The organism is Nocardia africana NBRC 100379, assembly GCF_001612635.1.
Taxonomy (GTDB): Bacteria; Actinomycetota; Actinomycetes; order Mycobacteriales; family Mycobacteriaceae; genus Nocardia; species Nocardia africana.
Window position 1 is genome coordinate 1 of the sequence record NZ_BDAV01000013.1, and the last position, 57,671, is coordinate 57,671.

General features: G+C 65.5%; 47 protein-coding genes and 6 pseudogenes. 24 read left to right on the forward strand and 29 right to left on the reverse strand.

Translation table 11 applies throughout. The features are described from left to right. On the forward strand, nt 1-3,391 hold a 3,391-nt coding region (locus tag NA3_RS37760; RefSeq protein ID WP_167355031.1), incomplete at its 5' end, for a Cdc6/Cdc18 family protein. 505 nt (nt 3,392-3,896) lie between these two features. After that, entirely contained in the window at nt 3,897-5,444 is a 1,548-nt protein-coding gene (locus NA3_RS23055; protein ID WP_156769633.1) for a hypothetical protein, read from the forward strand. Nucleotides 5,445-5,871: 427 nt separating this feature from the next. Here NA3_RS23055 and NA3_RS23060 read toward each other — a convergent pair. The 4 genes and pseudogenes from NA3_RS23060 to NA3_RS23075 all read right to left on the reverse strand — a co-directional run. Then, a pseudogene (locus NA3_RS23060) lies at nt 5,872-6,657 on the reverse strand (phosphotransferase); the annotation flags it as partial. 478 nt (nt 6,658-7,135) lie between these two features. Further along, nucleotides 7,136-8,221 carry a S1 family peptidase gene (locus NA3_RS23065; protein ID WP_062965753.1) on the reverse strand — a complete coding sequence of 362 codons (1,086 nt, stop codon included), beginning with the start codon at nt 8,219-8,221 and terminating at the stop codon, nt 7,136-7,138. 688 nt (nt 8,222-8,909) lie between these two features. Continuing rightward, on the reverse strand, nt 8,910-9,845 hold the full coding sequence (locus tag NA3_RS23070) for a coiled-coil domain-containing protein (RefSeq protein WP_156769634.1): 936 nt from the start codon (nt 9,843-9,845) through the stop codon (nt 8,910-8,912). A gap of 62 nt (nt 9,846-9,907) precedes the next feature. Continuing rightward, entirely contained in the window at nt 9,908-11,152 is a 1,245-nt protein-coding gene (locus NA3_RS23075) for a tyrosine-type recombinase/integrase (protein WP_157126596.1), read from the reverse strand. Nucleotides 11,153-12,809: 1,657 nt separating this feature from the next. Here NA3_RS23075 and NA3_RS37095 point away from each other — a divergent pair. Further along, entirely contained in the window at nt 12,810-13,178 is a 369-nt protein-coding gene (locus NA3_RS37095; RefSeq protein WP_156769636.1) for an AbrB/MazE/SpoVT family DNA-binding domain-containing protein, read from the forward strand. Continuing rightward, nucleotides 13,172-14,188, forward strand: a complete 1,017-nt coding sequence (locus NA3_RS23080) for a tyrosine-type recombinase/integrase (RefSeq protein WP_062965756.1) — start codon at nt 13,172-13,174, stop codon at nt 14,186-14,188. Before NA3_RS37095 ends, NA3_RS23080 begins: the two co-directional genes overlap by 7 nt. A gap of 212 nt (nt 14,189-14,400) precedes the next feature. Here NA3_RS23080 and NA3_RS23085 read toward each other — a convergent pair whose 3' ends face one another. Then, complete coding sequence (locus tag NA3_RS23085; RefSeq protein WP_062965757.1) at nt 14,401-14,763, reverse strand: ArsR/SmtB family transcription factor; 363 nt, start codon at nt 14,761-14,763, stop codon at nt 14,401-14,403. A 98-nt stretch (nt 14,764-14,861) separates the two neighbouring features. Here NA3_RS23085 and NA3_RS23090 point away from each other — a divergent pair, with 98 nt between their 5' ends. Continuing rightward, on the forward strand, nt 14,862-16,844 hold the full coding sequence (locus NA3_RS23090) for a heavy metal translocating P-type ATPase (RefSeq protein WP_062966019.1): 1,983 nt from the start codon (nt 14,862-14,864) through the stop codon (nt 16,842-16,844). 120 nt (nt 16,845-16,964) lie between these two features. Here the strand turns inward: NA3_RS23090 and NA3_RS23095 are convergent, their stop codons facing one another. From NA3_RS23095 to NA3_RS23105, 3 genes and pseudogenes are all read right to left on the reverse strand, one after another. Beyond that, nucleotides 16,965-17,840 carry an alkaline phosphatase family protein gene (locus NA3_RS23095; RefSeq protein WP_197521850.1) on the reverse strand — a complete coding sequence of 292 codons (876 nt, stop codon included), beginning with the start codon at nt 17,838-17,840 and terminating at the stop codon, nt 16,965-16,967. Between the two features lie 492 nt (nt 17,841-18,332). Next, a pseudogene (locus tag NA3_RS39500) lies at nt 18,333-19,889 on the reverse strand (multicopper oxidase family protein). Between the two features lie 60 nt (nt 19,890-19,949). Continuing rightward, on the reverse strand, nt 19,950-20,360 hold the full coding sequence (locus NA3_RS23105) for a DUF6153 family protein (RefSeq protein WP_156769638.1): 411 nt from the start codon (nt 20,358-20,360) through the stop codon (nt 19,950-19,952). A gap of 321 nt (nt 20,361-20,681) precedes the next feature. On the opposite strand from NA3_RS23105, the gene NA3_RS37765 reads away from it, so the two are divergent. The 3 genes from NA3_RS37765 (at nt 20,682) to NA3_RS23115 (ending at nt 23,941) form a co-directional block, all read left to right on the forward strand. Then, nucleotides 20,682-20,834: a hypothetical protein gene (locus tag NA3_RS37765; RefSeq protein ID WP_167355032.1), complete on the forward strand. Its 153-nt coding sequence runs from the start codon at nt 20,682-20,684 to the stop codon at nt 20,832-20,834. Between the two features lie 294 nt (nt 20,835-21,128). Beyond that, entirely contained in the window at nt 21,129-21,398 is a 270-nt protein-coding gene (locus NA3_RS23110; protein WP_062965759.1) for an SHOCT domain-containing protein, read from the forward strand. A 146-nt stretch (nt 21,399-21,544) separates the two neighbouring features. Further along, nucleotides 21,545-23,941 carry a heavy metal translocating P-type ATPase gene (locus NA3_RS23115; protein ID WP_062965760.1) on the forward strand — a complete coding sequence of 799 codons (2,397 nt, stop codon included), beginning with the start codon at nt 21,545-21,547 and terminating at the stop codon, nt 23,939-23,941. Between the two features lie 104 nt (nt 23,942-24,045). On the opposite strand, the gene NA3_RS23120 is transcribed toward NA3_RS23115, so the two are convergent. Next, nucleotides 24,046-24,258 (reverse strand): hypothetical protein, encoded by a 213-nt coding sequence (locus tag NA3_RS23120; RefSeq protein ID WP_062965761.1) that lies wholly within the window; start codon nt 24,256-24,258, stop codon nt 24,046-24,048. Nucleotides 24,259-24,318: 60 nt separating this feature from the next. On the opposite strand from NA3_RS23120, the gene NA3_RS23125 reads away from it, so the two are divergent. The 5 genes and pseudogenes from NA3_RS23125 to NA3_RS39315 form a co-directional block, all read left to right on the forward strand. Next, complete coding sequence (locus tag NA3_RS23125) at nt 24,319-24,663, forward strand: transposase (RefSeq protein ID WP_156769640.1); 345 nt, start codon at nt 24,319-24,321, stop codon at nt 24,661-24,663. Between the two features lie 14 nt (nt 24,664-24,677). Next, the gene (locus tag NA3_RS23130; RefSeq protein WP_082976687.1) at nt 24,678-25,358 is read left to right on the forward strand and encodes an IS3 family transposase; all 681 of its coding nucleotides are present in this window, start codon (nt 24,678-24,680) and stop codon (nt 25,356-25,358) included. 91 nt (nt 25,359-25,449) lie between these two features. After that, complete coding sequence (locus NA3_RS23135) at nt 25,450-26,541, forward strand: tyrosine-type recombinase/integrase (RefSeq protein WP_062965763.1); 1,092 nt, start codon at nt 25,450-25,452, stop codon at nt 26,539-26,541. Next, nucleotides 26,507-28,432, forward strand: coding sequence for a tyrosine-type recombinase/integrase (locus NA3_RS23140; protein WP_062965764.1), 1,926 nt, complete (start codon nt 26,507-26,509; stop codon nt 28,430-28,432). Before NA3_RS23135 ends, NA3_RS23140 begins: the two co-directional genes overlap by 35 nt. A 62-nt stretch (nt 28,433-28,494) precedes the next feature. Continuing rightward, a pseudogene (locus NA3_RS39315) lies at nt 28,495-28,692 on the forward strand (integrase core domain-containing protein); the annotation flags it as partial. 130 nt (nt 28,693-28,822) lie between these two features. Here the strand turns inward: NA3_RS39315 and NA3_RS23145 are convergent. Next, the gene (locus NA3_RS23145; RefSeq protein WP_062965765.1) at nt 28,823-29,281 is read right to left on the reverse strand and encodes a class I SAM-dependent methyltransferase; all 459 of its coding nucleotides are present in this window, start codon (nt 29,279-29,281) and stop codon (nt 28,823-28,825) included. A gap of 28 nt (nt 29,282-29,309) precedes the next feature. On the opposite strand from NA3_RS23145, the gene NA3_RS23150 reads away from it, so the two are divergent. From NA3_RS23150 to NA3_RS23165, 4 genes and pseudogenes are all read left to right on the forward strand, one after another. Then, a complete protein-coding gene (locus tag NA3_RS23150; RefSeq protein WP_062965766.1) occupies nt 29,310-29,738 on the forward strand; it encodes a MerR family transcriptional regulator in 429 nt (142 codons plus the stop codon). Nucleotides 29,739-30,055: 317 nt separating this feature from the next. After that, nucleotides 30,056-30,977, forward strand: a pseudogene (locus tag NA3_RS39505) (ABC transporter ATP-binding protein). 211 nt (nt 30,978-31,188) lie between these two features. Beyond that, nucleotides 31,189-32,097: pseudogene (locus NA3_RS23160) on the forward strand (efflux permease Rv1217c-related protein); the annotation flags it as partial. A 56-nt stretch (nt 32,098-32,153) separates the two neighbouring features. Continuing rightward, on the forward strand, nt 32,154-32,627 hold the full coding sequence (locus NA3_RS23165) for an efflux permease Rv1217c-related protein (RefSeq protein ID WP_501193622.1): 474 nt from the start codon (nt 32,154-32,156) through the stop codon (nt 32,625-32,627). Between the two features lie 85 nt (nt 32,628-32,712). On the opposite strand, the gene pspAB is transcribed toward NA3_RS23165, so the two are convergent. From pspAB to NA3_RS23195, 6 genes are all read right to left on the reverse strand, one after another. After that, on the reverse strand, nt 32,713-33,288 hold the full coding sequence (gene pspAB, locus NA3_RS23170; RefSeq protein WP_062965769.1) for a PspA-associated protein PspAB: 576 nt from the start codon (nt 33,286-33,288) through the stop codon (nt 32,713-32,715). Nucleotides 33,289-33,295: 7 nt separating this feature from the next. Beyond that, nucleotides 33,296-34,210: a zinc metalloprotease HtpX gene (gene htpX / locus NA3_RS23175; protein ID WP_062965770.1), complete on the reverse strand. Its 915-nt coding sequence runs from the start codon at nt 34,208-34,210 to the stop codon at nt 33,296-33,298. Between the two features lie 5 nt (nt 34,211-34,215). Then, nucleotides 34,216-34,494 carry a PspA-associated protein PspAA gene (gene pspAA / locus NA3_RS23180; protein ID WP_062965771.1) on the reverse strand — a complete coding sequence of 93 codons (279 nt, stop codon included), beginning with the start codon at nt 34,492-34,494 and terminating at the stop codon, nt 34,216-34,218. Then, on the reverse strand, nt 34,491-35,213 hold the full coding sequence (locus tag NA3_RS23185; RefSeq protein WP_062965772.1) for a PspA/IM30 family protein: 723 nt from the start codon (nt 35,211-35,213) through the stop codon (nt 34,491-34,493). The genes pspAA and NA3_RS23185 overlap by 4 nt, the downstream gene beginning before the upstream one ends. A 665-nt stretch (nt 35,214-35,878) precedes the next feature. Further along, nucleotides 35,879-36,229: a hypothetical protein gene (locus NA3_RS23190; RefSeq protein WP_156769642.1), complete on the reverse strand. Its 351-nt coding sequence runs from the start codon at nt 36,227-36,229 to the stop codon at nt 35,879-35,881. Between the two features lie 12 nt (nt 36,230-36,241). Continuing rightward, complete coding sequence (locus tag NA3_RS23195; RefSeq protein WP_062965774.1) at nt 36,242-36,811, reverse strand: TetR/AcrR family transcriptional regulator; 570 nt, start codon at nt 36,809-36,811, stop codon at nt 36,242-36,244. Between the two features lie 114 nt (nt 36,812-36,925). Between NA3_RS23195 and NA3_RS23200 the strand changes: the two genes are divergently transcribed. Then, a complete protein-coding gene (locus NA3_RS23200; RefSeq protein ID WP_062965775.1) occupies nt 36,926-37,528 on the forward strand; it encodes a class I SAM-dependent methyltransferase in 603 nt (200 codons plus the stop codon). Between the two features lie 6 nt (nt 37,529-37,534). Then, nucleotides 37,535-37,903: a DUF2218 domain-containing protein gene (locus tag NA3_RS23205; protein WP_082976689.1), complete on the forward strand. Its 369-nt coding sequence runs from the start codon at nt 37,535-37,537 to the stop codon at nt 37,901-37,903. Between the two features lie 263 nt (nt 37,904-38,166). On the opposite strand, the gene NA3_RS23215 is transcribed toward NA3_RS23205, so the two are convergent. From NA3_RS23215 to NA3_RS23225, 4 genes are all read right to left on the reverse strand, one after another. Next, complete coding sequence (locus NA3_RS23215) at nt 38,167-38,787, reverse strand: class I SAM-dependent methyltransferase (protein WP_062965778.1); 621 nt, start codon at nt 38,785-38,787, stop codon at nt 38,167-38,169. Between the two features lie 422 nt (nt 38,788-39,209). After that, nucleotides 39,210-41,465, reverse strand: a complete 2,256-nt coding sequence (locus tag NA3_RS23220; RefSeq protein ID WP_062965779.1) for a heavy metal translocating P-type ATPase — start codon at nt 41,463-41,465, stop codon at nt 39,210-39,212. A gap of 48 nt (nt 41,466-41,513) precedes the next feature. Next, nucleotides 41,514-41,666 (reverse strand): hypothetical protein, encoded by a 153-nt coding sequence (locus tag NA3_RS37770; RefSeq protein ID WP_167355034.1) that lies wholly within the window; start codon nt 41,664-41,666, stop codon nt 41,514-41,516. A gap of 45 nt (nt 41,667-41,711) precedes the next feature. Continuing rightward, a complete protein-coding gene (locus tag NA3_RS23225) occupies nt 41,712-41,918 on the reverse strand; it encodes a heavy-metal-associated domain-containing protein (protein WP_062965780.1) in 207 nt (68 codons plus the stop codon). Nucleotides 41,919-42,091: 173 nt separating this feature from the next. Between NA3_RS23225 and NA3_RS23230 the strand changes: the two are divergent. Both NA3_RS23230 and NA3_RS23235 read left to right on the forward strand, forming a co-directional pair. Then, nucleotides 42,092-42,684: pseudogene (locus NA3_RS23230) on the forward strand (TlpA family protein disulfide reductase). 51 nt (nt 42,685-42,735) lie between these two features. Continuing rightward, a complete protein-coding gene (locus NA3_RS23235) occupies nt 42,736-43,446 on the forward strand; it encodes a hypothetical protein (protein WP_063917713.1) in 711 nt (236 codons plus the stop codon). A 106-nt stretch (nt 43,447-43,552) separates the two neighbouring features. On the opposite strand, the gene NA3_RS23240 is transcribed toward NA3_RS23235, so the two are convergent. From NA3_RS23240 to NA3_RS23250, 3 genes are all read right to left on the reverse strand, one after another. Beyond that, entirely contained in the window at nt 43,553-44,197 is a 645-nt protein-coding gene (locus tag NA3_RS23240) for a DUF8020 domain-containing protein (RefSeq protein WP_062965782.1), read from the reverse strand. Nucleotides 44,198-44,559: 362 nt separating this feature from the next. Then, nucleotides 44,560-45,408 carry a prolipoprotein diacylglyceryl transferase gene (gene lgt / locus NA3_RS23245; RefSeq protein WP_062965783.1) on the reverse strand — a complete coding sequence of 283 codons (849 nt, stop codon included), beginning with the start codon at nt 45,406-45,408 and terminating at the stop codon, nt 44,560-44,562. 74 nt (nt 45,409-45,482) lie between these two features. Next, nucleotides 45,483-46,931, reverse strand: coding sequence for a hypothetical protein (locus NA3_RS23250; protein WP_156769643.1), 1,449 nt, complete (start codon nt 46,929-46,931; stop codon nt 45,483-45,485). Nucleotides 46,932-46,966: 35 nt separating this feature from the next. Between NA3_RS23250 and NA3_RS23255 the strand changes: the two genes are divergently transcribed. Then, a complete protein-coding gene (locus NA3_RS23255) occupies nt 46,967-47,584 on the forward strand; it encodes a TetR/AcrR family transcriptional regulator (RefSeq protein ID WP_062965785.1) in 618 nt (205 codons plus the stop codon). A 255-nt stretch (nt 47,585-47,839) separates the two neighbouring features. On the opposite strand, the gene NA3_RS23260 is transcribed toward NA3_RS23255, so the two are convergent. From NA3_RS23260 to lpqS, 3 genes are all read right to left on the reverse strand, one after another. Beyond that, nucleotides 47,840-49,120 (reverse strand): MFS transporter, encoded by a 1,281-nt coding sequence (locus NA3_RS23260; protein ID WP_227995525.1) that lies wholly within the window; start codon nt 49,118-49,120, stop codon nt 47,840-47,842. Continuing rightward, nucleotides 49,117-50,238 carry a PLP-dependent cysteine synthase family protein gene (locus NA3_RS23265; protein ID WP_062965786.1) on the reverse strand — a complete coding sequence of 374 codons (1,122 nt, stop codon included), beginning with the start codon at nt 50,236-50,238 and terminating at the stop codon, nt 49,117-49,119. The genes NA3_RS23260 and NA3_RS23265 overlap by 4 nt, the downstream gene beginning before the upstream one ends. Before the next feature lie 101 nt (nt 50,239-50,339). After that, nucleotides 50,340-50,762: a putative copper homeostasis (lipo)protein LpqS gene (gene lpqS / locus NA3_RS23270; protein ID WP_156769644.1), complete on the reverse strand. Its 423-nt coding sequence runs from the start codon at nt 50,760-50,762 to the stop codon at nt 50,340-50,342. Nucleotides 50,763-51,569: 807 nt separating this feature from the next. Here lpqS and NA3_RS23280 point away from each other — a divergent pair. Beyond that, on the forward strand, nt 51,570-51,932 hold the full coding sequence (locus tag NA3_RS23280) for a BlaI/MecI/CopY family transcriptional regulator (RefSeq protein WP_082976690.1): 363 nt from the start codon (nt 51,570-51,572) through the stop codon (nt 51,930-51,932). 68 nt (nt 51,933-52,000) lie between these two features. After that, nucleotides 52,001-52,852 (forward strand): M56 family metallopeptidase, encoded by an 852-nt coding sequence (locus NA3_RS23285; RefSeq protein WP_156769645.1) that lies wholly within the window; start codon nt 52,001-52,003, stop codon nt 52,850-52,852. Nucleotides 52,853-52,877: 25 nt separating this feature from the next. Here NA3_RS23285 and NA3_RS23290 read toward each other — a convergent pair whose 3' ends face one another. Genes NA3_RS23290 through NA3_RS23300 form a run of 3 tightly spaced genes read right to left on the reverse strand, consistent with a single transcriptional unit; the run spans nt 52,878 to nt 57,595 of the window. After that, complete coding sequence (locus NA3_RS23290; RefSeq protein ID WP_197521852.1) at nt 52,878-54,299, reverse strand: NADH-quinone oxidoreductase subunit N; 1,422 nt, start codon at nt 54,297-54,299, stop codon at nt 52,878-52,880. Nucleotides 54,300-54,318: 19 nt separating this feature from the next. Beyond that, nucleotides 54,319-55,812, reverse strand: a complete 1,494-nt coding sequence (locus NA3_RS23295; RefSeq protein WP_062965790.1) for a complex I subunit 4 family protein — start codon at nt 55,810-55,812, stop codon at nt 54,319-54,321. Between the two features lie 55 nt (nt 55,813-55,867). Next, a complete protein-coding gene (locus NA3_RS23300; RefSeq protein ID WP_369689786.1) occupies nt 55,868-57,595 on the reverse strand; it encodes an NADH-quinone oxidoreductase subunit 5 family protein in 1,728 nt (575 codons plus the stop codon). Nucleotides 57,596-57,671 lie beyond the last annotated feature (76 nt).

A 57,671-nucleotide genomic window follows, 5' to 3' on the forward strand; every position in this document is an offset into this window, starting at 1 on the left:
ACTCACCTGTCCCGACGCAACGAACACGCAGATCCAGGAGCTGCGGACCCTGCTCGCCGATGTCGAAGAGGGATGGCGCTACCCCTTCATCATCGACGTCACCGGGGACAACTCCGCACAGCGGCGCTCCGATGCCGCGATCCGCACCCTGTGGGACAACGCGATCCACCGCCTCGACACCTGTGAGGCCGTGTGCGGAACACAGCGCCCTACCCGCGCGGTGCCGCTGGCCCGCGAGATCGGATGGGCCGGTGAACTGTTGGGTGCGATCGACGAGTTGTCCACCGGGTGTGACGAGGTCGGCAGAGCTCTCGACGAGTCCGCGCAGTCAGCGGTCGGAGTGCCTCGCCGCCGCCGCATCTTCGATGTTCGACGGCGGTTGGACAGCGTGCAGGGCGCGATCGCGTCTCTGCGGCGGCGGTTGCGCGCCGAGGCGTGCGGCGTCGTGCTCATCGAGGGCGGGTGGGGAACCGGCAAGACTTACCATGCGGCGCAATTCGCACTCGACCGCATCGAGCAGGGCGCGCCCACCGTCTTCGTCAACGGCGCCATGTGGCGAGGCTCGACTCGCTCGTGGCTGACCGAGCTCGCCCGCTCGGTCGACACCGGAATCAGCGGCCGCGAATTCCTGGACGGGCTACGTCTGCACGCCGAAGCCAGCGGCCATCGAGCCGTGATCATCGTCGATGCCGTCAACGAAGCCGCCCCCGCGCACTGGCCTGGCCAGCTCGCGGAACTGGCGGCGCGAGTCGCGCCCTGCCCGGAAATCACCCTCATCGCGACACGACGCAATGACGAGGGCACCCCGACATCGCGACCCAACGCCCGGCAATCGCCGTGGGCGATCTACCCCCACCGCGGTGTCGACCCCGCACAGGCATGGCAGATCCTGCGGCGCTCCTTCGACTTGCCCCCGGTCGCCGCACCATGGACGATTCCCGACTACCGGCGTCCGCTCGTCTTGCGGATGTTCGCCCGCGTCCACAGCGGCAGCAGCGCCGACGCCGTGGCTCCGATGGCTCTCGGGGACCTATTTGCCAGCTGGATCGCCTTGCTGTCGCATGACTTTGCCGCTCAACACCCCTCGCATTCGCCGGGGATGTATGACCGCGGGGAACTACAGGTAGTTCTTCGTCACCTCGACAGCCGTCCCGGCCAGGCAGTCACTCGTGAGCAGATCCGCCGCAACGCCGACGGGTTGTCCAGCGCCGAGGTCGACCGCGCCGTCGATTTCCTGTGCTACGAGGGCGTGCTCGTCGACACCGAAGGCCGCCTCGAATACGGGCTGCAACGAATCGCCGAATTCCGGCACGCTCAAGCGTTACTCGATGCCCGGCTCCGGCGTGCTCCCTCCGCGCCGAGGCGGCGTGCCCGCAGAAAATGGACGGACCCGGATCCGATCACGCTGGCGATGGCCGAACTGTCACCGGCACATTCCGGTCACGAAGTTCTGCGTGGCCCTGCCTGGGCGTGGCGGGCGGGTATGCCCGAAGCGTTCATCCTGTCGCTGCAAGGACGCTCGATCAGCACCGTCTCGCCCACAACCGTAACGCTCGCGCGCAAGATGCTGGCCGTGCCAGCCCGAAGACTGGCGATCTGGATGTTCGCCATCCACAACTCGGTGACCGCCGGCCATCCACTCGGTGCCCGGTTCATCGATGAGGAACTGACACGCACGCCACCAACTCAACGCGCACAGCAATGGATCGAGGTACTCCACGCGATCGCCACCTTCGACGCGGAAGAAGAGGAAGACAGCGACCTCGCGGCAATCCTTGTGTGGATCAACCGCCGCGCCGACACCAACACGCTGGACCCGATTCACGCCGGCGAACTCGCCCGCATGCTCATGTGGTGGCTGGCGCTGCCACCCGGGGAAACCGCCGCCTCGGCCACACGCACCCTGGCCGCCGTGCTCGCCGCACAACCCCATCTCGCCGCTAGCCTGCTTGTTCACGCCCACGCTTGCGGCGACGTCGACATCTACGCCGGGGTGTGGAACGCGGTGTACGGCGCGATCACCCGCGCCACAGCCACATCCGCCGCCGAAACCCTCGCCCTGGCAGCCCACGATCAGTTCCGCACCCGCCACGCGACGGCGGGAAGCCTGACGATGCATCTGCGACTGCACGTCGCGCTCTACCGCGCCCTCCACGCCGCCGGCCAGGTCCTCGACACGAAAGTATGCCCACCCACGCTGCATGAGCTGACATGCGCATACGCGAGCGTCTCCCGCGTTCGCTGGAGCCATCGCCGTGTGGGCGCCCACAGCGATCACATCGCGGTCGGGCCGTTGCGTGAGCTGCATGAACGATTCGCCGACGACAGCACAACCGGTTTCGACGAACAGGTCGGCCGAGCTGCGCAGCTCCTCGCCGAAGTCGCTGCACAGCACGCGATCCCCTACCGTGACCGCCTGCGGTTACGGCATCAATCGGTGAGCGTGCGGAAAAAGCTCAACGACCAGGCCATACAGATGTGGCTGGCCGAACTCTCGGCACGACACCGCTACCACGACCAGCTGCACCGCATCAACGGTCGCTGGGAGCCGCCACCGGCGGGCAGCGGGCGTTGGCTGGGTCCTGACGACGGCTACGACGAGTTGCCCGACCCCACCATCGATCTGGAAGTGCCGCTGTATGCCGCCGGGTCGATCGACCGCCGCGACGCCGGCAAACTCCCCATTCCCGCCGCGGTGTACGACCCGACCGGCTGCCACGACACCATCGACGGCGCCGACTTTTCTTTTATCGAGCCCGACGGCAGCCGATGGTGGGTTCTGGCAGGTGAATTCGTCATCGAGAACCGCGCATGCAGTCCACCGGTCAACCTGGGGCAGCTAATCAACTCAGCACCCGATACCCCCACCGCCAGCCAAGTTCGGCCCGCACTCACACGGACACGAAACACTACTCAGGTACGACTGCGTTCCTGGCTTGTCCACTCCGCAACGGGGAAGTCGAGCTCACTGCCGCTTCCGGCTAGCGCAGGGGACTTCGCCGCCGCCGAATGGGATACCCTCGCCCAGGCCATGACATGTCCACCTCCGACCGGTGCGGACGCGCGGGTGATCGCCTCGACCTGCTACTACTTCAACCCAGGACCGCAGCCGGATCGGTTCATGCTGATCGTGCCGACCGCGCAGTTCCGCGCTCTGCTCGATCTCACGTGGACCGGCAGACAGGTCACCTGCACCGACCCTCACGGCGACGTTCTTCAACAGCAGAGCATTGCCGACACCTACATGCTGCCGTTCGTGGCGATCAGCGACGGCCTCCGCACCCGAATCTCCCAGCAGGGCTACCGGATCGCGTGGGAGACCACACCGTTCCACGAACGCAACGGCTTCGACGAAACCAGCACGCACCGCTACTGGCTCGATCACTCCTGACCAACAACCAGCCACCATCCCAACCAGCTATCCCATCCACTGCGCAGCCAGCACAGTCCCGCCACGTCGTTCGTAAACCGCAGATTTCCGGGACGAACCGGCACGCCGCCGGCGAGCCGGTCGAATGCCCGTTGCAGGGCAACGCAACCCGCTGGCCCGCAAGGTCCATCCGCGCCACGACCAGCGACTACTCCCAGCGTTGGAACCAGAACCGTGGTGCTCCCCTGAAGTAGTGGACATCCGAGATAGCGGGACGGTCGGTCCCTGGACAGGATGTTCACCATGCCTCGTCCGCGTCGATCGTATTCACCCGAGTACCGGGTGGAAGCGGCATGTCAAGTTATCGATTCCGGCCGGTAGGTGCATGAGATCGCCCGCGAGCTGGATGTGCACGGGAACCTGCTGCATAACTAGCTTCTATGGTGCCGCCGGCCTCGGCCTGGAGCGTGGCGGTCTCGGTGACCGCGTCGCCGGGTTGTCAGTACAGCCGCATAGACTGCTCGAGGTGCAACAATCCAAGCGCTCGGCACTTCTTGAACTCCCAAACCAGTTGCACGGGGGCGACCTGGCCGGTCTGCTCGCCAGCCTCGGTCTCGCCGCCACCCGCGTCAGCGGCAACACCTGGAGCATCCACGCTGACACCCCCGGCGGGCGCCATCACGACCTGCTCACCGCCCGGACGGTGGCCGGTCCCCCACGCCGCGAACCGCAGTTCGACATCCTTCCAAATGTTGTCGACGAGTTGCCCGCACACCAATTGACCCCCGAAGCTTTGACAACCTTAGAGAAGATTCGTGCCAACGCGGCGTCGGACGATGACCTGAAGACCCAGTTGTTGTACTCCCAGATCGAATTGACGCAAGCCAGTCGTCAGCGTTGCGGCCAGTTCACCGAACAACACTTCGGGCTCCTGGGGAGATACACGCTCAACGACACGGATGAGCTTTTGCTGCCGAACCGCAGCGCACACGTCGTCACCATCACTCAGACGCTGTTGCGACGAGTGAAGCTGCCGTCAATCGCTCTCAGGATGGCCCAGGACCCGACTGTGATCAATGAGCTGCGGGATGGGTCAGCGCAGGTGCCAAGCAGCGGTCTTTTGTTCGGATCCGCTGCACAGCAGGCAAACTCGCTGGTCTTGTCCGGATCATTCTTGGACCCGCTCATGGGGTGCTTGCTGCCGTACGTGTGGGGATACGCCTGCCCACGACCGATGTCAACAGTCCTCTTCGGGTTCGGTCGCGCCTTGCCTGCAGCGAACGGCCTTGAGGCGAGAGAGATGCTGGAGCTGCTGCAGCGCAGCGGGCGAAACTCCGCCGTCTCGCTTCCGACGTTCACGAGAACTGCAGCTGGGGAAGCCATCGACTGGTGGGTCATGCGACTCAACCAATTGTTCCGATACCTGACCGATCCAGCCACCTACATCGACTCTCAAGATCGTTACGTTCCACACGAGCAACTGCACTGGATGCTGACCCTCAGCCAGGTTCTGCAACTGACAGCGTCGCTGCAGACCACCATTCGCGACACGACCGCCCAGAGAGTCATCGCATTCACCCTGCTCGGATCCTTCGCTGACCGCCTCCTTGGCGAAAAAGTGGAACTCAAGACCCTGTTTTCCGCGAAATACGCTCAGGAACAATTCAATTTCGTCAAGTCCTGTATGAACAACCATGCCGCCGAGATCCTGCTTCCCGCAGCACAACGGGCACTCGACGCGCTCCAGCAGCTACAAAAGGGCTTCTTCATCTCCGAGCAGCGCGGAATCAAAGCTGTTCGCATCCACATGCCGAACGGCGCGGTCAAGGAATTCAACCGTGAAGATGCCGCCGCGCGGTTGATGGTCATCCACCGCAACGCTACACACGGGTACGGTCGTGGAGCCAAGCCAAAGAGCGTGACGAGCGCCGAAGTCGGCGAACGCCTCCTTGCCCAGCACGACGGACGAATCCCCGATGACCTCGCATTGTTGCCCTATCTCTACCTGCTCGCAGCCTTCTGTCGTCCAGATGACATCCGAGACCGGATCATCGAACAGATAGCGGTGATGTGAATGCTCGTCACGACTACTTCATCCGGCGGAAATAGATAGAACCCGAAGCAGGCGGAATCAAGCCGAAGTCACAAGGCTCGAAATACCCAGGCGTGCAATGAAAATGCTCCTCACCGGAGCGCGGCCTCGGCGCCACACCGAGCTGATCCTGCCCCGCGGCGCCGGCGGATCACTCCCGCGAGGAGCGACAGGTGAACGCGTCAGCGCGGCGAGCTTGAGGAGGTTCTGGTGTCAAATGCCTGTGTCGCTGAGTGTTCCATCGAGTCGTCGAACGGGGCGCCGGAGACGTCTGTTAGCCAAATTTGGGTTGAGGTTGCCTTTACGCGCGCCACCCGTCTCGAACGGAGTCACGAACGCTCCTGCGCGCGTGGACTTTTCGATACTCGTTACCTTCATTGCACGGTCCCCGTGACAGCGAATGGCCGGGTCAGCTGTACTGACTCCAGGATGATGTCGTGTCGCCGGTGAGGATCGCGTGGAGACGCTGGCGTAGCCGTGTTGCGTTGGCTGGCGAGTCACCGGCCCTGCGGAGTGGGCCGGTGATTTGCACGAGGTCTCTCATCCGGCGCAGGGTCTCGTAGCCGGTGGCGAATTCGGAAAGGTCGTAGCCGTAGGTGGTGATGAACTCCGTTACCCAGTGCTGGTCACGTCCGTAACGGATCGCGGCGTGCCAGGTCGGTATGAGGTCGACCTCGAATGGGCCGATGCTCACCCAGTCCCAGTCGCCGAGAATGGCGCGCGGTCGTGCGGAGTCGTCGTTCGTTCTGTCCCACAGTAGGTTTCCTGCCCAGGCGTCACCGTGGATGAGTCCGTGGCCCAGTGGCCAGCTGGTATCGGCGAGTTCGCCGGCCACGGTCTCGATCATGTTCAGCAGAGTCGCGCGTTCGAGGTCGGTGATGTGTCCGGTGTCGGTGCGGGGATCGTGCAGAGCGGTGCGCAGGGATTGCAGAGGAACCCAGTTCGGGAGGTCGATTTGTGCGGGGGGCGGGGTCGAATGCAGCTCCCGCAGTAGTGATCCGAGGTCGCGTGAGGTCGGAGGCAAAGCGTCCGATTGTGGGTAGTAGCGCCAGAAGCTGACGTCGTGCCCGTGCACGGCGAGCGGACGCGCGCCTGCGAGTGGGACGGTGGCTCCGAAGCCGCGTGCGGCCAGCCATGCGGTCAGCGATGTGACGGATCGGACTCTGGGCAGGTCGGCTGCCGCTGTGGACACGCGTGCGACGGCTTGATGGTGAGGTAGGACGAACGGCGTTGCTCGAGTGGTGAATGAGGTGGGCCGCCTCGTCGCTGAAGCCGACTTCGTGACAGGCGGCGCGCAGGATGGTGCGTAGGCTGGTCGTGGTGTTGATCATGTCACCCGGCACCATAGTCCGCGCGTCGGTTCGGGTGGGCCGTGATTTTCGACTGTGATGGTTTGCTGGTCGAGACCAGAGTCACGGGTTCGGAGGCGGAACAAAGTTGTTCGCCGCGCCTGGTTTCGGAATCGGCGCCGGACAGACGGCCCTGCGGATCGGGCGCTGTCGACGCCGCCGCTAACGCTTGGGCTACTGCGGTAGCGGCGTCTCTTTGCCGGGGGACTTGACGAAGATGCTTTCGACGTCGATTCCCTCGAACTACCGGACGGAGTTCTGATCGAACAGTAGCCGACGCACCGCCCAGCCCTCGTCCACCCGGAATTTCCACTAGGTGTGTGTTTATGCCCAGGATTCGACTTTGGCCAGGTTGGGAAATCCGAGATCCGTCAGCGCGCGGACGACCTCGCTAGTGGGGAGCCCACGGTAGAACGGGGCGGACACGGGCGCTCCATTATTGGTCTGAACCTCAGAGGAGTCTTCGACCACAAGCCCGATCACCCGGCCATCGCCAGCGACGATGGGACCACCACTGTTGCCGGGACGGGCGATCGCGGAGTACAGAAAAACGGGTTCGCGGCTCGGCATCGATGGAGTCGATGGGTTCACCACTTCGCCGCGCTGAACGGTGATGGCCATTTCCGCGGTCATCGGCACCCGCGGAAAGCCGAATACGAACGTCTCGTCAGCCCAGTTCGGATCGCGAAACACCATTCCTGCGAGGGGCTGGAGGCCATCAGCGTCGTCTGCCAACTCCAGTTCGATCACTGCAACGTCGAGTTGGGCGTGGGCGCGGACGCGACACGAGCGGTACCCCGCTGGGGTCGGCACCTGCTGAACTACTTGCATCCCATACCTCACGCCTTCCGCAACATGTCGGTTGGTCAGAATGTGCGCGCGATCCACGATGAGGCCAGTTCCCCATCGCTCGTCTGTCTCGGCGGCGGCGTCAGCTTCGGTCGCATAGCCCGTGATCTGGACGGTCGCAGAGCAATAGAACGGGATGATCAGTTCGGCACCGAGAGCTTCGGCCAGCCAAAGCTTTCCACCGTCTTGCCGCTGCAACACCGGTCCACCGTTTGCAAGATAGGTCTGGCCGCCAACAGCCTTCTGGTAGTCGAATCCTTGCGCGAGCAGCAGACCCGCGTGCTCCAATGCACCGAGTACGCGCACCACATCTGCCAGATTGCCTGTCGTGTTGCCGACTTTCCCGAGAAAAGTCATGAAATGGGCGACCGTCCATGGGTGGATCACCCCTTTCTCGTAAGGCGCGCCCGCAAGCTCTGCCCATTGCTGGTTGCGCGCAAGCCCGAAAAATCGATGAGCCAACTCCGCGATCTGGATACGCCACGCGATGGTCACCGGCGCGTACCTTTCCTTGCGAGGTTCAGGTATGCCATCACGCGACTCGGTCGCCGTAGTCGTCATGCTCCGACGGTATCCCTGTCCGTTGGCATCGACCCAACCGCGGCGGCATGGCCGCCCCAGGGCCGATCCCCCAACAGGGAATTCTCCGCGACCGACCGACCACGCCTGAAGCGAACGCCGGTCGGTAACAACCAACTACAGGTGCGCACTAGTCACCGCGTCGGTGTTGGCGGAGATTCGATAGAAGCCCTAGGACGGAGATCAGAACTGTGACGGCCTCCGACCAGCCCGTGAGGAGCCCGGTGGCGGTTGCGAGACTGACTGCCAGGGAGAGGGCCAGTAGCGGGTGAATCTCGGGCGGTCTCGGTTCTGGTGGTTCCAGTCGGGGATGGTCGGAGGTGGGAGTTAGGCTCATGCTCGCCTAGCCCTTTCGTGTCGCAGAGTGGATGGGCGTTGAGTGGCCCCGCCTGTTGCCTCAGGCGGGGCCCACCGTTTTCCGGCCTGCCGATGGTTCTGGGCGGGTCCGGTACGCCGCACTCTATGCGAGACCCCCGACGTGTCGCTTCTGCGCATTCGAGCCGTGGTCCCCGTCGCTCTGACGGGGAAAGCACTGTTCAGCAGGATAATTCGCGCGTTAGCACATACCACCGACACCTCGCCGCCCTGTGCATGAACCGGGCTGCTGGGGATAACTCCCGCGAAGGTGGATGCGACTGCGCACAGGTTGTGCACAACCGCCGTCTGCCGTTTACTCTGCTGGACTTCCGTCGGCTGCGGTGAACGCGGGCCACTGGTGCGCATGAATGATCGAGTCGAGCTGGCGGCGTTGTTCGCGTGCGGCGCGGTCGGCCATGGCGTGGGCGGCGGCGATGGCCCTCGAGTGCTCGCGCTCGCGCGCCTCGTTCTGCTGGCGGTGTGTGTCGGCCTGCTCGGCGAGCTGCCGTCGCAACGCCGCGTTCTCCTCGGCGGCGGCCTGGGCCTGTCCGCGGATGACATCTGCCTCGGCTTCGGCGCGCGCTTGCGCGGTGCGCGCGGCGTCGTACTCATGGCGCATCCTCGTCAGCGTTTGCTCGGCCTCGGTGTAGACACTGTCGCGATCCTTCTCCGCCGCAGCGATTCTCGCCTCGGCGACGGTGCGGGCTTCTTCGGCCTCGCGGCGTGCCTGGGCGGCTTCCACTGCCGCATCGTCGGCTGCTTGCAACGCCAGCGTTTCCAGTTCGGCGGCTCGGTCACGCTGCGCCGTCATCGCCGCCAGTGCACGCTCGGCGGCCGATTGCGCTTGCTCGGCGGCGGCGATCTTGACCGCGGCCTCACGGCGGATGTCGGCGATTTCGCGATCGATCGCCTCGGCACCGGTGATGGTGGCCAGCGTGTCGGCGCTGTCGCTGACGATCGCGGACAATTCGTCACGCAGACGTGCGGCCTCGGCCAGCAGACCCGCGACCGTCACCGCACCATCGGTGACCGGCCGCAGACTCGGGGTGGCTGGTTCGCGGGTCTGCTGCTGGGCGTGTTTTCGTTTGGCGCGCAACGCGGTCTGTGCGTTGTGGCTCGGGTCGGCGCAGTAGGCGAAGGGGCGCCCCGGCCGCCGGGTCGTCGTTTCAGGCTCGGCTGTGCAGCCGGGATAGCCGCACTGTGCCGAAACCGTGCGCTTGCGGGAGTGGAGGTCAATGGGTTTTGTCATTGAATTCCATTTCGTTTCATTACATTTCGTAGCCGTCGCAGTATGAAAATGAATCGGGGCGGTCAGGCGACGGGGCGCAGGCCGCCGTTGCGTACGCGGGGCAGATGCAGGCGGATGACGTCGGCGGCGGATTCGCTGGCGCGGCGGTCGATGTGGCCGTAGCGTTTGTCGGTGGTGTTGACCGACTCGTGTCCGGCGTCGCGGGAGACCACGAACAGCGGCACGCCGTCTTGCAGCTTCCAGGAGATGCCGGTGTGGCGCAGTGTGTAGGGGGTCAGGCGCTTACCCAGCAGGCTGGTGACCGCGTCGTCGAACCGCTCAAGCAGGTCTTCCGGGTCGGCGCCCTTCCATCCGGTGGCGGGGTTGAACGGCCGGAAGTTCAGCTCGTCGAGTGCTTGCAGCCGCCTCAGGGCCGGCAGCCACGCCTTCTTGTAGAAGTAGGTGACACTGATGGGGTTTCCGGTGGCGGTGTGGAACAGCAGCTCGTCGCGCGGGCGGTTCAGGTCGAGCCGGTCGAGGGTTTCCAGGGGCACGTTGACGGTTCGGATTCCCCGGCTGGACTTGGGTTTGCCGAGTTTCAGCGCGCCGCCGGCCCATTTCCACGCCTTGGTGATGCGCACCGCACCAGTGCGGGGGTTGATGTCGCCGACGCGCAGAGCGGTGACCTCGCTGGGTCGGGCCATCGACATCAGGCCGAACTCCGCGTGCGCGCGCCAGCGCGGCGGCATCAGCTGTTCGAACAGCTCCCATTCCGCGTCGTCGAAGTAGTCGGGTTCGGGGGCGTCGTTGCGGGGCAGTCGGGTGTCGGCGCACGGGTTGTAGGCGATCAGCGGGGTCGGGCGCACCGCGGCGGCGGCGCTCATCGCCGCCGAGAGAAACCCGTGCTTGTTGGCGATGGTCTTGGGCTTGTTGCCGATCTCCTCTTCCAGGTGCACCACCCAGGACTTGTCGGTCTCGGCCGTGATCGCGCCGAGAGGCAGATAACCCATGAAATCGGCGATGTCGCGGTCGATGTAGCGGTGGTAGCGCTTGCGGGTCTCGGGCTCGATCCCGGTCAGCGTGTCGGCGTAGCGGCGCAGCCACTCGGTGAGAGTCAGGTATTCGACATCGGTGCCGCGCTGGACGTCGAGGATCTTCAGTGCTTCCTCGGCGCCGACACGTTCGAGCAGCGCGGCCCAGCGCGTCGCCTCGGCGGGGTCGTCGAATGTCTCCGAACTCTGGCGCCTGCGGCCATCGATGTAGATGTTGAACGGCACTTGCCACGCGACGGTCCCGTCCGCACGAGGACGGGGTCGAGGGGTGGGCATTGTCACCTCCGGTCGGTTCCAGGCGACATCTCGTGAGATGTCCTGTTACCGACCGCTGGTAACCGGCTGCTGACGCCAGATACTGACGCCGTGCACGCTCAGGATACGTTTCCGCGCCCTGAGCGGCCAGTCTGTGTGGTGGAGCCTAGGGGAATCGAACCCCTAACCCCTCAAGACGAAACCCGCTGGTCAGCGGCGGTCGCTAGTGGTCGGATCCTACAAAAGGTCACATCTCGCAGCGATTCGCCGCATTTCGCGTGCGCTCAGGGCCTGACGGCGTCAGCACCTGTTGGCCTCGTCGGCTGGTTGAGGCAGCCGATCGTTCACCCGCCTCGCGCCCGAGTGCAATCTCACGTGCGAATAGAATTCGATTGAAGCACGTTCAGTCCCCACTCGAATTACAAGCGCCGACTCCAATCATGAAAAGCCCATGGATCCAGCGGCAGAAATTTCGATCCAGGCGATACGATGAATCCTTGCAGATACACCCCGGACGCAGGAAAAACAATAGGCTCCGCCTGATATTCAACCTAACCGCCATTAGCGGATCCAGAGGAAGCGCGAGGTGAATTTAACGCAAAATCCGCGGTTTCAGACTTGCGTTGCGATTTGACTCTTCCGACGCTTTGTTCAGCCGGTAGAGCGCCGACGACTGCGACGATTGTGGTATCGGCGACTCCTCGGTGACAACCCGGAAGGATCCGGCGGGGGCACTATGACGGGCATCGCCGTTATCGCCAACGCCTCCCGGATGTCGTCCTCGGTCAGGCGCCACTGGCGCCCAATCTTGTGGCCCGGCAGCTTCCGTGCCCGCAATTGGCGCAAGTACCATTCTGTGGACTGGCCCAATCGTTCAGCACCGACCGAAACAGGCACCGTCGTCAGGGGTGGAACTTCTTGCTGGATACCACTGCGAAACTCGTCACCTGGCGAAAGCCGTTCATCTACCAAGGTTCAATTGCCCTTTCCGATGTAGCCGCATGCTTCATGCGCAGTCCCGGTCGATGACAACGGGCTGAGCGAGCACAGGCAACATACTCTGCCGCTGACGAGGATCCGGCAGACTCGCCGAACGACGCTCGCCCCAAGCCCAGGATGGCACGTCTCGCTATATTTCCTTTTCGCGCCACGGCGCCTCGGTGGGCCGCGTCAACGGAGCCGGTCACCGCGCCACGAGCATAGAAAGCGAAGAATGCTATGAATCAGCACGCTTCGATATCATTCGCTTAATCGAACTGACATGCCTTCTCCGAAAACTGCAGGTCGACACCTACAGCCCTTGAGCCGAAGTCCAGCACACGCTGGCTCGAATGACACAATTCGGCATACATGTTGCCAACTCACCAGTCGCTTCGCTCTCATACAAGAAAGCCGAAAAGAGAATCGAGGCAGCATGTCGCACATGCCCGGGCCGTCCCCCGCCGCCCCGCCAAACAAACCGATGGGTCCGGCATCCGGACGAACACCCACGCGTGCCGGCGCCCAACGTCCCGGTCTATCAGCGCCACAGATACAATCGAACACGTCCGCCGAGTCCCCGCGAACAAGAGTTTCTGCAACGACTCCACATCCCGAGCAGACCGCAGCCGAAAACTTGCTCAATATGAGGCAGCCGCGGACTACGCATGGAGAAAACATCAGGGTTCCGCTGCCACAAGTGGAGATCCACGTCAGACCGTCATCGACATTGCCACTGATATCGATTTCAGTAATTAGCGATCGTGGCAGGGTTGCGGCGGCAAACACACTCGCACCGCTGAAGTGGCTGGCCCACCAGCCGATCAGCTTCACCGTTGACGGTCAACTACTCGTCGTGACTGTCTCTGACACTGCTTCCAAGCTCCGCATCGATTCTCATCACCACCTCTACATTCCGTCGGAATTGCGCAGCCGTCTACACATTAAAAGCGGCGATCGAATCCTGCTCGTCGCGTCCGAAGAGCATCGCAAACTGGTTGTCTACCCGCCCCATGCGCTCGTCACAGCACTATTTTCACAAGACCCGTCAGTTTGGCTCAGATGGTGAGCACCAACGATATCCAAGCCGCTCAACTCCTTCTCGCGCGACTCGGCCTACGTCCCGAAGATCTTCTCTCACAATCGCCCGTCACGAACGTCCCCACTTTCGGTGAATATATCCCACGCGTCGAATCGATTTTGTCAGCTGGAACCGTGCGCACCTACCGCCCGTATTTGAACCGGATCCGAGAGCAATGGCGCGACCGTCCACTGGATGAGCCGACCGCGCTGGAGCTGAAGGAGATGGTCGAGCAGGCCAGACACGCAGCCGCGGCCCGGAAGAACTCGCGCGGTGGACGCTCGGCTGCCGAGCACATGGTCGGCGCCATCCGTTGTCTCTACCGCCACGCTCGCGACGACGGATACGTCCCCGCGGCAGGCAATGCCGCTGCCCACATCGACAAGCCCCGGCGACGACCCAGTTCCCGCACAGCCTTGTCCGATGGCCAACTCACCCAGATCAATCGCGTCGTCGCGACAACCGGCAATGATCCGGACCTGGACTCACTGATCGTGCGGCTGCACATCGAGACAGCGTGCCGGCGCGGCGGAGCTCTGGCGTTGCGGCCTCGAGATCTCGACGAAACGAACTGCCTGATCTGGCTACGCGAAAAAGACCAATCAGACCGGTGGCAGCCAGTATCGCCCACCCTGATGAAAGCACTGGTCAGCCACGGGAATCGAAGCGCGGATCCAGCTGGGCAACTCCTGTGCTACCGAAACGGCCGGCCGGTCACCGGACGCCGCTACGACTATCTGTGGGACCGCGTCGGCAGAGAAATACCCTGGGTAAAAATCCAGCAGGTCACGGCACATTGGCTGCGCCACACCACACTCACATGGGTCGAACGCAACTTCGGCTACGCCACCGCCCGAGCATTCGCAGGTCACGCGGAGCCATCCGGGGCGGACGGGCCAACGCTCACCTACGTCCGAGCGTCTTTGCCCGAAGTCGCTGCAGCTTTGGCCGCCCTCGTCGGCGAGCCACATCCACTCGCCCCAGGCGAAAATCACTGAAGTAGAACAACTCTGAGAGTCGGCGACGAGCGACTCCGGCACGGTCTCTCGACACCGCTGCCCCGCCGCATGCGTCCAAACGAATACATGACAACGGTCCCGTGCGCGAGCATCCACTCGAATACATTTGCCAAAGCGCAAGCCAGCACCTGTGACGGTTCCGTCCACGCCGGTACCCGTGACCGATTTCTTTCAACCATCCCGGCGGCGGATCAGCCGGCGGCCTCGGGCCGGTCGGCGAGGCCGAGCCGCAGGTGTTCGCTGTGATAGACGGCCTCGTCGAGAAGTTGAGCCACGTGGTGGTCGTAGAGGCTGTAGACGATGCTGCGCCCGGTTCGTGTCCCGGTGACCAAGCCGAGGTTGCGCAACAGTCGCAGTTGATGCGAGACCGCCGACTGTTCCATATCGACCGCTTCGGCGAGCGCGGACACCGGACGCGGCCCCTGGCGTAGCTCGGTCAGTATCAACAGTCTGCTCGGGGTTGCCAGGGCCTGCAGGGTCGTGGCGACCTGCGCGGCTGCAGCGGCATCCAATCGCGCGGCCGGCCGATCACGACCGTCGACCCCATGTCCCATAACTCCGCATCGTATACCAGCACACCAATGAAGATCTCTTCATATGTACTGTTATGGTGGTGAACGCACATTCGCCCGAACCACTCTTGGAGGTGTCCGTGGCTTCGCCCACTGCCGCGCCCGCCCGACCGGCCGCTGCGCCGGCCGCCGCGCCCGCGCGCCGCACACGATTGTTTGCGCTGCCCGAGATGCGTTGGGCTGCTGCGGCTTTGGTGGTGTTCGTGCTGGGTTTGATCGCGCAGTGGCTGGGTGCGCCGACGTGGTTGTGGTGGGCGCTGTATTTGAGTTGTTACGTCACCGGCGGCTGGGAGCCGGGGCTTGCCGGACTGCAGGCGCTGCGTGAGAGGACCCTCGACGTCGACCTGTTGATGGTGGTCGCCGCGATCGGCGCGGCGGCCATCGGGCAGGTCCTCGACGGCGCGCTGCTGATCGTCATCTTTGCCACCTCCGGGGCGCTGGAAGCGCTGGCGACCGCGCGGACCGAGGATTCGGTGCGCGGGCTACTCGATCTGGCGCCCGAGACCGCGACCCGACTCGACGCTGACGGGGCGGAACGCACCGTCGCTGTCACCGAACTGGCGGTCGGTGACACGATCCTGGTCCGTCCCGGTGACAGAGTCGCCGCCGACGGCTCGGTGCTCAGCGGCGCCAGTGAGGTCGATCAGGCCACGATCACCGGCGAATCCATGCCGGTGGACAAAGCCACCGGCGACGAGGTATTCGCGGGCACGCTCAACGGCACCGGCGCGCTGCGGGTGCGGGTCGATCGCCGCGCCGAGGACTCGGTCGTGGCCCGGATCGCCGGGCTGGTCGAGGAGGCCAGCAGGACCAAGGCGAAGACACAGCTGTTCATCGAGAAGGTCGAGCAGCGCTACTCGGTGGGAATGGTCGCGATCACGCTCGCCGTGTTCATCGTGCCGTTACTGTTCGGTGCGGCGGTCCAGCCGTCGCTGCTGCGGGCGATGACGTTCATGATCGTCGCCTCGCCGTGCGCGGTGGTACTGGCCACGATGCCGCCGCTGCTGGCCGCGATCGCCAATGCCGGCCGCCACGGCGTCCTGGTCAAATCGGCGGTGGTGATGGAACAACTCGGCACCACCACCCGCGTGGCGTTCGACAAGACCGGAACCCTGACCCGCGGAACACCGGAACTGTCGGAGATCCGCCCGCTCCCCGGCAGTCCCTTCACCGAGGCCGAGATTTTGCGGCTGTCGGCCGCGGCCGAACATCCCAGCGAACACCCGTTGGCCGCCGCGATCGTGCGCGCAGCTCGCTCCGCCGATATGCACCTGCCGGTCGCCGACGATTTCTCAGCGCAACCCGGGCGCGGCGTCCGCGCGGCGATCGAGGGCCACGTCATCCAGGTCGGATCCCCGCACGCGCTCCTGGCCCCGACCAGCACTACCGCACCTGCCGCCGCCGCGTCGGCCGCGGTGGCCGCCCTCCAGCGTGACGGGCGCACCGCAGTGGTCGTGCTGTGCGCAGATCGTCCGGTGGCCGTACTGGGCATCATCGACCAGCAGCGACCCGAAGCCGCCGACGCTGTCGCGGCGATCACCGAATTGTCCAGTGCGGCCCCGGTATTGCTGACCGGCGACAATCGCGACGTAGCCGTGCAGCTGGCCCGCCGGCTGGGCATCACCGACGTTCGTGCCGGCCTGCTGCCCGATGAGAAAGTCACCGCGGTCCGCGAACTGGAAGGCCAGGGCGAGCGGGTCACCGTCGTCGGCGACGGGATCAACGACGCGCCTGCACTCGCCGCCGCCCACACCGGAATCGCCATGGGCGGAGCAGGATCCGACCTCACCCTGCAAACCGCCGACGCCGTCGTGGTCCGCGACGACCTCACCACGATCCCGGCCGTGATCGCCCTCTCGCGACGCGCTCGCCGGGTCGTGATCGCCAACCTCGCCATCGCCGCGACATTCATCGCGGTGCTCGTCGCCTGGGACTTGATCGGCCACCTCCCACTCCCCGTCGGTGTCGCCGGCCACGAAGGATCGACCGTCATCGTCGGCCTCAACGGGCTGCGCCTGCTCTCGCGCCGAGCATGGTCCCCGGCGGCCACGACATCGCGCTGAGCGGCGGCACGAACGCGATCACGCGACGCGGACCGAGCGTGTCCGGGGCTATGAGTCGATCGCCCGGGCCGCTAATGGGGTAGCAGGCGTAGTGCGTTGAGATGTGCCCGGCATCGGTGATCAATGGGAGCCGGTCGACGGCAGGGGCACCCCGCCAGGCGCGGGGAGCCAGACGTCGGTGATCGGCGCCGCGTGGGCCGATTCGGCCACCGGCGCCAAGCCGTAGGCGTCCTCAAGGGTCCGCAGAACCGAGTAGTGATCGATACGCTCACCGTATTTGCCGGGGGCGACGCCGGCGCCGAAGAAGATGGTCGGGATGTGGTTGGCGGCGGTGCCTTCGTCCTCGTCGAAGGTCACCACCAGCAAACTGCGATTGGCCTTGGCCCAGTCGGCGTAGCGGCCGAGGTTGTCGCGCAGCCACGCGTCGCCGGCCGACACCGGGCAGTCGTGCATGTCGTTGCACATATTGGGGTTGACGAACGAGATCGTGGGCAGCCGCGAGTAATCCGCGGGGAAGGCAGCGAGGGGCTGGTTCGCGCTCGCCGCGACGTTGTCGAAGTTCACCCAGCCGTTGTGCTTGCGGGCGTACAGGCCGTTACTGCCGGTGCAGGCGGTATAGCCCGGGGTCGGCATCGACTCGGCGTATCCGGCGAACGAGTGCCCGGCCGCGGCGAGCCGAGTGCCCAGATTGTCCACCCCGGTGACATCGTACGGGCAGCTGTCATCAACCACGCCCTGCGTGGCACCGGAGAACAACGCGATGTAGTTCGGCTGACTGGGGTGGGTCAGCGCATGCGAGTCGGTGAACAACGCGCCGGTGTCGGCGAGTTGGTTGAAGTAGGGCGCGCTCGCGGTGCCGATGATTGTGTCGTATCCGATGTTCTCGAACATCACCACGACGATGTGATCGAACCCCGGAACAGCCACCGCGGACGCCGGGCCCGGCACCACGACCGCGGCGATGGTCAGCGCTGCCGCGCCGACGAGGACGGACATCCCTCGGGCGACTCCGCGGATCCCAAGCATCGGCACTCCTGACGACCTGGCGGACGATAGATATTCGACTACTGCAGTATTCCATCACAGCATCGTCGTGGCCGGAGGCGCCGACCAGCGCGAAAGAGGGCGCGTTAGAGTCGATCGCGAAGCGCTGAACGCGCCGCAGCCCATGTAGCCGCCCCACCTCGCGACCTGTGGAGCCAGCGGGCCGGGCATGCTTTGCCGGAGCGAGACCCCTGTGAGGAAGAAGTCTTGCCGCTGCGTTCAGCGGCGTTGTTCGACCAGGTCGCGCTGCGTGGTAGCCGACTGCCGCGATAGGTCGCAGAACCCGACAGGTCCCGTTCAGGGAATACAGCAGGATCCGGCCGAATCCCGTGGTGTCGGCGGACTCGTCCGCCGCCGGACGGTCGTGCTGAGTCCGGGGTTGCTGCGACTCACTCCTCCGCGAAATGTGAGTGCCCGCGTGCGATAGCTTCGGCCGCCGCGCGGTCAGCGTAGGTAGGACAGGACGGTCATCATTCCGGCCTCCTGGTGATAGGCGTTGTGACAGTGCAGCATCCACTGGCCGGGGTTGCTGGTGTCGAGGTCGGCTTCGACCGTTTGCATCGAGCCGACGATGACGGTGTCCTTGCGGGGCCCGTTTCCAGCGGGCGTACGGAGCTGGAATGTGTGGCCGTGCAGATGCATCGGGTGAAACATCCCGGTCTGGTGAATCGCAGCCGGATCCGTTGACCGGCGGTCACGTCCAGAGGCGTGCGGTGGTCGTAGGTGCGGCCGTTGAGGGTCCAGATATGTCGGCTGTTGTCGGCGCCGAGCGCGATATCGAGGGTGTGGTCAGGGCTCTTCTGCGGTAGCCGGGCGCTGTCGGTGGCGATGAGCTTGTCCGCGGTCAGCGGGGCGGCGGTGAGCTCGGCCGGGCGCACATCGGATGCGGGTGCGGCGCCGCCACCGGTGCGGATGAGCGCGAACCCCTGCCCCGCTTTGCCTTCGGCTGCGGCGATGAGAGGAAAGACGCCGTCGCCGAGATCGATGACGGCGTCGTAGCGCTCGCCCATGCCGATGAGCAGACTGTCGGTGCTGGTCGCCACGACGGGGTAGCCGTCGGTGTGGGTGACCCGTAACCGGTGGCCTCTGACAGCGACGCGGAAGGCGGTATCGGCGCCGGCATTGATGATTCGCAACCGCATCCGCTGACCGGGCTTGCCGGGAAGGGTGACCGGGTCGGTGCCGGTGCGGCCGTTGATGAGGAAGTACGGGTAGTCCTTGACGTCGCCGGCGTCGCTGCCGAGCGGGATGCTCGGGTCGGTGGGCATCGACATGCCGCCCATGTTCATGCCACCCATGCCGCTCATACCGTTGGCCTGCAACTGCCGCAGCTGTTTGTCGGGGGTGCGGCCACCGATGCCGTCGAGCCAATCGTCCAGGACGATGACGGCCTCGGTGTCGTAGTCGCGGCCGTCGGCGGGGTCTTCGACGATCAGCGGCGCGTACAGCCCGCGGTCGAATTGCAATCCGACGTGCGGATGGAACCAGTACGTGCCGGGATCGGGGGTGGTGAACTCGTAGCGAAAACCGCTGTGGGGGGCGATCGCGGGCTGAGTGATGTCGGGACTGCCGTCCATAGTTGCACAGCGCGATACCGTGCCAATGGATCGTGGTCGGCGCGGGGAGCATGTTGGTGACCTCGGCGCGCAGGACCTCGCCGCGGGCCAAGCGGATCTCCTGGCCGGGCAGCCGCCCGCCGTATGTCCAGGTTTCGACCTCAAACTCCGCCGAGATCGACGGTGGTGGGCCGGGCTTGCAGACTCACCTGCCGCGCCGGGGCGTCAGGGCGCGGCGCGCAGCTTCGGCGGCCTTCACCTCGGACGAATCGGGCAAGACGAGGTCACGGCGGCGTTCGGGAGTGTTCGAGCAGGCTGCCAGCGCGGCCGCCGCCGCGGTGCCTGCGGTGAGGGTGAGAAAGCGGCGCCTGTTCAGCGGTGCCGGAGACGAAGAGTGGGTGGGCGGCAGGAGCGCTCCTGAAGGGGTGGGAACTGTCGATGACATGGGTCGATCCAGCCGGAAGGCCCGTCCGGGTTGCCGGGTTGCGGATACGGCTGTGACCTGTCAAATCCGCAGGATCGACAGTTCCGCCAAGCTCGGTGACAGCCACGGCGGCGGATGACGCCGGCGTAGCCGCCGCCAACCTGCCAGCGTCGCCGTCATCGACCAGCCGGTCACTGCCAGCCAGAAGAACAGCACCAGCGCGGCGACACCCACAGCGTCGGTCAGCACGAACACACACAGGTGAGTGGCCGAATGCTGATGAGGCGCACCACCTTCATGTGCGTGGTGCTGCTCGGCATGTTCTCCGAGCATGACAGACACCATCGACATGGAATGGTCGACACGATCGGGGCCGCCGACTTCGGCAGCGGTTACTCCGGCGTGCATCGCCGCGAGACCGCACAGCAGCACGAACAGGCTCAGCACCTGGGCAAGCCGGGCGGCTCGGCGCCTGTCGTGCACTGTAGTCACCGGGTCATCATATGTCCGCCCTCACCGGTACCCGAACCTACACCCGGGGGGGTATGCAGACATGGAGGGGCACACACCCCTCACCAGCGTGATAGACGCTGACCGCACGGGTCTTTCGGCCCCGCGATCAACGTCGGAGGGCTCTGGTCCACCGATCAGTCGCTGGGCATGGTGAGGAATGAGTTCGAGCGATCCGGCTCGAGCGGCAGGTGGAGGGAGGCTCATGATGAGCACACGAACAATGCGAGTTGCGCGGTGAGCGGCCCACAGCCGTCGACCGGGCCGGGTCCCGGAGGGATCCGCGGGTCGGGGCATCGCTGGATGATGATCGCCTGCTGCGTGCCGATCCTGGCGATCGCAGTGATCCTGGTCGTCACCGGAGTGATCCCGGCGGGATTTGTCGTCGTCGCACTCGCGTGCCTCTTGATGATGGCGATGATGATGGGCGGCATGGGCCGTCCCGACCGCGACTGACCCACCCCACGTGTTGCCCTGCCACGCACTGGGTAAGGCGCGAGTAGTGCCGTCCGGCACGGCCAGGTTGAGCAAGGAGATGAACCGTGGACATGCAATCGCCGATGATTCAGGTCATGCACTCGAGCATGATGTGGCTGCACCAGCAAGGCATCTGCCCGATGCACATGTAAGGCTTCCCCCGCAGCCGGGCGGGACTGCGGTCCACCGCTCGAGGGCCGTTCGGCCGTATTCGAACGCGACGCGGCCCGGCACGATGAACAGCAACCAGCGAATGACGCGAAGGAGACGGCGATGATGATGTGGTACGGCAACGGCATGAGCGGCTGGGGCTACAGCCTGATGATCATCGGCATGGTGATCTTCTGGGCGCTCATTGTGGCCGGCATCGTGGCCCTGGTCCGCTACAGCGGCAGCAGCAGCTCAGCCATCTCGAACCCTCCGCTGCAACCACATGGGCCCACCCCCCAGCAGATCCTCGCCGAACGCTACGCACGGGGCGAGATCGACGAAGAGGAATACATCCGGCGCACGAAGACGCTCGGGACCGGCACAGCTGCATAACCGCAGCCACGCACCCAAGAGATGGACAACCCGCCCCGGCGCTACCGAGGCGCCGACGCGGTCGAGCCGGAGCGACGAAGCTACCCGCCATATACCCCCATAGGGTATAGTGCGATTCGTCGGTGAGACTGAGCGAGGAGAACGTGATGGTCGGCGAATCCGGGCGTAGCACCGCGGTATTGGATGTCAGTGGCGTCGAGTGGGCGAGCCAGCAGAATGTGGTGACCGCCGCGCTCGGGCGCCGCCCGGGTGTCGTGTCGGTGGAGCCGAATCCGGTGGCGCAGACCGCGACCGTGACGTTCGACCCGCACCGCACCTCACTGGCCGAGCTACGTAACTGGGTGCGAGACTGCGGATTTCACTGCGCCGGCCAATCCGTGCCCGCCCACGTCTGCGACCCGATGCTCGAGCCGAGCACACAACCACCCACACCGGATCACGCGGCGGACAGAACCACAGCGACCGGCCACGCCGAAATGGATCATGCTGGGCGCGCGGGAATGGAGCATGCCGGTCACGCCGAGATGGAGCATGGCGGTCACGCCGGTCACGCGGGGATGTCGATGGCGGCGATGGCTGCCGACATGCGTAACCGGTTCATTGTGTCGGCGGTGTTCTCGCTGGCGGTGATGGCGTGGTCGCCGATGGCCACCGACATGTTCGGGCTCCATCTGCCGACGCCTTTCGGTGTGCGCCAAGACATTTGGGCGCTGCTGCTGAGCCTGCCGGTGATTTTCTATTCCTCGACGATCTTCTTCACCGGCGCGGTGCAGGCATTGCGAGCCCGCACCCTGGACATGATGGTGCTGGTCGCGGTCGGCATCGGCGCGGGCTGGCTGTATTCGCTGGCGATCACCCTCACCGGTGGCGGCGAGGTGTTCTACGAGGCCTCCACGATGCTGGCCACATTCGTGCTGCTGGGACATTGGTTCGAGATGCGCGCCCGCGGCGGCGCCAACGACGCGATCCGCACCCTGCTCGACCTGGCGCCACCGAAAGCACTGGTGATCCGCGACGGCGCCGAGGTCGAGATCCCCACGTCCGAGGTCGTCGTCGGTGACATGCTGCTGGTGCGGCCGGGCACAAAGATCGCCGTCGACGGAGTAGTCACCGACGGTGACAGCGAGGTCGACGAATCGATGGTCACCGGTGAAAGCCTGCCGGTACACAAACAACCCGGCTCCCCCGTGATCGGCGCGACCATCAACGCCAACGGCACGCTGCGCGTGCGCGCCACCAAAATCGGCGCCGACACCGCGCTCGCACAGATCGTCAACCTCGTCCAACAGGCCCAGAACTCCAAAGCCCCCGGACAGAAGCTGGCCGACCGCGCCGCGTTCTGGCTGGTCCTGGTCGCCCTGCTCGGCGGTGGCCTCACCCTGGGGGTGTGGCTGCTGGCCGGGGCCGGCTTCGCGAAAGCGATGCTGTTCGCGATCACCGTCGTCGTGATCACCTGCCCCGATGCTCTCGGCCTGGCCACCCCGACCGCGATCATGGTCGGCACCGGGCTCGGCGCCAAACGCGGCGTGCTGTTCAAGAACGCGATGGCCCTTGAATCCTCGGCTCACGTGCAGATAGTGGTGATGGACAAAACCGGCACCCTCACCAAGGGCGAACCCGAGGTCACCGAGATCGTCACCGACGGCTACGCCGGCGACGACACCGAACTTCTGGGCCTGCTCGCGGCCGTCGAACGAGAATCCGAACACCCCCTCGCCCAAGCCGTCGTCGGCTACGCCGACGCCCACGGTGCCACCACCGCGACAGCAGAGCGGTTCGAAAATGTGCCCGGCCACGGCGCCATCGCCACGGTCGACGGGCGCCGCGTCGTCATCGGCAACCGGCGCCTGTTCGAACGCGAGGGAATCGAGCTGGGCGAGTTGGCCACAGCCCGGGACCGTCTGGCCGCAACCGGTCACACCGCCGTGCTGGCAGCCGTCGACGACAAGGCCGCCGCAGTGATCGCCATCGCCGACGCAGCCCGCGACACCTCCGCGGCCGCGGTACGCGAACTACACGATCTCGGCATCGAAGTCGTCATGCTCACCGGCGACAACCAAGCCACCGCCGACCGTATCGCCGCCGGCCTCGGCATCGACACCGTGATCGCCGAAGTCCTGCCCGGCGACAAAGCCGCCCGCATCGCCGAACTACAAACCGGCGGCCGCAAAGTCGCCATGGTCGGCGACGGCGTCAACGACGCCCCCGCCCTCGCACAAGCCGACCTCGGCATCGCCATCGGCGCCGGCACCGACGTCGCCATCGAAACCGCCGACCTGGTACTGATGCGATCCGATCCCCTCGACGTACCTACCGCGTTGCGCATCGGCCGCGGCACCCTCCGCAAAATGCACCAAAACCTCGGCTGGGCCGTCGGTTACAACACCCTCGCCCTCCCCATCGCCGCCGGAGTATTCGAACCACTCATAGGACTCACCCTGCGCCCCGAAATCGCCGCCATGTCCATGTCCGGATCCAGCATCATCGTCGCCGTCAACGCACTGGCCCTCAAACGACTCCGACTCCCCGACCACACCGGATAACGCCGAGCGCATCGACGCGATCACCCCCGCCGACGGTGACGAGGTGTGCTTGCGCTACCGCACTGGTCGCCGGGCCCCGCCGCCGGTCTGGCATGGGGCGATGGTCACCGCGACCGGACAGAAGGTTTGGTAGCGGCGGCGAAAAACAGTGGCATGGCCAGCATCAACCGGTCACTGCGGCCGCGATGGGTTTGCTCGGCGATCCAGCTGTCCGCCTGCTCACGGGTGACGGCCCCGGCAGCGCAAGCATTCTCAGCCAGACCTGAAAGCATCGGCACCATCAGCTCATCGACGAACACCACCGCGTGAACCTCCACCGTGGGGCTCCCCTGAAGTAGTGGACATCCGAGATAGCGGGACCGTGGGTCCCTGGAAGGATGTTCACCATGCCTCGTCCGCGTCGATCGTATTCACCCGAGTACCGGGTGGAAGCGGCGCACCGGGTGATCGATTCCGGCCGGTCGGTGCGTGAGATCGCCCGTGAACTGGACGTGCACGAGAACCTGCTGCACAAGTGGGTGCGTGAGGAGCGGCGCCGCATGGCTGCGGCCGGGCAGGCCGGCTCTGGTGGTCGGCGACCCGATGATGTTGGAGGTCAACCGCTTTCAGCCGATGAGCGTGCGGAGTTGATCAGGTTGCGCGCGAAGGTGGCAGAGCAGGCGAAAGATATCGCTTTCCTGGAAAAAGCCTCGGCGTACTTTGCGGCACGGCATCCAAAGTGAGCAGGTTCGAGCTCATGGCGGCAGAGTGCGCCGACCATGATGTGACCCGGATGGCCGAACTACTCGCCGTCTCGACCTCCGGCTACTACCGATTCCTGCAGGTGCGCGCCGATCCGCAGCTGTCACCGCGACTGCAACGGCGCCGCGATCTGGAGGTGAAAATCCTTGCTCACCACAGAGCTTCACGCGGCACTTACGGGTCTCCACGCATCACTGCGGACCTGCGGGCCGAGGGCGAGCGGATGTCGAAGAACACCGTCGCGGCGATCATGGCCGATCTTGGGATCGAGGGCATCAGCCCGCGCTCGTTCAAGACCACCACCGTGGTCGATCCGGTCGCGGAATTCCCGCCCGACCTGGTCGGGCGCCGCTTCGACCGTGGACGTCCCGACATGGTCTGGTCGTCGGACATCACCTACTTGACCTGCGGCGAGGGCGACATGTTCCTGTGCGTGATCCGGGACGAACACTCCCGGCGGGCACTGGGCTGGGCCCTGGCCGATCACATGCGGGCCGAGTTGGTCATCACCGCGGTCGATCGGGCGGTGTTCGTCCGTGGTGGCCGCTGCCGGTCGACAATTCTGCACAGTGACCGCGGCACCCAATACACCGCCACGGCGACCGCCAGCGCGTGCGCGCGGCACGGTTTGCTGCGTTCGGCCGGCGCGACCGGCATATGCCCCTTATCCGGCTAATGTCCATCGATTCCCTGGTCAAGGGGGCTACGGGTGTGTCCGGCGATTCGTGTGACTGCGTGTCGGCTGAGCCGGAGTAGACCTGTCGGGCATGAGCACGGACAACCGTGATCGACTGCGCCTGGAACACGAGGACGGGCGATGGTTTCTGGCCGGACCGGGTGCCGATGGTCTGGGCCTGGTCGACGAGTATCTGGGTTATCTGGCTGATCGCAACTATTCACCGAAGACGTTGCGGGCCTATGGGTTCGATCTGGTGATGTTCGGACGGTGGCTACTCGGCGAAGGACTGTCGATCGAGGATGTGACCACGGCGGTGCTGCTGCGGTTTCTGGCTGCGTGCCGGGCCGCGAGGTTGCCGGGTCGGCCGGGTCCGAACGTGGTGGATCTGGCGGGCCGACGGCTGGACGGGTATGCCGCGGCGACGGTGAACCGGCGGCTGGTGGCGGTGTCGGGGTTGTTCGCCTTCCGCGCGATGCGCGACCCGACGTTGCGGAGTCCGGTGCCGAAAGGTCTTGACGCGCAACGATTCGTCCCGGGCGAGAAGACCGGATTGCTGGCGCATCTGGTGCGTAAACCGCGCCCACGATCGGCACTGCGGTTGCGGGAACCACGCCGGCTGCCCAGGCCGTTGGCGGTGTCGGAGGCGGCTCGGCTGCTGGGGAGTCTGCGGACTTGGCGTGACCGCGCGATCGCCGGGCTCATGCTCTACTGCGGGTTGCGGTCGTGTGAGGTGCTGGCCTTGGAGATCGCCGATGTCGATATCGGCCGCGGCTGGATCCGGGTCTGGGGCAAGGGCGCCAAAGAACGCGCCGTCCCGCTCGACGCGGATCTGGCGCGCGTGATCCAGGACTATCTGCTCACCGAACGTCCCGAATCACGCTCTGCACGTTTGTTTCTGGTCGCGAAGGGCCCGAACCGGGGACAACCACTCACCGCGGCCGGGTTGCGGACGATATTTCGTTACCACCGGCAGCTTTCGGGTGTCACGGCCGGGCATCCGCACGCGTTGCGGCATTCGTTCGGCACCGCCCTGGCCGAAGCCGGGGTCGATCTGTCGGTGATGCAGGCACTGCTCGGGCACACCCACGTCGACACCACCACCCGCTACATCTACTTGGCGCCCAAGAGGGTGAAGGAGGAATTCGATGCCGCTCGCGCACGTATTCGCCGCCAGGAGTGACGCCGACGACATCTACCACCTCTATCTGGCCGAACTGGCCCGCAGCGGCCGCGGCAGCGCCCCCTACTACAGTTCGGCCCGCACATTCATGCAGCAATGGCCGCACCCGCAGGACTGGGCCCATGAGCCGCTCGAGGTCCGACTGTCGGCGAACTCGTCGACACGGCCGTTCATCACCTTCCTGATGCTGCACAACCTGCTGCGTCCCGGCTACGACTATCTGCTCGAACGCAAGATCTCCAGCCTCTGGCGCGAGATAGACGCCTCCCCGATCGGCGGCGATCTCGCCGAATTCCTCACCACCGCACACAGACTCGGATTCACCCAAAGAGTCCGCACCGCGACCGGGTCCCAGGCGCCGGCGCGGCTGCTGATCCAGACCGGCCGCCGCTTGCACCAGCTCACCGTCGCCGATCTCGACGAGTTCGCCGACGCCTGCCGGATGCGCCAGGCCCGCACCGGCAAGGGCTGGCACCACTACAAAGCCGCCCTCGCCAACACGCACCTGGTGTTGTTCCACCTCGGGGTCCTGCCCGAACCACCACGCCCCGGCGGGCCCTGGGACTTCGCGGTCCGCCTCGACGGCATCACCCCGGCCATCGCCGCAGCGATGATCGACTACCTGAACGCGAAACGCGGCACCTGCACCCGCCACACCGTCTCCAGCATGGCCACCCGGCTCACCGGGTTCGGCCGGTTCCTCACCGACCTCGACCCCACCCTGACCCGGCTGGCGCAGCTGGACCGCCGCCGCCACATCGAGCCTTGGCTGGCCAGCCTGCCCGACGCGGTGAACAGCAAGACCGGTGCACCGATCGGCGTCGCCGACCATGCCCGCCGCGTCGTCGCGGTCAACACCTTCCTCACCGAGATCACCGAATGGGGATGGAACGACGCACCGAGCCGGAAACTGTTGTTCCGCAACGACGTTCCCCGCCTCCCCAAACCGCTGCCACGCTACATCCCGGTCGACGCCGACCGGCGGCTCACCGACGCTCTGCGTTGCAGCGAACACGAACTCGCCGCCTCAGCGTTGCTGCTGGCACCGGCTTGCGGACTCCGGATCGGGGAACTACTCGACCTCGAAATCGACTGCGTCCACGAGATTCCCGGCGAGGGAGCCTGGCTGAAAGTCCCGCTCGGCAAACTCGACACCGAACGGATGGTCCCCCTCGACGAGGAAGCCGTCGAACTCGTCGACCGGATCATCGAAATCCGCAGCCCCGGACAGCCATTGACCCATCCCCGCACCGGGAAACCGGCCCAGTTCCTGTTCACCCACCACGGCAGCCGGCTCGCACAGCAAGGCGTCCGCCTCGAACTCGACCGCGCCGCGGCCGCCGCCAGGATCGGGCACGTCACCCCGCACCAACTGCGCCACACCTACGCCACCGCCCTGGTCAACGCCGGCGTCTCACTGCAATCGCTGATGGCGTTACTCGGGCACGTCTCCGCGCAAATGAGCCTGCGTTACGGGAAACTGTTCGACACCACCGTCCGCACCGAATACGAACGCGCCCTCACCCTCGCCAAAGACCACCTCGCCGCGCTGCCGACCACCCCCGCCGGCACCAAAGCGCTACCGCTGACTGACATCACCGGCAGCAAAGACTGGACCGACACACCAACTCTGAAATCCCGTCTCGCTGGCGGTTTCTGCCTACGCGCACCCGCCCAAGGCGCCTGCCCCTACGCCAACATCTGCGAACACTGCCCGAACTTCCGCACCGACGCCACCTACCTGCCCATCCTCGCCGCCCAACGCACCGACGCCCGAAAACTCGCCGAAGACGCCCAACGCCGCGGCTGGATCACCGAAGCCGACCGCCACCACAAACTCATCGCCCGACTCGACGCCACCATCACCGACATCCAGAAATCAGCCGGATAACCCGGAAACCCCCTCCGACGAAGCAAGATCAGCTCAGATTAGCCGGATAATGCTGGGACAACGCCGGTGCCGAGAGCCTGTGGTCGAGTTTCAAGCACGAGTGCTACTACAGACACACCTTCGCTACAAAGAGCGAACTCATTGCCGCAGTTGACAACTGGATGCATTTCTACAACCATCAGCGGCGACACTCGGCCATCGGGATGCTCTCACCCATCGACTACGAGAGATCCCTCAACGCTGCCCCTGAAGCAAGCTAACTGCGTCCACTTTTTCAGGGCAACCCCACCGCGACATCGACGAAACCGTTGTCCAGCAACACATTCCGGTAACCGCGGGCGATGCGGGGATTGACGATGGCGCTTGCCCTGGCCGTCACAATCGTACGAGTCACCCCCGGGTCGTCGGAGTCGATGATGAACGATTCCCAGTCCTGCCCGACCAACACGACACGTCCCCAGGAGCCAGCACTCGCCGGGCTTCGGTGAGCGCGGCGGCAGGCTCGGCGAGCTCGTGAAACACCTTGTCTGCGCGGTAACCGTCCATCGAGAAATCCTGCAGCGGCAACGCGGTAGCGTCGGCGCACCGAAAGTCGTTACCGGGCCAGCGATCCCGCGCCGCTGCGAGCATCTGTTCACTGAGGTCGACCCCGACCACACGCATCCCGCGCTGCGGCAGTTCCGCCGCGGCCCGGCCGGTGCCGCACCCCACGTCGACCACGGCCGCACCCGCCGACAAGCGCTGCAGATCATAGGAGGTAGCACGCAGTGCGCTGGCGCTGGGCAAGGTTTCGGAGGCATCCAGCAATCGGATCAGGGAAGGCTCGCTGGTGTTGTGTGGTGTGGACATACCAGCGATGCTGCGACTTAATGTCGACATGAAGTCAAGTAGCCGCAACCTCGGCATCGGAGACGCCGCAGCCGTTTTCGGGCTCGCCACACACGTGTTGCGGCACTGGGAGTCGCTGGGGCTGGTGACACCTGCCCGCGACAGCGCGGGACGTCGCCGGTACCACGACGACGACATCTTCCGCATCGCGGTCATCCTGTGCGCGAAGGAAGCCGGGCTGGGCCTCGACGCCATCGCAGAGATGATCACCGCCACGGCGCTCAATACTCGACGCGAAATCCTGCACCGCCACCGTGACCAACTCGCCGCCACAATCACCGCCGCCCAGACCGCACTGGCGATCGTCGACGGCGCGCTGCGCTGCGAACACGACGACTTCACCACCTGTCCACACTTCCGCGCCACCGTGGCCGACCGCATCAGCATCACCCCTGTCCGCCATATCCCGGCACGGTGAAAAACAGCGGGATCGATCCGCTCCGAGGGCGTGGATGAGGGGCCGAACTGATCCTGGATCCGGCGCCGGGGGCGATGCAGATGGCGGGATGGAACGGACTCGGAAGCCGATGCCTTCCCCAAAGGCGCTCGAACCGAACGTGACGAACAGCACGGCGCTCAAACCGGCCGACAAGGCCATTACATGGACGCCGGACGCCACCACGATTAGCGACTCAAGTCCCTGCCATCGCACTGCCGATCCGGACGACGATCAGTAGAAGCGGAAGATCCGACCTGGTGTTTCGGGTAGCCCACTGCTGAAAGGAAGGCCGGACGATGGAGATCGCGATTCAGGCCGAGGGGCTGTCCAAACGGTTCGGGAATCTCATCGCGCTGGCGGCGTTGAACTTGGAAGTCCGCCGCGGCGAAGTGCTGGGCTATCTGGGGCCGAACGGGGCGGGCAAGACAGTGACGATCCGGCTGCTTTTGGGCATGCTCCATCCGAGTGCCGGCCAAGCGCAGATTTTTGGTTGTGACGTGCGCCGCTGCGCTCCCCAAGTCCACCGCCGCCTCGCGTACGTGGGAGGAGAAACCAATCTGTGGCCCGGGTTGACCGGAGAAGAAACGCTGCACCTGCTCGGCCGCGTGCAGTCCCGCGTCGATGCCGATTACCGCGACGAGCTGATCGAACGGTTCGCCCTCGATCCATCGAAGCGGGTGCGGCAGCTACTCCAAGGGCAATCGGCAGAAGGTCGCGTTGATCGCGGCCTTGATGAGCCGAGCGGATCTGCTGGTACTCGACGAGCCGTCGACCGGACTGGACCCGCTGATGGAGCGCGAGTTCCGCGCCTGCGTGGCCGAAGCGAAAACGAACGAGCAGACGGTGTTTCTTTCCTCGCACATTCTCAGTGAGGTCGAATCGCTGGCCGATCGGGTAGCGATCCTGCGCAGCGGGCGTCTGGTGGAAATCGGAACGCTGGCCGACATGCGGCATCTGGCGGCGCTGTCGATCGAGGCCACCTTCACCGGGACGCCGCCGAATCTTCCCAGGTTCCCGGTGTCAGCGGCATCGAGGTCGACGGTAACCGCGTGCGGCTACATGCCCGTGGCCCGGTCGAACCGCTGCTGGAACGGCTCACCGCCGCTCGGGTGACACAGCTGCTCAGTCGTGAGCCCCTCCCTCGAGGAGCTGTTCCTCGAACGCTACGGCACCGAATCGACCGCCACGACCGAGGAGGCAGTCTCCCATGGCCGTTGAATCCCTGGTATCTGGGCAACGGAATACCTGCCAAATTCCCTTGGCCCCCGAACGAGTCTCGGCCCGGGTGCCGATGTGGCTGGCCGCCCGCAGCACAATCGGGGGAGCGGTGATCTGGGAGGCGGTGTTCGGTGTGGTCACCTGGTTGGAGGTGATCCAATTCGCCAAGGAGTACCCGACGGCCGCGGACCGGGCGCGCCTGGTCGCGATGATGGGCACCAACATCGGCATCACAGCACTGTTCGGACCCTCACCCGACATCGATACTCCGGCCGGATATGCCGCCACGCACGCGGTCGGCGTGCTGGGAATCATCGGCGCGGCGTGGGGGCTGCTGGCCGCCACCCGCGCGCTACGCGGTGAAGAGGACTCCGGCCGCTGGGAGGTGCTGCTCGCCGGTGCGACCACACCCCGTCGTGCGGCGGCAGCCGCACTGGCCGGCCTCGGCATCGCGTGGCTGACGCTCTGGGCGGTCACAGCGGCGATCTACGCTGCGACCGGGCGTTACCATGATGCTCGATTCTCGGTTGCCACAGCGCTTTTCGCGGCTGCGGCTACAGCTGCCGCGGCGGCGGTATTCCTCGCAGTCGGGGCGCTGTGCAGCCAGCTGGCGAGCACTCGCAGGCAGGCGGCCGCGCTGGCGGGAGCAGTGTTCGGCATGGCCTACCTGGTCCGAGTCATTGCCTACAGCTCGACCTCACTGCGCTGGCTGCGCTGGGCCACCCCCTTGGGCTGGGTCGATGAGACTCATCCATTCATTCGCAGCCACTGGCCACCGCTGCTGGCCATCGCCGCCACCGTCACCGTGTTGGTGGTGGCGACGATCGCGGTCGCCGGCGCCCGCGACCTCAACACCGGAATCCTGCCCGGCCGCGACACCGCCCCGGCCCATACCCGACTGCTTACCGGCACAACGGGACTGGCGTATCGGCTTGAGCGAGGCACCGTGCTCGGGTGGGGCGTGGGGCTCGCGGTCGGCGGCTTCGTCGTCGGACTCATCGCCAAGGGCTCCGCCGACATCTGGGCCAACCAGACCGGCGGCCTGTTCGTCGCCATCGCGCACGCTCGAGGAGGTGCGGTGTATCTCGGTGTCTCCTTCACGATCATCGCCTTCCTGATCGCAATGACCGCCGCGGACAGGTCAACGCAACCCGCGAAGAGGAAGCGACCGGCCGCATCGATCACCTCCTCGCCCGACCGGTTGCCCGGACGCCGTGGCTGGCACAACGATTCGTCGTATCCGTCACAGTCCTGGCCGGACTCGGAACAACCGCCGGCGTCTTCGTCTGGGCCGGGACCGCCGTGACCAACGCCGGATTGAGCTTCGGTACCTTGCTGGCCGCCGGTATCAACGTCATCCCTGTCGGCATCCTCGTCCTGGGCATCGGAACCCTCGCACACGGACTGCTGCCACGATTCGCAGGCTTCGTCACCTACACAGTTGTCGCCTGGTCGTTCCTGCTCGAAATCATCGGCGCCAGCCTCGGCCTGAACCACTGGCTGCTGGAACTGTCGGTACTCCACCATGTATCCCGTGCGCCGGCCGAAGCGGTGACCTGGAACACCGGTGCCGTGCTCACAGCCGTCGGTATCGCGGCAGCGGCCGCCGGAGCCTACGCATTCTCCCGCCGGGATCTGCAAGATTCCTGACCGCGGAACCTGCGGCCGTCGTCCGCCCCTTCCCGGAACGGCGTCTGGGCCACATCGATGACCGGAATCACTCACGCAGGCGACCTCAGGGCACGGGCGCATCCCACAGTGGAAACCAGTGCTCGAGTTCGGCTTCGATGGGGAGTTCGCCGGAAAGCGCCGCGCGGACCTGCAATTCAAAGGTGTTGTCGCGGCGTTGCTCCCCGGAGGGCGCGAACGGGTAGATGGTGCCCCGTTTGAACAGGTAAACCAGCCCGAGCCGGTGTGGCGGAGCGTCAGCGGTGGCGAAGCCGATGACGGTACACAGCAAGTTCGGGCCGAAACCGTTGTCGGACAGAGTGGAATTGACAGCGTGCAGCGCGGTCACCAACGCGGACAGGTCGGCAATGTCCTGTCGGCAGGTGATCCAGGTGTAGCCGAATCCGTCGGTCGTCACCGCCACCGCGGTGGTCGGCTCGAGGTGCAGCAGAGCGAGGATCTCCGCCTCGGACTGTCGTGCGCCGGCGCCCTCGGCCTGCTTGAAGCACACAGCCCCGGCCCCGGTTGGATGGACATCGAGTGCGGCTTGCAGGGTGTAGGCAGCGGGTGGAATGGCGAACAATACATCGAGATTCGGCTGCACCGGTTTGCTGCGGCCCAGCAGCGCGTCGAGGAACCCCATCCCGGTCTCAGCTTTCCTGCCCGAGTTCGGTAGCCAGCGTACCGAGCTGGTCCAGTCGCTGCTGAAGGCTCGGATGGGTGGACAACAGCGTCGACCAGGTGGCCCCGGCACCCAGCGCGGGGGCGAAGAAGAACGCATTGAACGGCTGTTCGGTGCGCAGGTCGCGACTGGGAATGCGGCCGATGTCCCCGCTGATCTTGGTCAGCGCCGAAGCCAGCTCGGACGGGCGCCCGGTGAGGATCGCGCCGGCTCGGTCGGCGGCCAGCTCGCGATACCGGGACAGCGCTCGGATCAGCAGGAAACTGATCGCGTAGACGGCCGCGGACACCGCCATCACGGCCAGGACGACGAGAAACAAGTTGTCGCCATCACGGCGATCACGACCGCCGCCACCGAACATCGCGGAGTACAGCGTGAACCGTGCGATGAGGCCCGCGAGCACGCCCATGAACGACGCTGTGGTCATCACCACCACATCCCGGTGGGCGATGTGCGAAAGCTCGTGCGACAGAACACCATCGAGCTCATCGGCGTCGAGCCGCTGCAGCAGGCCGGTGGTGACCGCGACGACCGCGCGGCGCGGACGGCGACCGGTGGCGAACGCGTTGGGCATATCGAGATCCGCGATGGCGACCTGCGGTTTGGGCATATTCGCGGTCGCGCAGAGCCGATCGATGATGCCGTGCAACTGCGGTGCCTCCTCAGCCGTGACTACACGCGCCCGCATCGCATACAGAGCGATCCGATCGGAGAACCAGAACTGCGCGAACAGCAGCCCACCTACGATCACCACGACCACCACGACCGACTTGATCAACACCACCAGCGCCGCGATGAACACGACATAGAGCAAGCCGAGCAAGAACATGGTCAACCCCATTCGGGCCGTGAGCCGATGATCCGGCCGGAAACGAGTACGCATACCGATTATCCCGGAATCAGTCCGTCGTCGCGCAGCATCGCGCGCACCTCGGACAACGGCATATCCGCACTGGGAAGAACCAGCTCCGAGGCGACCAGCGCGTCGTCGGCTACCGGGGTGGCAAGATCGCGGACAGCGGCCAGCATCCGACCCAGGACCAGCGAAAACCCGGAGTCGTCTCCCGCGTCGGCTGCCTGCAACAGCTCGTCGTCCAGTTCGTTGAGGTCGGGAAGGCGGGCGTCATCGAGACTGTACTGACCTTCACCGAGAATACGAACAATCATGATTGCGGCCTCTCCTGCGGATTCGCCTCGATCGCCGGCGTGAGTGTGCTCTTCAGTTGAGCCAGCTCGGCATCGACATCGCTACCACGGCTCGCATCGAGCGCGGCCTGGATATCGTCACGCTGCCCGACCGGAGCAGTGGCATCCTCCAACGCGCCGGAGGCGATCAACTCGTCCAGCGCTTGCGAGCGCGAACTCATCTGCGCGGTCTTGTCCTCGGCGCGCTGGATCGCCAGCCCGACATCACCCATCTCCTCCGAGATGCCGGTAACAGCCTCGCTGATCTTGGTCTGCGCCTCAGCGGCCGTGTATGTGGCCTTGATCGTCTCCTTGCGGGTCCGGAACGCCTCCACCTTCGCCTGCAACCGTTGCGAGGCGGTGGTGAGCTTGGCCTCCTGGGCCGCCAAGTCCTCGTATTGCGGCCACAGCTGCTCGATCTGGGCAAGGGTCGCCGCACGCCGTGTCAGCGCCTCTCGGGCCAGGTCGTCGCGTCCCTGGGTGACGGCCTGCTGGGCCTGGCTCTGCAGACGGCCGGCGGACTGATGGAGTTGGCTTTCCTGCAATTCGATGCGTTTGCGGCTGGTCGCGACATCAGCCAGCCCACGCCGCACCTGCGCGAGCATCTCCAACTGACGCTGATACGAGTAGTCGAGCACCTCACGGGGGTCCTCGGTGCGATCGAGCAGCTTGTTGGTCTTGACCCGGAACAACAAGGCCATACGTCGAGCGATACTCACTTCTCGTCACTTCCTCACATGTAGGAGCCGCTGCCTTCACTGTCGTCGCCCACCGGGCTCGCTGCCAGGGACCTACGGCCCAATTTCGCCGGTCCATCAGTCGAGCTAGCTGGGACCGTAGGTGCGGACTTTCTCGAGGCTTTCCGCGAATTGCGAGGCAATAGCCTCCACACGATCGCCCTACTGACGTGCGTGGTCGAAGCCGAGCTATCAGGCAAGGGAACAAGGACCGCGGAAACGCCCTTAAGACACGGGTGACAGGCATCGACCTGCTGCGAGGGCGTCCTCACCCTAGCCACGCTGTATGGGGAGGAGACAGCCCGAGAGACTGGGCGGGGGCTGCTGCACGATCGGGTGACAGTTTGACCTCTCCGTGCAGCAGCCCCGCGGTCTTCTTTCGACGCGCGCCTTGCTCGCGGTGCGCTCCGTCGGGACATTGTTCCCGGAGGGTGCCTATCGGCCCTGACGGCCGGCGCTCGCTCTACTCGGGCAGCCTGCAGCAAGGTAGTAGGCCCACCCTCACTGGGCAATCTGCGCCCATCGCGCGGCCGTACCCGGGTGGATTCCAAGGAGGTCACTAACCACCGCCGGCGGCAGCTCGGCGATGATGGTCATCATCGCGGTGTTGCGTGCACAAGGCTGGGCAGTCAGTTGTCGGTGAGCGACTGGCGCAGAGAACGGGTGTGGCGGGGTCGGGTCGGCGGTTTACCCGGAAAGAGGTAGGGGATCAGTGCACCGGCGACCCGGCTGTCGAGCGGCAGACTTTCCTCGGTGAGGCAGCGCCGCAGCTGGTTCTGGTAATCCTCGAATTCCTGGAACTCCTTGGCCGGCCCGATAGCTGGCTGACGTGCCCGGGAGGCGAGGGAACTGGATGGGCCTCGATCACGGCTCCACCGTAAGAATGCGCTCAGCGGTTCCAGGCGGCAATCGCCGGCCTCCGCTGATAGCGAGGAAGCATCCACGCGCTCGTAACGCGCACCAGCGATCGACTCTCGCACAGGAAACTACTGTCATGCGGGGCGTAGCCCGGCGATGGTGATCGCGACCAGATCCGGCACCACGCCACCGCTCAATTCAGCGGCCGCCGCCAGGGCGTTCAAACAATAGGCAGCCAGCACATCGGGGTCGACATCATCGCGAAGTTCGCCTGTTTCCACGCCTTCAACGATCAGGTGCCGAACCAGATTCTGTAACTGCTTGTGCGCGTTCGCGATTCGATCGTCGGGGTGTAGAAATGTCACCACTTCCCGGTCGTGACTGCGGGTTTGGTGGGCGATATCGGCGTACGCGGTCAGCACGGCCTGCAGCCGTGCGCTCGGGCTGCCGGCGCCGTCACGTACGCGAACGAGCTCCGCGATGTGGGTATCGATGCGCTGGGCGTGCCAGGTGCGCAGGATCGTCTCCACATCGGGGAAATACTTGTACAGCGTCGCCCGGCCGATCCCGGCCCGTTCGGCGATCTGCGCCATGGTCACCGACCGAAGCCCCTGCGCGAACACCAGTTCCGCGGCAGCATCGAGCACCGCATTGCGCACCTGCGCGCGATGCGCATCGATCGTGTCGTCCCACAACTTCGGCACCGTTGAACCATACACTGCAACCCGAATAGATACACTGCCTCTTGACTATAGACGTGATGTCTCGATAAATTGGCGTGTGGCTCACCCCGCACGACCTCGAACGCCAGGAGTCTCATGTCGAACCCGAATCACGCCTCGCCCGCATCCCCCCGCGATCTCTACGACTCCAAACCTCCATGGGACATCGACCGCCCACAACCGGCCTTCGCGCGACTGGCATCCGCCGGTACATTCAGCGGACGTGTGCTCGATATCGGTTGCGGCACAGGCGAGCACGCTCTTCTCGCCGCCGGTCTGGGTCTGGAAGCAACCGGAGTCGACCAATCCGTTCGCGCCTTGGGACATGCCGAGCGCAAGGCCCGCGAACGCGGAATCGAGGCCCGCTTCCTGCACCATGACGCCCTCGCGCTGGCCGAGCTCGGCGAAACCTTCGACACCGTCCTCGATTGCGGGCTGTTCCACATATTCCCGCCCGAAACCCGCTCGGCTTACGCCCAGAGTCTCGCCGCGGTGCTGTCGCCCGGCGGGCAATACTTCATGCTCGGATTCAGCGATAAGCAGCCGGGCGACTGGGGCCCGCACCGACTCACTCGCACCGACATCGAGACCGCGTTCGCCGACGGCTGGCGAATCGACTCCCTCGCCCCGGCCGTCATCGACATCCGCACCGACCCGGCCGGTGTTGCAGCGTGGCTGGCCGCGATCACTAGGAAGTGATACAGCATGCCAACCATCCGAGCCTGCATTCCCACCGACCGGGGACCCCGGTACTTGCAGCAATTCTGCACCCACGCCTACGCGATGGCATCACCGCGAGCCCACCGAATGCGTTTGCACCGCAACGATATCGCCGACGTCCGTCTGAGCGTCGAGACCGCAGACAACGACGCCATGGTCCAATTCGCCCCGTGGGGGACCTGCACTCTGCATGCCGACGCGGGCACACTCACCGTTCGCATCAATGCCGCCGATCCGCCAGCGCTGCAACGAATCCGGGACATCGTCGCCCGAGACCTCGAGCGTTTCGGACGTGGGAGCATCCGAATCGTATGGACCGAAATCGCCGATACGGAAGGCTCGCCGCCATCATGAAATTCGCCCACACCACTGACTTCGGCCGGCGGTCCCCGGGTCGCGGATGGGTTCTCATTGCCATCGCGGTCGCGGTCGCGGTCGCGCTGGTCGTGCACGTCGGCGCGGCCGGCTATGCGGTAACCCACTGGCGGTGGACGCTATCTCTTTCTCTGATTCTAGTGGTCGCTGGAAAAGCCTTGCTGTTCTTACTGTTTCGCGCCCGCCGCAAACGGCTTCGATAGGCCGACAAATCGAGCAGGCAGGGGTCCGGCGCCTACCTGTCACCGCTTCCGGGCGACAACCCGTTCTACGAGTCCCAGACGGAAGCGTTCTGCGTGTTCGACCTCGAAGCCGGTCGCGCGGACGGTGTCGATGGGGCGGCGCAGAAAGTGCTCGCCCGCCAGCGGCACGGTGACTGTTTCGAGGACGCGCTGCACCCACCGTGCCGGGCGAGAACTGCTGGCAACATGGTCCACCAGGATGAGCTGTCCACCCGGCCGCAGGACTCGCCGCATCTCGGCGATCGCCTTGGCGCTGTCGGGGATCGCGCACAAGCCGAAGGTGCACACGACGGTGTCGAACGTGCTGTCCGGAAATGACAAAGCGTGCGCGTCGCCTTCCTGGAGCGTGGTGTCAGGCCGGACCTCCTCGGCGCGTTTTCGAGCAATGGCGAGCATCTGCGCGCTGAGGTCGACACCGGTGAGCCGCACCGTGTCCGGATAGAAGGGCAGGTTCAGACCGGTGCCGACCGCAACTTCGAGCACATCGCCTCGGGCCCGGCCGCAGGCCCAGGCCCGGGAGTCACCGAAGACGTGCCGGTCCCAGAAGCCCATCTCCCGGTCGTAGGAGCGGGACTTCTTGTCCCAGTATCGGTGCCATCGGTCGGTACGTCTGGATTCCATCGCTGCTCCTTACCTACCCTTCGCGACTCGAAGTAGGCGTCTCGCACAGAGGGGCGCAGCCCGTCGGCTTTGGTACCGGCTCGCTCTGCGCGTCGTGGTACGCACTTACAGCTCACCAGGAAATTGGTCGATCCGAAATGGGGGATCTCCCTGATAGTCGGGCCCGCAGTCGAAGTATGCGGTCAGCCGTCATCCGTGCCCGGTCTCTGCCGCAGATCATTACCTTCCGGTTTTCGGAGTCGCCCGTTTCGATCGAAGCGCCTCCTGCACAGCGCCCAGGGCACAGCCCGCAAGGCATCGGACGACCGAGCGGCTTATCGGGTGCTGCGCCAGTCGCCGAGTGCCGGTGATGATCGACATGTGCTGTCCTCCAAACGATTCGGACGGGACAGCAGAATGCTGTCCCGCCCGGTTCCTACTGTTCAGTTGGCGGTGGAGCGGAAGTTGCGCAGCCGCAGGCTGTTGCTGACCACGAAGACCGACGAGAACGCCATCGCCGCGCCGGCGATCATCGGGTTCAGCAGCCCGGCGGCGGCCAGCGGAAGAGCCGCCACGTTGTAGGCGAAGGCCCAGAACAGGTTGCCCTTGATGGTGCCGAGCGTCCTGCGGGACAGGCGAATCGCGTCGGCCGCTGCCCGCAGGTCACCGCGGACCAGGGTGAGGTCGCTGGCCTCGATGGCCACGTCGGTGCCGGTACCCATGGCCAAGCCCAGATCCGCCTGAGCCAGCGCGGCCGCGTCGTTGACACCGTCGCCGACCATCGCGACCACCTTGCCCTCGGCTTGCAGCTTCTTCACCACATCGACCTTGTCCTGCGGCAGCACCTCGGCGATCACCTGGTCAATACCGACCTCGTCGGCGATCGCCCGAGCGGCGGCGTCGTTGTCACCGGTGAGCATGATCGGTGTCAACCCGAGTGCCTTCAGTTGTGAAATCGCCTCGGCCGAGGTCGGTTTCACCGCATCAGCCACCACCAGCACACCGCGCGCGGCACCGTCCCAGCCCACCGCGACCGCGGTCTTACCGTCGGCTTCGGCGGCACTCATCGCCGCCTCCAGGGCGGCATCCAGATGCTGTGACCAGTCGGCCAGCAGTTGCCGACGGCCGACGATAACCGCGTGGCCGTCGACCACACCCTGCACCCCGAGACCTTCGATGTTGGTGAATCCCTCCACCGCGGGCAGGTCGCCGACCTTCTCACGCGCACCCTTGGCGATCGCCTGCGCGATCGGGTGCTCCGACGAATCCTCCAGTGCGCCCGCCAGTTCCAGCAGCCGACCGGTGTCCTCGCCGTCCGCGGTGACGACATCGAGCAGAGTCAACTTCCCGGTGGTCACCGTGCCGGTCTTGTCCAGCACGACCGTGTCGACGCGACGGGTCGATTCCAGCACCTCGGGCCCCTTGATGAGGATGCCCAACTGGGCGCCGCGACCGGTACCGACCATCAACGCGGTCGGGGTCGCCAGACCCAGCGCGCACGGGCAGGCGATGATCAACACCGCCACCGCCGCGGTGAACGCCGCCGCCACCGAACCGCCGGTACCCAGCCAGAACCCGAGCGTGGCCACCGCCAGCGCGATCACGATCGGCACGAAAACACCCGAGATCTTGTCGGCCAGACGCTGCGCGGCTGCCTTACCGGTCTGTGCGTCCTCGACCAGCTTCGCCATCTGCGCCAACTGTGTGTCGGCGCCGATTCGTATGGCACGCACCACGATTCGCCCACCGACATTGACCGTGGCACCTACCACCGCATCGTCGGGACCGACCTCGACCGGAACGGATTCGCCGGTCAACATCGAGGCGTCCACCGCCGAGGACCCCTCGGCCACCATGCCGTCGGTGGCGATCTTCTCCCCCGGCCGCACGACGAACAGGTCCCCAACCCTCAGCTGGTCGACCGGTATCCGCTGCTCGGTACCGTCCCGAAGCACAGACACTTCTTTGGCACCCAGTTCGAGCAGTGCGCGCAACGCCGCACCGGCGCGGCGCTTGGAGCGTGCTTCGAAGTAGCGGCCGGCGAGGATGAAGGTGGTCACGCCGGCGGCGGCTTCCAGATAGATGTTGCCGGTGCCGTCGGCCCGCGCGATCGTGAACTCGAAGGCGTGGCGCATACCGGGCATCCCCGCGGTACCCCAGAACAGGGCGTACAGCGACCAGCCCAGCGCGGCCAGTGTGCCGATCGAGATCAGGGTGTCCATCGTCGCGGTGGCATGGCGAAGATTCGCCCACGCCGCGCGATGGAACGGCCAGGCGCCCCACACCACCACCGGCGCGGCCAGCGTCAACGACAGCCACTGCCAGTTGGTGAACTGCAGCGCCGGCACCATCGCCATAGCGATCACCGGGACTGTGAGGACCAGCGAAATCAGCAGACGCTGCCGCAGGGAGGCGACCGGATCCGCCTCGGGAACACCGTCCGACTCGGTCTCGGCTACCGTCGGCGCGGGCAGGGCGGCGGTGTAGCCGGCCTGCTCGACGGTCGAGATCAGCTCCTCGGGCGTGACAGCGCCGTCGAACTCCACGCGCGCCTTTTCCGTCGCGTAGTTCACCGACGCGGTGACCCCGTCGAGTTTGTTGAGCTTCTTCTCGATGCGGTTGGCGCACGAAGCGCAGGTCATCCCACCGATTTCCAACTCGATCCGATGTTGTGTGGGCGGCTGAGTCGTGGTGCCCATCGTTGTTCCCATCTGTGCGGCTGCCCTCGTGGGGCGGTGGATGAACTGTCAGTTCCCGTGCCCGGCATGACCGGACATGACGGCGGGTGTGGCGTGGTCCGCGGCGGGAGCCGGGCCCAGCACGGCGCCCGCTCCCATCGCGAGAGCGAACACCGCCGCCAGACCGACGACGAATGCGGAGAATTTGGCGGTGGCGGTCATCTGCGTACTCCCGATTTCCTTGCGCTGCCGACAATCTCGCTCGACTCAGTCGGCGAGCTGGTATCCCGCTTCGTCGATGGCCTCGGCGATCCGGACGCGATCGACCGGTTCGGCGCTGTCGATATCGACGCGTCCGCTGGCCAGGTCGACGGCTACATCGGTGACGCCGGGAATCTTGCCGACCTCCTCGCGGACGGAGGCCACGCAGTGGCTGCAGGTCATACCGGTGACGGTGACGGTCGTGGTGCTCATTGTCATTCCCTTCCTTGCCTGTCGAACGATTTTTACCATACCCCCCTAGGGTATTTTGTCAAGCGGTTCCGGCCGACACCCACCGGGCCCACATCTGCCTCCTCGGCTTGTTGAACTACTATCTATGTACCTAAATAGTAAGTACGGAGATGTCACGGAACACGGAGAACGCGGTGCCGAACCGATTACGACGCCTCGCCGCACTGGCAACGCTGGCTTCGGTCGTCACGGTTGCGGCGTGCGGGCGCAGTACGGACGCTGTCGCGCAGGGGGCAGCTTCGACTTCGTTTCGCCCGGCGGTAAGATCGAGATCTTCTACGATCCGCCGGCTTCCCGTGGCACCATCGGGGATCTGACCGGTCCGGCGCTCATGACCAGCGACACGATCCACCTGGCCGACTACGCCGGCAAGGTAGTCGTCATCAACATTTGGGGTTCATGGTGTGGACCGTGCCGCACAGAGACACCGGGCTTGGAGCAGGTCTTCAACGAGACGCGCCAACAGGGCGTGCAGTTCCTCGGCATCGACGTACGCGACAGCCGTTCGGCCGCACAGGATTTCGTCACCGACTTCCATGTCCGCTATCCGTCGATCTTCGATCCGTCGATGCGCAGCCTGCTGGCGCTGGGCAGCCACTACCCGACCAGTGTCGTGCCCACGACAATCGTGCTGGACCGCCGGCACCGTGTCGCCGCGGTCTACCTCAAAGCCCTGCTGCCGGACGATATCCGCCCGGAAGTCCAGCGATTGACCACCGAGCGGTGAGGCCATCAACGACCCCTCCCTGCCCCCGCGCACCAACCACACGGAGCCCCGATGACAGGTAACAAGACCCCTCGACCCAACCTCAACCGCGCGACGAGCAAAGCCCTCGGCGGCAAACGAAACGATCGCGGAACTCTGCTGCTTTGGATAGGCGCGGTAGCAGTCGTTGTGGCGTTGATCGTCGCGATCGCGGTCACCGTGGTTCGGGGCGCGGACAACAAGAAGCACGAAAACGCGGCAGTGGGATTGAACAATCCGGCCGCAGCGACCGCGACCGGCGCCGCCTCCGCACCACCGTGGGCGGCGCCCACCGACGCGACCGGCGCCGTCCGGCGTGCGGGCCTGCCGATGCTGGCCGAAGAGGGCGCCGTCGAACACATCCACATTCACCTCGACGTTCTCGTCGACGGCAAACCTGTCGCAGTGCCCGCGAACATCGGCGTCGACCGTTCAACCGGCAAAATGAGCCCACTGCATTCCCACGACAACAGCGGAGTGGTGCACATCGAGTCGCCTGTGCAACGCAAATACAGCCTGGGCGAGTTGTTCAGCGAGTGGAGTGTGAGCCTGTCCGAGGGCAACATCGGCGCGCTGCGCGCTGCGGACGGCCAAGCGCTGCACGCTTATGTCGACGGCCAACTGCGCCAAGGCAATCCGGCCGCGATCACGTTCAACGAGCACGATGAGGTCGCCCTCGTCTACGGACCGGCGGACTCCAAGACGACGCCCCCTTCGAGCTACAGCTTCGGCAACGGCGAGTGATCCCTCCGGCTCACCGCGCACTGTCGCACCCCTGAGTTGTGCGCGAACACCCGAATGGGGCGGTCCGCATTCGGGTCGCCCCATTCGGGTTTGTGCTACGCGAGGATCAGGGAGCAGCCGGAGCGTTGAGCCGGTTGAAGTACTCGATGGCGACCAGCACCCCGGAGACGCCGCCGACGGCAACCAAACCGGCCGCCGCACCCAGCGGTGCTCCCAGCGCCGCGCCGGTGAGACAGCCGCCGATCGCCCCGGGGACGATCAGGAACGGGGTGCCGAGGGCCGCACCGAGCAGACATCCGCCACCGATCCCGATGGCGGTGCCGACGAGGGTGCCGATACTGGTGGCGATACCGAACTCGTTGTAGGCGGCCTGCAGCGCCGAATCCTCGTCCGCCTGGCTCGCCACATCGTGCAGCATCGGGGCGGGGTGGGCGGCAGCGGGGTTCGTGCTGGGCGTCAAAGTGGCCCGGTTGCCCTCGATGTGAGCCGCGATCGGGTATTCCAGACCGTCGCGGAGGTAGCTGAGCGGGAATCCGGCGACGACCTTGCCGTGGTTGTCGCGTACCTGGAATTGATCGCCTTCAGCCGCCAGTGATCCCGCATCGGTCTGGACCACCACGGATTTGTCGATAACGTTTGCCGTGTAGTGGATGTCGGGGTTGTCGGCAGGAGCTGCCATGCCCGTGCCGGTGGAGATTCCCAGCGCGGCAATGACCAGCGCCGATGTTGCGGCGAACTTGGTGAACTTCATTTTCCAGATCCACTTTCTGTCTGCGACACCGTTTGACCGACGTCAGAGTTCGAGATCGAAACTCTCAAAAAGGGTGCGGGGCAACGATTACGGCCATGTAACAAACGATGTAAACAAGCCACCAAGAAAGTGCCAGCAATGTTAACGATGTGAAAATTCGGACATCGTCGCTGCACGCCCTCTCGGAGGGCGGACGGCCCGGCTTCCACACGCCGGATTGATCTGTCACTTCACCCGAAGGGAAGGAGGCATCACGAAGTGACGAATCCGCTGTACACGCAGATTCGCTTGGGATGCACAAATATTCGGGACCGCAGAGTGTGTTCGACGCTGCCGGGTCGGTTGATGTCGCCTCACCCGGTTCACACGGAGGAAGACGTATCCTCCTGCGCCTCTGCGCGGCGGCGCCGCCAGGTGGCAACGACAAGAATGGTGGTTGCCACAGCGAATACGAGGATCGATGTCCAGTCGTTCAGCCGAAGCCCGAAGAAGTGATTGGCATGATCGACACGCAGCGCTTCGATCAGGCCGCGACCGACCGTGTAAGACGCAACATACAGCGTAAACAGGAGACCGACGCCCAGCGGTCGGCCACGTCGTCGGGTTCTGCGTTCCACCCACAGAAGCAAAATGGCGACGCCGATATCCCAGATGCTCTCGTAAAGGAATGTGGGGTGATAAAGCCCGATATCGGCAGTGTCGTCGGGCCGGCGTGCGGGATCGATTTCGAGGGCCCACGGCAATGTGGTCGGACGGCCGAACAGTTCTTGGTTGAAGTAATTCCCCCAGCGGCCGACGGCTTGGGCCAGAGCCAGACCGGGCGCAAGCGCGTCACCCAACTCCAGCAGCGCGATCTTGCGACGCCGGCAACCGATCCATGCCCCCACAGCACCGAGGACGACCGCACCCCAGATGCCGAGACCACCGTCCCAGATGTAGAACGCCTTCATCGGGTCGCGCCCCGCACCGAAGTACAGTTCGGGATCGGTGAGAACGTGATAGAGCCGCCCACCGACAATCCCGAAGGGCACCGCCCAGATCGCGATGTCGATGATGTCGTCGGGATCGTGTCCGCGGGCCGCCCACCGTTTGCGAGTCAGCCAGATGGCGACGACAATTCCGGCGATGATGCACAGTGCGTAGGCGCGAACAGGAAACGGCCCCACGTGCCAAACACCCCGAGACGGGCTGGGCAGATACGCCAGTAGCACGGATTTCCTCACTGCTGTTACTACCTGTGTACGTACTATAGTACATAGTAACCAGCATCCGGTCCGGCTGGAGTTCAGGCCCGTGCGCCGGCAGTTGCGCTGGGGCGCCCGGTACGTACGACGACGATGACGCCAGCCGTCATCAATGCGGCCGCGAGCGCGTATATCGCGGTCCCGGACACGATTTCGATGGTCCGAGTGGACGCGGTGGATCCGGCCGGTCGATACAGGTCGCGTACTTCGGAAACCATGCTGGACCGGTCGGCGGGCAAGGGCAGCCACACCTCGACATCGCCTGCACGCCTGTGCAATTCGGCATAGACGAACCAACGGCCCGCTCCGTCGACCTGGACCGATCCGTCATAGGAACACGGGCCCGACGCGCGCAACGGCGCTGTCACGACGCGACCGGCACGGCGAGCGACAATGCTGCTCGCACTCGTGCCGTCACAGGACCCGATCGGCGCAACCGTCAGCGACAGGTGGCCGTTCCCATCCGAGGTGCCGATCACGGCGGCCGTGCCGGCGGATTCACCCTCCCCCGGGTCGTGCGCCGACGCCGCCGGTGTACCCGACATCGCGAACCCACCGGCAAACAAAGCAACCACGGTCACCGCCACCACCCTCCCCTGACGCATGTTCGCCAATAGCACGACAGCGAAAACAGCGACAGCGACGACCGCGAGCGGAGCCACCGTGGCGGCGGGGCGATCGGCTACTCCGGTTGCAGCCGAGATCCATGCCAGGGCGGAGATCGCCGCGGCCGCACCGGTATACCGCAATACCGAATTTCGCCACCGAAGGTCGAGCACGCACAAACCCAGCACCGCAAGCGGAATCTCCGGCGTACTGCGTCCCAGTAAGAGCAGGACGACGGTGATGACCAGTCGGACCACGAAATAGATCCCGACCGTCATCGTCAACGACGCGGCCACGGGAAGCGCGGCGCGAGCGACCGCGCCCGCGACCAGCGCGGCCGCAAGCAATACCGGCAGATAGTAGGCCTCCGAGAACTGCGGCACGTCGGTCTCGTATTCGAGTACCGCTGTCATGAGACCGCCCAGCAACAGCGCGGCCAGCATGGCCTCCACCACGCCATACCTGCTCGGCCGCACCCCCGCGATGATGCCGAGAACCATTGCGGCAGAAGCGAAGACAACCAGCATGTGCGGCGCGCTCCACAACACCGCGTCTCGACCGAACGTCGAGTGCCACGCCGCGTCCAGCGGGGCGGCCGCCAGCGTCGCGGCTCCGCCGAGCGCGGCGACCACCAATGGGGCGAAGCGCAGCGCGGAACGGATCGAACGCGTGCTCACGAGCACCCGACCCGCCCAGAACAGCACGACCGCCCCGGCGACAGCGACCGAACCGTACAACCACAGATGGGGCGGGATCATCGCGCTATCCCGGCCCAGATCGGTATGCCACGCATCGTCCCAATACGTCGCCGTCAGGGAAGCGAACCCCGCGATCGCGATGACCGCACCACACCAGGAAGAAAGTCTGAGACTATCGATGCTCATAGTTGAGACGTTCATGTCTCAACTATGATGCGTATATGTCACAGAGTCAAGAGGTAGTGATAGGCAGTGATCTCATCGATGCGACCGAGGCTGCCGTGGGCCGGTGGGGTCTGGGCGAGCTGACCTTGGAGCGAGTGGCGTCCGAGGCGGGCATGTCGCGAGCGACGATTTATCGGCGAGGCGTGACGCGCGAGGACCTGGTGGCTGCATTGACCTCCCGCGCCGCCGACACCTTCCGCGACGAGATCTGGCCCGCCCTCACAAGTTCCGGGACGGCGGCCCAGCGGCTTCGAGCCGCGCTGGAGGCGATGTGCAGGACTGCCGACAAACATCTACCCGTGCTCGCCGGAATGTTCCTCGCACACGGCGAGGTCTTTCACAAACCCGGCCCGGACGCGCTCGTCGTGGATGTTTTCGCCGAACCCTTCGAACGACTACTGCGTGACGGCGTCGCCGACGGAAGCCTGCGCGACGTGCCACCGACCACCACGGCGACCGTGCTGTTCAACACGGTCGGCTGGGGCTACATCCACCTGCGAGCCGGACACGACTGGGATCCCGCAACCGCACGTCGGGCAGTACTCGATCTGGTCTTGACGGGCCTGTTACCAGGAACTACCGAAGCGGCGGCTGCGGCAACCGAAAGGCCATGACGTCGACGGGAAGCTGAGACGGACAACTACACCCGCGCACGGTACGACGATCGGGAAGCGCGATCCGCGAGGAAGGGCCGCGCGACCCGATCGCCGGCGCCACTACTGACGGCGCCCCGTGCTGCGGGCAGTGCAGCACAAGCTTTCGACGCAACGGTCGATCCCGGCCTCGCACGAATGCACGTCGAGCTCAGCCCGGTTTCGCCCGCCGCAGCGCCACAATCTGCGGCGCTGCGTTCCTCCTGGAGTGGGCGCTCAGGCGGACTCGGCCCCCTGCGCCACCGGCTGCGGCTGCGACTGGTCTCGCGCCGTCTGTTTCTGCGCGGATTTGTCCAGTCGTGCCAGCGCGAACGCCGACACCGCCCCGATGGCGATAAGTCCGACCCATACGGCCCAATCCATGCCGGCCGCGCGCGCCGCGCCGACTACGACACCGGTGGCGAGGTTGCCGACGAGAATGCCCACCCCGACCACGGTGTTGTAGAAGCCGTAATGCGTGGCGACGAGTTTGCCGCCCGACAGCGAGACGACGGTGTCCATTTCGAACGGGAACACCGCGGCCGTGCCGATCGCGAGAACGGCGGCCGAAAGCAGGAGCACCACAACGGCTGTCACGGTGCCGAAGTGCTGCGGGCCTGGCACGAGCACCAGTGGCACGAAGGCGATCGCGAGGATGCTCAGTCCGACGACCAGGCTGCGCCCGGTCCCCCAGCGGGCGCGGAACCAGGCGGTGATCCGCAATTGCCCGGCCACCGCGACGACACCAGACACCACGAACAACGCCGATGTCACGGTCTCGGCCCGAGGCTTATCGATGTATTCGGCCTGCAGTGGCAGTGCCAGATACATCTGGAACGACAGCACATACGAGCCGATCATGGCGACCGCGAACGCGAGGAACCGGCGGTTCGCGACCACGGTTCGCCAGTCGTCGAGCACCGAGGTGCGTTCGGCAGGTGCGCTCGCCTGGCGGGTCGGCAGCGCGAATAGTTGGGCAATCGTCAGCACCGCGAACACCGCGGCGGCCACGCCCGCGGCCATCCGGAAATCCAACGCCATCAACGCGAGCCCGACGAGCGGGCCGGCCAGGATTCCCGCCTGGTAGAAGATGTTGAACACCGCGAACGCTTCGAGGCGACGTTCACCCGTATCGGCCGCCAGATAGGCGCGCACGGCAGGGTTGAACAGTGCGCCGGCGAAACCCGTTGCGGCCGAGGCGATCAGCAACAGTGGGAGCGAGGTGGCGAACATCAGCATGCCGAAGCCGACTGTGCGCAGTAGACATCCGGCCACGATCAGTGGCTTGTAGCCGAGTCGGTCGGCCAGGGTGCCTCCGACCAGGAACATCCCCTGCTGGGAGAAGTTCCGCACACCCAGGACGAGCCCGACTGCCCAGGCCGCCAGACCGAGCGGTCCGGCGAGGTAGCCGGCCAGGTACGGCATCAGCATGTAGAAGCCGAGGTTGATGCCGAACTGGTTGATCATCAGCAGACGCGCGGCCATATCGAAGCTGCGGAACTGTTTGATCACGGTCACGACGCCGACTCCAGGTCGATGCCCAACGTGCGGGGGTCGATGACGGTGGTGCAGCGGGTCCACGAGGTGACCACCCGCTCGGTCGGATGAGCCACCACTTCCGGTTCGATCGGCGGATCGGCGTCGAACAACCCGTTCTCCTCGCAATAGGCGTCGTTGTAGACGGTGTCGAAATAGCGGTGCGGGCCATCGGGGAACACGGCCGCAATCCGGGTCCCGGCGTTGTGGACTCGGGCCGCCCAACCGGCGACCAGCCCCACCGCCCCGACACTCCACCCGCCGCTGGCGTGGTGGGTGGCGGCCAGGGTACGACATGCCCACACCGCCTCCGAGGGCGCCACCCAGTGGATCTCGTCGAACGCGTCGTAGTCGACGTTGCGGGGATGAATGCTCGAACCCAGGCCGCGCATCAGGCGGGGCCCGGCGGGTTGCCCGAAGATCGTCGAGGACACCGTATCCACGCCGATCAGCTTCAGCCGGGGATTGAACTTGCGCAGAACCCGCGCGACGCCCGCCGAATGTCCGCCGGTGCCGACGGCGCACACCAGCACATCGATGCGGTCCAATTGCTGGACGAGCTCGAGTGCGAGGGATTCGTAACCATCGACGTTGTCGGGGTTGCTGTATTGGTCCGGGCACCACGCGTCGGGCTCAGCAGCCATCAGTTCGGCGACACGGTCGCGCCGGGCCTGCTGCCAACCACCGGTCGGGTGCGCCTCGGTGACCAGGTCCACCCGGGCACCGTAGGCGGAGAGCAGCCGCACGACCATCGGCTCCATCCCCGGATCGGTCACCACGGTCACCGGATGACCGTGCACCATCCCTGCCAGGGCCAACCCCAAACCCAAGGTGCCACTCGATGATTCGATGATCCGCGCACCCGGGACGAGGTCACCGCGTTGTTCGGCACGACGCACCATGTGCAGAGCCGGTCGATCCTTCATCCCTCCCGGATTGGCGCCTTCCAGCTTGGCCCAGAATCCTCGGCCGGCCGGAGCCAGTGGCTCACCGACCCACAACACCGGGGTATTTCCGACCAGACCTCGCGGCATGACCGCCGGTGTCGGCGCCTCGGTTGTCGAGACATCTTCCGGTGCCTCGAGCACAATTTTGTCCATGACTGTCGCTTTCGGTATCGGTCCGCCCGAATGGGCGGTGCAGCGTGAGCGGGCAGCGGACACCGGCCGATGACAGTGGCCATCGACCTGTCGCTAGCCGATCAGCGGCGATCGATACACAAACGAGTCAGAATTCCGCGCCCGGTCAGGGCAGTCGGGGTAGGCAGCGGCGGGCCACGCACCGCCAGCGCAATCGAACCCGCCACCGAGATCGCCGCCAACGCGACCATCGCGAGGAACAACACCAGGCCCAAGAGCATCGTCTTCTGCGGATTCGCCGGCAGCGCCGACTTCAGAACGCAGTGAGCCGCATGCGAGCAGCAATCGTCTCCGGGCACGTGAAGGCCGAGGTCGAGATGCCCCACCGCACTCGCGGCCGATACCACGTCGCCCGAGGTCATCGTCGGGTGCACATGAGTGTCGCCACCGGGTCGCACGCAGTCGAAATGCAAGGCCACGAGCACAAGGAGGGCGACGAGCGCCAGCGCGGGGACGCCAAAGCGGAGGCGACTGATCAGGCTCACTGCGGAGCCACCGAGATCGATCCGGCATCCGCGTGCGTGAATGGCGAGAATCGGACGGTCAAGCGCGGCGACATGGAGGCAGTTCCGTTAGGCAACAGCGCGCGATAGTTCGGACCGCAGCTCATGAGCCGAACCTCCCTACGTCGAAATGCGTTGCATCGGAATATCTTTCGGGTGATGCCATCGCGACACACGATACGCGATCGACATCCGCTGGCAACAATCTACTATCTCCGTACGGACTTAGTTGATCGTACGTGAGGAAGACCACGAATACCGAGGATGACACCCCGCCATCCGCCGAACGGTCGTCGCCCACCCTACCGGAGGGTACCCCGGGGGGGTTAATTGACATTGGGTATTTCCGGATTTATCGGACACGAAATAGGGCGGTAACCCCGGGGTTCACCGCCGGCGCCCCAGTGGCCACAAGACCGATTCCGGAGGCTCACGCCACGGCCACTCGCCACCTAGCGACGCCCCGCCGGGTCGCAGATCGATAGGGTCATTACGCCTACCCACCGAACTGACCAGCACGCACCCGAACCTGGACAGCAACGGTCGGAGCGATCTTGCGGGCAACGTCGTCGACCTGCTACTACTATCTATGTACGTATTACATAGAAAGCTCGTGCTGGTTCGATCGCGGCACGGGACGCCGATGCCTGACGGCGTTCGCGGTCGGCGGGACGGACGCTGATCCTCATCCAGCCCCGTCTCGCCGCCGCACCCACGACCGATCGATCGGAGAACGATTTCCCTACCGACCTGGTGGCCTAGGCTCGAACCAGGCAGGAGGGACGACAAGTGCAGCAACTCGGCGATCTGGAAGCGGCCGTCATGGACGTGATCTGGCGTACCGACGAACCGGTCCGCGTGCGGGAGGTACTGGCCGGGCTCGGAGACGAGCGGCCGCTGGCGTACACGACGGTGATGACGGTGATGGACAACTTGCACCGCAAGGGCTGGCTACAGCGCGAGCGCAGGGGCAGGGCCTACTGGTACGTGCCCACCCGCACTCGCGCCGAGGCCGCCGCCGATGAGCTACGCGCAGTCCTCGACGCAGCCGATGATCCCGACGGGGTGTTGTTGCAGTTCATGCGGGGGGTCTCCGAAGCGGAATCGAAAGCGTTGCGGCGAGGCCTGCGCGCGCGGGGCCGACGCGGGTGATCACCGGGGTGGTCGGATTGGCGGGCGCGGTAGTCATTGCGTTCGGCGCTCCCCCGGCGCTTCGGGTCATGCTGCGGCGGACGGATCCGCGGCTCGTTCTCATGGCGTGGGCGTCACTGCTCAGCGCGAGCGCGGCGCTGCTGATGGCACCGCTGTTCATTAGCCTGGCACCGCGTCACGGCGGTCCTGCCGCACTGATGTCCTGGGCGCACCGCTGCTTGCCCGGAGCGCATGACGCCGTCCCCGCCCGGCTCGTAGCCGCGATCGGGATCGTCGGTGTCGCCGTGTCGGTCACGGCCGCAATTCGATTCGCGCTGCGCTGGCGAGCGGTGTCTCGGCAACGAAGTATTGCGCTCGACAAACACCGGAATCTGTCTCGCATCCTGCACGGAACCGTCGATCTCCCTGTGCTGTGGCTACCGTCGCCCGCACCGTTCGCCTACAGTTTGGCCGGTCGACCGGCGATGATCGTCGCCGGTCAAGGCTTGACGGCGCGGCTGGATCCGGCCGCGGTGGGCGCCGTGCTGGCGCATGAGCACGCGCATGTGCGTGGCCGCCATCACCTGCTGGTCACGGTCGCCGAGGCTGTCGCCTACGCCGTGCCCTGGCTGCCGGTCGCGCGGTGTTCACCGGAACTGGTCCGTGCACTGGTCGAGCTCGACGCCGATGGACACGCGGCCGAAATGTTCGGATCCGCTGCTGTCCATCGCGCATTGACCCGCCTGGGCGATGTCCCGGCTCCCACATCCGTGCTGGCGATTGCCGAGGATTGTGTCGAATTGCGGCTCGCCCGCCTCGCCGAGGCGGGCGCCCGCAACCGAATTCACCCGCGCAGAGCGGCGGCTGCCGCCCTTGCAGCGCCCGCCCTGCCGGTCCTGCTGCTCGTGGCCACCTTCGTGGTGACGTCATGCGGCGAATAGCTGCTCGACTGTTCTGACCTGCCGGTCACGGTACTGCGAGCGGTCCGGTCATCGCATCCATGATGGGGCCGGCGAGGATTCCCACCGCTATCGATGCGGTCGCTGCCGCGTATGCCACCCACGTGTTGATCGGTTCCGGTGCGGTGCCCTGCCTGGCTCCGCTCAGGGTCGGCACGATCCAGCGCAGATAGTAGAAGACGCTCGCGACGGCGTTGGCGACCGCGACGACCACGAGCCACCCGTATCCGGCGTCGAATGCGGCGGTGAATACGCTCAACTTCCCGACGAAGACGCCGGTGGGCGGGGTGCCGATCAACCCGAGCAGACAGACGATCAACGCCACGATCACACTGGGATGCCGCCGCAACTTTCCGGTGTAGTCGTCGATCGTGCGCAGGGCGGGCATCGCGCATACCACGGCGAAAGCGCCGAGATTGGTTACCGCGTAGGCCGCCAGATAGATCAGTACGGCAGGTAGTGCGAGGTCGCTGCGGTCCAGTGCGACGACGCCGACGAGCAGGTAGCCGATCTGGCTGATCGTCGAATAGCCGAGCAGCCGCCGCACATCGGTTTGGAAGAAGGCCGCAAAGTTTCCGAGAACCATTGTGGCCGTGGCGATTATCGCGACCAGCAGGCGCCAGTTCAGTCCGCTCGGTTCCAGCACCATGGCAGCGAGGCGGTAGATCGCCACGACCGCGCCGAGTTTGGGCACGGTGGTGACCAGCGCCGCGACCGGTGCCCGGGTGCCCGCGACGACATCGGGGATCCAGAAATGTGCCGGCACCGCTCCCGCCTTGAACAACAGGCCACCGAGCACCGCGACCGCACCCACCACGAGCGCAGCCTGCGGCGCCCCGTGCGCACTAGACCCCAACGCCGGATACGCGGTGGCACCGCCCGCGCCGTAAACGATCGCCGCGCCGAACACCATGGTCGTCCCGAACAGCGCTCCCAACAGGTAATACTTCAGCGCCGCTTCGGTTCCCAGCCCGTCCTTGCCGAACCCGACGAGTGCGTAGAGGGGGACGCTCGCCAGCAGATAGGCCACGATCAATACCAGCAAGTCTTCGGCACCCGCGAGCAGGATCGCCCCGAGACCACTCAGGACGAGCAAGACGACGAACTCGGATTCTCTTGCCGCCCTGCGCGTTTCCGGCGCAGACATGGCCAGCAGCACCAGCAGCGAACTGGCTACGACCAACCGCACGGTATTGGTGGCCGCGTCGATGCCGTAGCTGCCGTCGAACACGGTGCGCGCCGGATCGCTCCACACCGGTACCGTGGTCGCGACGACGCCCACCGCACCCGCCGCGGCGATTACGCGCACGACCCATTGTCGTCGGCGCGGCAGGAACGAGCCGAGCAGCAAACCGGCGACCGCGGCGATGGCCAATGTCGCCTCCGGCGCCAGCGCGAGCAGATCCCGGACCATCATGTCCTCGGACATGGGCCCCATCTCTCCCATCTCAGCGCACCACCAACCGGCCGAGGGATGTCGCGGCCGGTTCGATGACATCGAGCAGGAAACGCGGCACGATGCCGATCACCAGCGACGCGCCCATCAAGGGAATGATCGACACCGCTTCTGGCGCAGTAAAATCGGCGAAGGGCTCGTCCCGCGATTCGCCGAGCGCCAGGCGTTGATAGGCCCGCAGCAGCAAGGCAGCGGTGATCAGAATTCCGAGGAACGCCAGCGCGGTGTACACCGGTGCGGGACCGAAGGATCCGGTGAAGATCTGGAATTCGGCGATGAACCCGGAGAAGCCGGGCAGTCCGAGCGAGGCGAACATGGCCGCGGCCATTGTGGCCGCGAATATCGGTGCCTGCCCGGCCAATCCGCCGTAGGCGTCGAGATCGTAGGTGTGGCGGCGCTCGTAGAGCACTCCGGCCAGCAGGAACAGGGCGCCGGTGATCAGGCCGTGGCTGACCATCTGGGTGACCGCACCGGTCACCGCGAGGGTGCGCGCTTGCTCACTGTTGTGCGCGATCAGTCCGGCCGCACCGACCGCCAGCACGATATAGCCCATGTGGTTGACCGAAGTGTAGGCGATCATGCGCTTGAAGTTGTTCTGCGCCAACGCGACCAGCGCACCGTAGAGCACGCTAATCACCCCGATGATCACGATCACCAGCGCATACCGTCGCCACGCATCGGGCAGCATCGGCATCGCAATCCGCACGAAGCCGTAAGTGCCCAATTTCAGCAGCACACCCGCCAGAATCGCCGAACCGGCCGCCGGTGCCTCGGTGTGCGCGGGCGGCAGCCAGGTATGGAACGGCACGGTCGGCGTCTTGACCGCCAAACCCACCACGATTGCCACCAGCGCGACCGTTCCGCGAGCAACGTTGCCGGCCAAAGGATTCGCCGCGGTCAACTCGACAATATCGAAGGTGTGCGGGTCCGCTGCCAGATACAGCACGATGAAGCCGACGAGCAGTGCCAGCGAGCCGATGAATGTGTACAGGAAAAACTGCAGTGCCGCCCGGCGCGCCTGCGTGTGTCCCCATCCGTTGATCACGAAGTACATCCCGACGATCGACAGATCGAAGAAAACGAAGAACAACACCAGATCCAGCGAGACGAAAACGCCCAGACAGACCGATTCCAGGAACAGGAACAACGCCGCGTACCACCGGACCCGCCGTGTTTCGCGCAGTGAATAGATCGCGCACGCCAGAAACAGCACCGTGGTCAACGCCAGCAACGGCAGGCTGAGCCCGTCGACGCCGACGTGATATCCGGCCCGCAGACTCGGAATCCAATCCACCCGTGCCTCGTCCGCGAACCCGCCGGCCGCGGGCGGATTGCGCCGATACCGCAGCCAGAGCGCGACGACCAGCGCCACTTCCACCGCGCTGCCGCCGATCCACAGCCACAGGGCGCCGCGGTCACCGATCCGCGGCAGGGCGACAACGGCGACCGCGACCAGCAGCGGCAGGAAGACTAGAACGCTGAGCACGCTCACCTCACCTTTCGGGGTCGCGCATTTGTCGCGACTGTGTGGATACCGGTGCTCACAGCACCACCATCAAGATCGCGGCCAGCACGACCAATCCGACCACGGCCTGGGCGTAATATTGATGAACCAGGCCGGTTTCCGGCCGCCGGGCCCATCGGCCCAGATCCCGTGCACCACTGGCGATCCCGTGAACAGCCCGCTCGACCGTCGACTCGACGCGGCGATCGAGCATTCGCGCGGTCGCTGTCGTCGCGGTGGCGCAGGCGTGCACGGCCTGGGCCAGCACGCGGTCGTCGAACCGGGCCAGTCCCCGCGCCACCGCGAATACGGGCGAGATAACGAACCGTTGTAGACCTCGCTCCAACCCGAGCCAATCCGCCAGAAAGGCAGGCGCAGGCAAATCGCCACGCCGCCGAAGCAGCAATGCCACGGCAGCGACCATCAGGACCGAAATCCCGCCGGACACCGACAGTTCCCATACCGGGATGACAGGTGAGCCCTCTGGTGCGACCACTGCGGCGAAACGATCACGCACTGCCGGCACCATCGCGCTCCCTCCGGCCAGCGCTGCCGCCGCCAGCACGACCAGCGCCAGCCGTTGTGTTATCCGCACTCGCCTGGTACCTGGTTCCTCCCTATCCCAGCGACTTTCGGTATCGCCGGCGCGAGACGACCACACCAGCACCAGCGCTCGCCCGGCATACACCGCGCCGAGCACCGCTGCGACGTACCCGACGAGATAGAGCGCGGTCGACGACTCTCGGGCCGCCGCGAGAACCGCATCCTTGGACGGCCACAGTGCAAACGGGGGCACTCCCGCCAAGCTGAGTGCGCCGGCGGTAAAGCACAGTCCCACAACGGGATAGGTTCGTGCCGAACCACGCAGACCGGTGAGATCCTTGGTGCCCAATGCGGTCAGCCACGCGCCCGCGCAGAGGAACAGCAGACTCTTCGTCACCGCATGCGCCACCAGATGCCCGGACCCGGCCGCCACTCCCCCGGCACCCGCTGCGAGCACCATCAACCCGACCTGCGCACAGGTCGACGCGGCCAGCAGCTGTTTGAGGTCGCGCTGACAGACCGCCACCGCACCGAGTGCCACGGCGGTGAGCGCACCCACCCACGCGACCACCGGACCTGCCCAGTCGGTCGCGGCCAGCAGCGGATGCAGACGCAATAACAGATACGCGCCGGCCGCGACCATCGTGGCCGAATGCAGCAGCGCCGAAACAGGACTGGGACCGGCCATCGCACGCGACAACCAGAAGCTGAACGGCAACTGCGCCGACTTCCCCAGGGCCGCAAGCACAATCCCAGCAGTGGCCGCATCACGCCATCCGGCGGGTAGGGCAGGCATAGAACCGAGTTGGAGCGCGCCCGCCCCACCGGCCAAGGTGGCACCGGCGGCCAGATACATGCCGAGATCTCCGGTGCGGGTGGTTAGAAAGGCCACGAGGCCAGAGGAGGCCCGATAGTTGTCCTGCCAATGGAATCCGATCAGCGCATACGATGCCGCGCCCATCAGTTCCCACGCCATCAGCAGGGCGGGCAGGGTTTGCGCGGTCACGGTGGTCAGCATTGCGGCGGCGAACAGCAGCATCAGCCCGAAGAACCGCGCCCGCGGTTCGTCGGGCGCCAAATCTCCTGCGACGAACAGCAATACGGCAGTCACGATCGCGGCGACGGTCACGATCATCACCGCGGACAGGCCGTCCACCGCCAGATCGAAGGAAATGCCCGACAGCATCGGGAGCGAACTACTCGGGCGCGCAATGGCATTCACGACGGCGAGCGTCGTCGCGGCGACAGCCGTCAGGACACCTGCCCCCGCAGCCCATCGATCCGCACGTCGCCCGCAC

Bases quoted from the DNA above. Each gene is read 5' to 3' on its own strand.
- NA3_RS23065 (WP_062965753.1), bottom strand. From the start codon at position 8,221: ATGACGACTACGGCGACCGAGTCGCGTGATGGCATACCTGAACCTCGC.
- NA3_RS23070 (WP_156769634.1), bottom strand. From the start codon at position 9,845: ATGACAAAACCCATTGACCTCCACTCCCGCAAGCGCACGGTTTCGGCA.
- NA3_RS23075 (WP_157126596.1), bottom strand. From the start codon at position 11,152: ATGCCCACCCCTCGACCCCGTCCTCGTGCGGACGGGACCGTCGCGTGG.
- NA3_RS23080 (WP_062965756.1), top strand. From the start codon at position 13,172: ATGGTGAGCACCAACGATATCCAAGCCGCTCAACTCCTTCTCGCGCGA.
- NA3_RS23085 (WP_062965757.1), bottom strand. From the start codon at position 14,763: ATGGGACATGGGGTCGACGGTCGTGATCGGCCGGCCGCGCGATTGGAT.
- NA3_RS23095 (WP_197521850.1), bottom strand. From the start codon at position 17,840: ATGTCCGTCCTCGTCGGCGCGGCAGCGCTGACCATCGCCGCGGTCGTG.
- NA3_RS37765 (WP_167355032.1), top strand. From the start codon at position 20,682: ATGATGATCGCCTGCTGCGTGCCGATCCTGGCGATCGCAGTGATCCTG.
- NA3_RS23110 (WP_062965759.1), top strand. From the start codon at position 21,129: ATGATGATGTGGTACGGCAACGGCATGAGCGGCTGGGGCTACAGCCTG.
- NA3_RS23115 (WP_062965760.1), top strand. From the start codon at position 21,545: ATGGTCGGCGAATCCGGGCGTAGCACCGCGGTATTGGATGTCAGTGGC.
- NA3_RS23125 (WP_156769640.1), top strand. From the start codon at position 24,319: ATGTTCACCATGCCTCGTCCGCGTCGATCGTATTCACCCGAGTACCGG.
- NA3_RS23130 (WP_082976687.1), top strand. From the start codon at position 24,678: ATGGCGGCAGAGTGCGCCGACCATGATGTGACCCGGATGGCCGAACTA.
- NA3_RS23135 (WP_062965763.1), top strand. From the start codon at position 25,450: ATGAGCACGGACAACCGTGATCGACTGCGCCTGGAACACGAGGACGGG.
- NA3_RS23140 (WP_062965764.1), top strand. From the start codon at position 26,507: ATGCCGCTCGCGCACGTATTCGCCGCCAGGAGTGACGCCGACGACATC.
- NA3_RS23145 (WP_062965765.1), bottom strand. From the start codon at position 29,281: ATGTCCACACCACACAACACCAGCGAGCCTTCCCTGATCCGATTGCTG.
- NA3_RS23150 (WP_062965766.1), top strand. From the start codon at position 29,310: ATGAAGTCAAGTAGCCGCAACCTCGGCATCGGAGACGCCGCAGCCGTT.
- pspAB (WP_062965769.1), bottom strand. From the start codon at position 33,288: ATGGGGTTCCTCGACGCGCTGCTGGGCCGCAGCAAACCGGTGCAGCCG.
- htpX (WP_062965770.1), bottom strand. From the start codon at position 34,210: ATGCGTACTCGTTTCCGGCCGGATCATCGGCTCACGGCCCGAATGGGG.
- pspAA (WP_062965771.1), bottom strand. From the start codon at position 34,494: ATGATTGTTCGTATTCTCGGTGAAGGTCAGTACAGTCTCGATGACGCC.
- NA3_RS23185 (WP_062965772.1), bottom strand. From the start codon at position 35,213: ATGGCCTTGTTGTTCCGGGTCAAGACCAACAAGCTGCTCGATCGCACC.
- NA3_RS23200 (WP_062965775.1), top strand. From the start codon at position 36,926: ATGTCGAACCCGAATCACGCCTCGCCCGCATCCCCCCGCGATCTCTAC.
- NA3_RS23205 (WP_082976689.1), top strand. From the start codon at position 37,535: ATGCCAACCATCCGAGCCTGCATTCCCACCGACCGGGGACCCCGGTAC.
- NA3_RS23215 (WP_062965778.1), bottom strand. From the start codon at position 38,787: ATGGAATCCAGACGTACCGACCGATGGCACCGATACTGGGACAAGAAG.
- NA3_RS23220 (WP_062965779.1), bottom strand. From the start codon at position 41,465: ATGGGCACCACGACTCAGCCGCCCACACAACATCGGATCGAGTTGGAA.
- NA3_RS37770 (WP_167355034.1), bottom strand. From the start codon at position 41,666: ATGACCGCCACCGCCAAATTCTCCGCATTCGTCGTCGGTCTGGCGGCG.
- NA3_RS23225 (WP_062965780.1), bottom strand. From the start codon at position 41,918: ATGAGCACCACGACCGTCACCGTCACCGGTATGACCTGCAGCCACTGC.
- NA3_RS23235 (WP_063917713.1), top strand. From the start codon at position 42,736: ATGACAGGTAACAAGACCCCTCGACCCAACCTCAACCGCGCGACGAGC.
- NA3_RS23240 (WP_062965782.1), bottom strand. From the start codon at position 44,197: ATGAAGTTCACCAAGTTCGCCGCAACATCGGCGCTGGTCATTGCCGCG.
- NA3_RS23250 (WP_156769643.1), bottom strand. From the start codon at position 46,931: ATGAGCATCGATAGTCTCAGACTTTCTTCCTGGTGTGGTGCGGTCATC.
- NA3_RS23255 (WP_062965785.1), top strand. From the start codon at position 46,967: ATGTCACAGAGTCAAGAGGTAGTGATAGGCAGTGATCTCATCGATGCG.
- NA3_RS23265 (WP_062965786.1), bottom strand. From the start codon at position 50,238: ATGGACAAAATTGTGCTCGAGGCACCGGAAGATGTCTCGACAACCGAG.
- NA3_RS23285 (WP_156769645.1), top strand. From the start codon at position 52,001: ATGCTGCGGCGGACGGATCCGCGGCTCGTTCTCATGGCGTGGGCGTCA.
- NA3_RS23290 (WP_197521852.1), bottom strand. From the start codon at position 54,299: ATGTCCGAGGACATGATGGTCCGGGATCTGCTCGCGCTGGCGCCGGAG.